Origin of the sequence: Planococcus sp. PAMC 21323, from assembly GCF_000785555.1 — a bacterium.
Classification (GTDB): domain Bacteria; phylum Bacillota; class Bacilli; order Bacillales_A; family Planococcaceae; genus Planococcus.
Genome location: NZ_CP009129.1, coordinates 1095760 through 1153430 on the forward strand (window position 1 = coordinate 1095760; position 57671 = coordinate 1153430).

The window sequence follows — 57671 nt, forward strand, 5'->3', positions numbered from 1 at the left end:
AATAGATTCGTTATCAACTCGACTGCCTATTTTGGCCATCAAGCAATTTGCTGGATGTGAGCTGATTTCAGGATCATCGGTAGCATAGTATTCTAATCCGCCGGCCTGCATCATTTTTTCCATCACTTTTCGGTATTCCCATACATTTAGTCCTGTTCCTTTTAAATCCCAATGCCAATAATATTCGGTCGTAATGACAATGAAATCTTCAAGGGCATCATCCATCATTGAAACTTTCAATACCGCTTTTCCAACTCCGTTGCCTCTATATTTCGGAATAATTTCAATCGCGCCAAGTTCAATTAAATTATCCATATTCCCTTCAGACCAACGTTCTAGAGGATCTGGATAAAGGAAGGTAACGTATCCAACAATCATTTTTTCAGCACGAACGATCAAAATCCGTCCTTCTGGCAAATCTGCAATTTCGATTATGGCTTTGTGTTGTTGAGCGGGAGGTCTAAAAGCCACTAAATCTTCGTGAAACTCGAGTTCGCTTAGTTCTTTTCCAGCTATTGGACCTTCAATGATGATAGGACCGTGTTCAGTTTCCAGCTCCATAGAATTATACGTTTTAATGTGTTCCACCATTTCACCGCCTGTCAGATGCAATTTATTATATTATACATGAACGTTTATTGATTTGGAAAAAAGCTGATGTAATTAGCTGTTTTTTCTAAACAATTAAAATAGTTCGCATTCAATTGTGACATTGTTGTAGAATAGTAGTAATCAACACGAAAGGGTGAATGGAATGAAGATAGAAGCATTACCAGCAAAACCAGGGGTACATCAATTACATAATTACGACGAAACAGCAGCTAATTTCGATTGGACAGAAATCGAAAAAGAGTTTAGTTGGTATGAAAGTGGCAAAGTAAATATGGCTCACGAAGCGATTGATCGCCATGCTGATTCTTACCGAAAAAACAAAGTTGCTCTTTATTATAAAGATCAAAATAGAAATGAGTCGTATACATTTTATGAAATGAAGCGTATGACTAATCGCGCAGCGAACTTGTTAAAAGCAAATTCAAACTTAGAAAAAGGAGATCGTATCTTCATTTTTATGCCACGTTCTCCAGAATTATATTTCATGATGTTCGGCGCATTGAAAATGGGACTAATTGTCGGACCCCTATTTGAAGCATTTATGGAAGGTGCGATTTATGATCGACTTGATGATAGTGAAGCCAAATCAATCATCACAACTCCAGAGCTTTTAAACCGGATACCGTACGATCGTTTGCCTAAACTAGAAACAATCTTTTTAGTAGGTGAAAACGTGGAAGAACAAAAAGGACAAGTTGATGTGTTAAAACACTTGCCAACTTGTTCGGATAAATTTGAAGTAGAATGGTTGGACAAAGAAGATGGATTGGTCCTTCATTATACATCGGGCTCTACAGGTAAACCAAAAGGGGTGCTTCATGCTCAGTATGCAATGGTCCAACAATATCAGACCGGTAAATGGGTATTAGACTTTACTGAGACCGATATTTATTGGTGTACCGCTGACCCAGGCTGGGTAACGGGAACGGCATACGGTGTATTTTCACCTTGGCTAAATGGCGTGACAACAGTTATTCTTGGTGGAAGATTTTCACCAGAAGGTTGGTATCAAGCAATTGAAGACTTTGGTGTGACCATTTGGTATAGTGCACCGACAGCGTTCCGTATGCTAATGGGAGCAGGAGACGCATTAGTAAAAGAGTTTGATTTGTCTACGCTTCGACATGTGTTGTCAGTAGGTGAACCATTAAACCCAGAAGTGGTGAGATGGGGTGCACAAGTCTTTGATAAACGCATTCACGATACATGGTGGATGACAGAAACGGGTGCACAAACTATCTGTAACTATCCGTCTATGGCTATTAAACCAGGGTCTATGGGGAAACCAGTTCCTGGACTAAACGTCGCTATTGTCGACGATCAAGGAAATGAACTGCCACCAAATCAAATGGGGAACTTAGCGATTGAAAAAGGATGGCCAGCCATGATGCGTCAAATTTGGAACAACCCAGCAAAGTATGATTCCTATTTCTTGAAGGACAAATGGTACGTTTCTGGAGATTCGGCGTATATGGATGAAGAAGGTTATTTCTGGTTCCAAGGACGTGTAGATGATGTCATTATGACTTCTGGTGAGCGAGTTGGACCGTTTGAAGTAGAAAGCAAGTTATTAGAACACCCAGCAGTTGCTGAAGCGGGAGTCATTGGTAAACCAGATCCTGTTCGTGGTGAAATCATTAAAGCGTTTGTTGCATTAGTTGATGGTTATGAACCTTCTGAAGAGCTAATTCAAGACATTCAGCAATTTGTTAAAAAAGGATTGGCAGCGCATTCTGCACCGCGCGAAATTGAATTTAAAGAAAAACTGCCAAAAACACGCAGCGGTAAAATTATGCGCCGTGTGCTAAAAGCTTGGGAGTTAGATTTACCTACAGGTGATTTATCGACAATGGAAGATTAACCAAAAAAGAAGGGGACAGAATTTCTGTCCTTTTCTTTTTTTATAGATCAAAAAACCCGACTCGCTACTAAAGCGAATCGGGTTCATGTTATTAAGCTGCGTCACCTTCAGCAGGCTTATCAGGTTTTGGATCTGGCTTTTCGGGTTTATCTGGCTTTGGATCTGGTTTCGGATCAGGCTTTGGATCCGGTTTCGGTTCTGGTTTCGGTTCTGGTTTCGGTTCTGGTTTCGGTTCTGGTTTTGGTTCTGGTTCTTTCTCTGGTTCTTTCTCTGGTTCTTTCTCTGGTTCTTTCTCTGGTTCTTTCTCTGGTTCTTTCTCTGGCTCTTTCTCCGGTTCTTTCTCCGGTTCTGGATCCGGTTTCGGTTCAGGCTTTGGCTCAGGTTTTGGTGCAGCAATGCTAACACTGTTGGAAGCTGCTGACTGTTTACCTGTAATGTCTACAGCCACGACCGAATAACTTCCGGGACCATTCGCGGTATAGGAATTACTTTTCGCTTCTGAAATAGAAGCTACACGCGATCCATCTTTATAAACTCGGTAACCCACTACATCATTGGAACCGGAATTGGTCCAAGAAATTGTTTTTCCGCTAATCGATGCTTGAACTCCTCCAGGAGCAGCTCCATCAGCTTTGAAAGTTGCACTTGCAACAACCGAAGCAAATTTTGAATTGCCAGGGAATAGTTTACTTGCATCACCTCCGAATGGAGACATTATACGATCAATATATTTTTGCGAAACACCTAGTCCGCCGCCTGAAATAAAGTCACTTGGCGTACTAGACAACACAGCAAAACGTTTGCCACCGATTGTTGTGTATGAACCGCTTGTAAAACTATCATCTTTTTCTGTTGGTAACATTGCTTTGGCGTTAAATAAGTCTGAACGAACAAGTCCTGCGTTTTTACAAGCAGCATCTGGTGCTAAACCAGAAATTCCACAGAACGACTTAGTCACAACTCCATCAGGTTGTTTGAATGTAGATGTGGCTCCAACTAGTTCAGGGACTGTTTGATAAGTTGTGTTCATCAAGCTTGCCCATAGCTGATTTACACGGACAGAGGGCTGTAAATTTGCATTCGGAAAATTATCGAGCGAATACTTTTCACTATCATATCCAAGCCATAGACTCATCGTAATATTTGGATTATACCCAACTAACCAAACATCTTTTGTTTCTTGAGTAGTACCGGTCTTACCAGCAAAATCTGCTTTGAAATTTAATAAGCTATTTGCTCGGTTTGCAGTCCCGCGATCTGTTTTGAACACGTCTCGCAACATATCTGTCAGTATATAAGCTGTTTGTGGCGAGTAAATTTCTTTCTCAACTACTTCATGTTCAAAAATAATATTGCCGTCTGCATCTTCAATTCGTTGAATCATGTACGGCTCTACTTTTTTACCACCATTCGCTAAAGTGGCATAACCGCTCGTTAGTTCTTCTACAGAACCTTCCACACCACCACCTAATGCAGTTGAAGGGTAACCATTTGAAATCTCTTCCACTTGTGAAAATCCTGCATTAATCAAATAATTAATTGGCATTTTTTCTCTAATTTGACCAAACAAACGAAGAGCAGGTAAGTTTTGAGATTGAGCGAGTGCATCACGTGCTGACATAATACCTTGTTCACTTGTTGGAACAAAGTTACTCGGCGTCCAAGGTTTTCCGTTATCTTGTATTGTGAATTTGATGTCGACTACTGGACTGCCAGCTCCGATAACACCAAGGTCAAGTGCTGGACCGTAAACTAATAGCGGTTTTACAGTAGAACCAATTGAACGGTATGCTTGAGTTGCATGGTTCAACTCTTCAATTTCATGGTCACGCCCGCCAACAAAACTTAAGATACGTCCAGTTTTATTTTCAATCATCATACTACCTACTTGTACAGGCAATTTCTTCGTTATTTCATTCCCGTCTTTATCTTTTGAGGGAATTGTTAATTCTGTTCCGTAACGAGTATAAGCATCTTTTGCTTTTTCGTGAGCCAAGTAGAGTTCTTTGTTAATGGTCGAATGTATTCGATACCCATTTGACCGAACTGCTCGGTCAGCTAAAATCGCATATTCTTCATAAAGCTTATTGTTTTCTTTTAGGGTAATAGGGTCCAAGCCATCCTCTTTTGCTAGTACATCCATAATGATGCGAACTGCACGTTTTTCAAGTTCTGTCGTTACATAGGGATTGTTTTCACGTGACCGCTTCTCATTTTGACGGAAACTTTTTACGATATTAAAGGAAATAGCTTCGTCATATTCTTGCTGAGTAATATAGTCAGCTTCTCTCATTCGGAAAAGAACGGTTTTCATTCGATCAAGTCCGGGTTGTAATCCAGCTTCGTCTTTTAATTCTCCATAAGAATTATAGGGAGTATAGAAAAAAGGTGCTTTTGGAATGCCTGCAATAAAAGCAGCTTCAGGTAAGCTTAAATCTTTTGCAGATTTATTAAATAATCCGTTGGCAGCCGTTTCAATTCCGGCAATATTGGCACCTGAAGAGTTGCGGCCGTAAGGAATAATGTTGAGATAAGCTTCCATAATTTCATCTTTTGTCATGAATTTTTCAAGGCGCATCGCAAGAAGGATTTCTTTAGCTTTTCGCTCATAAGAAACTTCATTGGTTAAAATTTGGTTTTTAATCAATTGTTGCGTTAACGTTGAACCGCCTGTTTGGGTGTCAGAATTTGAAACATCTTGAAGCAGACCGCGGAAAATAGCTTTTGGTACAATCCCTTCGTGTTCCATAAAGTACTCATCTTCCGTAGCTAACACAGCATTAATGGCTGTTTTCGATATATTAGGCAAAGTAGTTTCCTTGCGTTCCAAATCTGTTTGTACTTTTCCAATGTATACATCGTTAGCAAAGTACATTTCGGTTGTTTCCCCATAACTATAGATTTCTCCACGCATTTCATCTTCAGATCGCAGCTTTTCTTCATCTACAAGTGAAGCAAAATAGCCTGCTCCAACAGACGCAGCAAAAACGCCGATTGTCACTAAAGCAATCGCGAAAATTAATGCTAAATTCCACAGAACTCCGGTTGTTATGCTCATTCGCTTAAACCATTTTGTTGAAGTTAATTTATCGGTTGTTTCTTCAGCTTTACCTAGCCAATAGTTAAATTTTTCACGCACATTATCGCCCTCCTAAAATCTTTTATAGTATATCATATTCTTATAATTGCATCTAAACTTATTGACAAGTTAAAATAATAAAGTAAACTACTAGTATAATTCATATTAAAACGATGAAGGATTCGAAGTAGATTGTGCAATTTTGTTAAGAGAGCCGGTGGGGGGTGCAAACTGGTCAAAATGCATGAGTCGAATTACAGATCTGGAGTTTGCGGAAGTGCCCCGTTCGGCACATGATGAGAGGGAGACTAAGTTCTCCAAGCTGGGTGGTACCGCGCAATTGCGTCCCTGCATGAAATTTCATGCAGGGGCTTTTTTATGTGGATTTTTAACAGGCTCATCGATTAACACATTTAAGGAGGAACAACAATGACGAACGAATTAATTCAGGATTTACAATGGCGCGGTTTATTGTACCAACAAACGGATGAAGAAGGTATGGAAAAATTACTAAACGAACAAAAGATATCATTATACTGCGGAGTGGACCCAACAGCTGACAGTATGCACATTGGACATATTGTTCCACTACTTACATTACGTCGTTTTCAAATGCATGGACATCAACCAATTTTATTAGTGGGTGGAGCAACAGGAATGATTGGGGATCCTTCTGGACGTAACGAAGAACGCCAATTGCAAACGACTGAACAAATTGATCGCAATGTTGAAGGCATCAAAGTTCAAATGGAACAAATTTTTGATTTTAAATCTGAGAACGGTGCGAAAATGGTCAACAACCGTGATTGGATCGGCGCGATGAGCGTCATTGAATTTTTACGTGACTACGGTAAATTAATTTCGGTTAATTATATGTTAGCTAAAGATTCAGTAGCATCACGTTTAGAAACAGGAATTTCGTTTACGGAGTTTTCGTACACGTTGATCCAAGCAATCGACTTTAACCATTTGTATAACGAACACAATTGCCGCATTCAAATCGGTGGGTCGGATCAGTGGGGCAATATCACTTCAGGTCTTGAAATGATTCGCAAAACACATGATGAAGAAGCGAAAGCATTTGGTATCACGATTCCTCTTGTGACAAAAGCCGATGGTACCAAGTTTGGTAAGTCAGCAGGTGGAGCAGTATGGTTAGATCCGAAAAAGACTTCTCCATACGAGTTTTACCAGTTTTGGATTAATGCTGCAGATGCAGACGTTATTAAATACCTGAAGATTTTCACATTTATTAGCCGTGAAGACATTGAAGTATTAGAAAAAGCAGTCGAAACAGAAGCGCATTTGCGTCAAGCACAAAAAACATTGGCTGAAGAAATGACGAAACTAATCCACGGGGAAGAAGCATTAGCTGACGCTCAGCGCATTACAAAAGCATTGTTTAGTGGTGACTTAAAAGCATTGTCTTCTTCAGAAATGAAAGCTGCATTTAAAGATGTCCCTTCAGTGGAGATGACCAAAGAAGATAAATCGATTGTAGATTTAATTGTGGAGGCGGGTATTTCATCATCGAAACGCCAAGCACGAGAAGATGTTACAAATGGTGCGATTTCAGTAAATGGTGAAAAAGTAACCGATTTGGAATACGTCGTCGACGAAAATGATCGGTTAGATGATGCATTTGCTATTATCCGCCGCGGGAAAAAGAAATATCATATGGTGCAATTCAAATAATAAATATGCAAAGGCCAGTCGAAATTTGGCTGGCCTTGTTTGTTTTTATATTTGTTTTTCTTTAATAAAGCGAGGCAGTTCCATATCTTCGAACTGTTTAGGATGAATTAATTTTCCTAAACGGATAGCACCTTCAATTAAACGTGGAGAAGGGCGACAATACAATTCTTCTTCCATAATATGAATATGTTCCATTGCTTTTAAATCATTCCAGCCTGGACGTTTCTTAAGGAGTTCGGGTTTTACTTTTGATGTTAAAATACCGACCCAAGCGAGTAAAATATAATCTGGTTGACGCTCTAGGACATCTGCCCAGTCTGTTTGAACATTGGCAGAATCCGTGTCATCAAAAAGATTACGTGCACCGGTCATACTGCTGATTTCAGTTAGCCAGTTAATGTTACCAGGGGTGAAAACAGGCTTTGGCCACCATTCCCAATATAATGAAGGGCGACTGTTTGCTCGTTGACCACGAGATTTGATATCTTCGATAACAGCCAAATATTCGGAATGAATTGCCGTCGCATCAATTCCGCACACTTCAGCCACTTTTAATAAGTCTTGCCCAATTTCGTCTAATGATTGGGGATCTAAAACGAGATGAGGAATATTCCGTTTGACTAATTCATCTACGTTTTTTTCCATTCCAGGTACGCTCAAAGAAGCTAATACCAAATCGGGTTTTAAGGCCTCCAATTCATCCATTCGAATGGATAAATCTGGTCCGAGTCGTGGCAATGTGGTAATTTCTTTTGGCCAATCAGAATAATCGTCGATTCCAACGAGCATATGTTCAGCATTTAAAAAAGCTAAAAGTTCCGTATTGCTTGGGCAAATTGAAATAATTCGCATCTAGCTCCACCTCCATTATTTCCAGTTTACCATGTCTAATGGACAAATTTCTTTCGATTTGAAGAATTTGTGTAAACATCGTATGATTAGAAAGAATGAACACAAATTGTAAAATTCAGGAACATTTTTTTATTCAGGAGATTTTATGAGAAAAGAGAGACTTGGTTTTAGCTAACAAAAGTTAGGGTAAATATACAGGTATATATAAATTGGAATTATTAGAATAAAATGTAGGACTCAGTTGATATGAAATTCATAGTGAGAGCGGGGTGAAGCTATTGCCGAATCGATTAAACATGTTAGGTTGTATTTTGCGAATATCGATTTGCAGCAATAGCTGTTAAATGTTAAAAGATCAAGATTTATATGAGCATTTAAGCGGACGGACTTCGATAATGACAGAAGACTGGTATAACTCCTTAGATAAAAGTAAAGCAGGTGTTTATGGTTCAACAAATCCTGATAAAATAGCATTGTTAAAAAAACAGAATCACGATTTTCATCTACGCTTTTGTTCCATTTTTCAAAAAGAAGATAGTGATTTTGTGGAGAATTTTCAAGGTTGGATCGAGTCTATTGTAAAAGACGACGCTCATCTTGATACTCCCATTATAGAAGTGATTAGTGAATTTTTCCGAACACAAGAACAATACTTAGAGGAACTTGGAAAATATGCATTAGAGCATAAAGAACAAGTTAGTCATGAGAAACTAATGGAATGGACACAAGCGGTTGTTCAAATCTTTAGTAAAGTCATTATTGAATTTACAGACCAAAATTCAAAAGCTGCGAAAAAACGTATGGACTCTCAGCAGCAGATGATTGTAGAAATGAGCGCTCCAGTTATATTATTGGCGAATAAAATCGGCATGTTGCCGTTAGTCGGGGAAGTCACACCGCATAGAGCAGAAATAATATTTGAGAAAACTTTAGCTCAAAGTTCTAAACATGACTTAGAAAAACTATTTATTGATTTATCGGGCGTTCCGATGATTGATACGATGGTTGCACAACAAGTATTTCAGCTGATTAAAGGCTTAGAAATAATTGGCGTAAAAGTGGCTATGTCCGGTATTAGTCCAGTAATCGCTCAAACAGCTGTACAATTGGGTATTAAATTTATTGATATAGAAGTGTATAACACACTCGCTCAAGCGTTAAAGCAAAATAAAGTCGATTCATTTTGATATAGAAATCCTTAGGACCTTTATTGGTCTTAGGGATTTTTTTTGTGATTTATTATGAGGTAGGCAGATTTTATTTGCAGGATAGAGGTGGTTGTTTGCAGCGGCAGAAGAGTTGTTTGCAGATTCGAGCAGTTTGTTTGCGCAATAACCTAGTTTATTTGCGAGAGATGATTTCATTTGCGGGATGGAGGTGGTTGTTTGCTATGACAGAGGAGTTGTTTGCAGATGAAAGCAGTTTGTTTGTGCGATGATAGGGTTTGTTTGCGAAAGCCAGATAGACCAGAAAAAAGAAAAAACCTCCCAAAACCTTAAAAAGGTTTGAGAGGTTTTCGAAATCAAGTTGGAATTAACGTGAGTAGTACTCAACGATCAACTGTTCGTTGATTTCAGCAGACAATTCGCTACGCTCTGGTAAGCGTACGAAAGTTCCTGTTTTGCTATCAGTATCGATAGTAACGTATTCAGGAACAAAGTTGTTTACTTCGATTGCTTCGTTTACTACATCAAGGTTGTTTGATTTTTCACGGAAAGCAATTGTTTGTCCTGGTTTCACGCTGAATGACGGAATGTCAACGCGTTTGCCATCAACAAGGATGTGGCCGTGGTTTACGATTTGGCGAGCTTGGCGACGAGTGCGCGCAAGACCTAAACGATAAACAACGTTATCAAGGCGAGCTTCAAGAAGGATCATGAAGTTTTCACCGTGTTTACCAGGCATTTTACCAGCTTTGTTGAACAAAGTTTTGAACTGACGTTCGTTAACTCCGTACATGAAGCGTAGTTTTTGTTTTTCTTGTAGTTGCAAACCATATTCAGAAACTTTTCTGCGTTGGTTAGCACCGTGTTGACCTGGTGCGTAAGGGCGTTTTTCTAATTCTTTACCTGTGCCTGTAAGGGAAATTCCTAAGCGGCGTGACAGTTTCCATGATGGACCTGTATAACGAGACATATAAGTCTCCTCCTCTGTTTTTGGTTTTTAGAGTAAAATAAAAACCAGATGCATTCATGCTGCAAGCCATTTTATATTCTTGTACCTTCGCTCAGCAGCCAAAGAGTTACACGATACACCTGCTATGAGGAATAAAATGGACAAACACGCACATACAACTGCTGCGATTATTTTACACAAAGCATAGTATAACTGATTTTGGAACCTTAAGTCAACAGCAAGACTTAGATAAGGTTAGAAGCACTAACTTTCTTTTTTGGATAGGACGAGGTAGAATGGAAATGAGTATGTATGTAAGCGTTTTCTATAATAGTTAAGGGGTGTATGTTAATGAGAGAAAAAGAAATGAATATTGAAACGGCGGTTATCCATAAAGGCTACGACAGTACCAAACATCATGATAGTTTGGTAACTCCGCTTTATCAAACGTCAACGTATTCGTTTGCAAATGCAGAGCAGGGGGAAGATCGTTTTGCAGGAAATTGCGAAGGGAATATTTATTCACGTCTTGGCAATCCGACAGTTCGCGTACTCGAAGAGCGGATGGCGGAAATTGAAGGCGGTCAAGGTGCATTAGCTTTTGGGTCAGGGATGGCATCAGTTAGTGCAATTTTGATTTATTTAACCAAAGCGGGAGATCACGTTCTTTGTTCACGAGGGATTTACGGCTGTACATTTGGCCTATTAGAGATTATGGAAGAAAAATACGGTATTACGCATAGCTTAGTTTCGATGACGACAGAAGAAGAAGTAGAGAACGCTATTCGACCAGAGACGGTTTGTATTTACGTAGAAACCCCAATCAATCCGACAATGGAACTTGTAAATCTTGAAGCAGTAATGACTGTAGCAAAAAAACACAATATTCGTGTCATTGTAGACAATACGTTCTGTTCACCTTATTTGCAAAATCCATTAAAAATGGGTGCAGATTTTGTCTTGCATAGTGCAACGAAATACTTGAATGGCCATGGGGATGTGGTCGGTGGCGTTTTAGTGGGTAGCGATGCAGAAGAAATGCAGCATATTCGAATGACGGTACAAAAAGATGTCGGTGGCATTATGTCGCCATTTGATGCGTGGCTATTGCTTAGAGGATTAAAAACACTTCATGTTAGAATGGATCGACATGTCAGCAATACAAAAGTCGTATTAGACTTTTTAAAACAACAAGAAATCGTTGAAAATATATTTTATCCATTTGATGATAGTCATCCGCAAGTTGAGATTGCAAAACGTCAAATGCGCGAAGGTGGCGGATTGATTTCATTTGAAATCAGAGGCGGCAAAAAAGAAGCACAAGCCTTTTTGAATGCTTTATCACTTATTAAAATTGCGGTTAGTTTAGGTGATGCGGAAACGTTGATCCAGCACCCAGCGACGATGACTCACGCAGTTGTGCCTCCTGAAAGTAGACAAGCGATGGGCATTAGTGATTCGTTGCTGCGCTTATCGATTGGACTTGAGCACACGGATGATTTGATCGAGGACTTAAATAAAGCATTTGAGCAAGTTAAACCGAAACTACAAAAAATCTAAAAAAACCCGAAACTCATAAATTGAGTTTCGGGTTTTTTGGTCTATTATAAATGTTTCATTAACACTTCGGCAAAAAGTTCTAAACCTTGCTGATCTTCTTTTGTAAAACGGTTCAACTCAGGACTGTCGATATCGAGAACGCCGATTACTTGATCTTCTTTCATTAATGGCACGACAATTTCAGAACGTGACGCCGCATCACATGCAATATGACCAGGGAATGCTTGAACGTCTTCTACTAACACTGTTTTTTTGTCAGCAACAGCTGTTCCACAAACGCCTTTTCCGACTGGAATTCGTACGCAAGCTGGCAAACCTTGGAACGGGCCAAGAACAAGTTCGCCTTCTTCCATCAAGTAAAATCCGACCCAGTTGATGCGTTCAAGAAATTGATTGAGTAAAGCAGAGGCATTACTTAAATTGGCAATACTATTTTTCTCACCATCTAATAAAGCGTCTAATTGCTTAGAAAGCATTGTGTATTGTTCAATACTGCTGCCACTATAGTTTGTTTGTGCGAACATAAAGAATTCCCTCGTTTCGGTTTATAGTATTTTAGCTAAATCTAATCTCATTAACTTAAGTAAGTATAAATTTTCTCGTAATGCTTATGCAAGCCATTGGCACTATGGGCGTCTGATCCAAAAACTAGCGGAATGCCAAGCGATTGGGCGAATTCGATATAGGAAAGCGGGGGATAAGCTTCCAAACAATCTGGTTTCGAGTAACCCGCACCGTTTACATCCAGTTCAAAGCCGGTTGTTTTAATTAGTTGAAGAATGTATCGGATTTGTTTGTCATCATCGATTTTTTCTCCGTGTGCTTTTTGAAATTTATGAATCAATGTAGGATGCCCAATTCGATTTGGTTTGAATTGTCCAAGATCTGCGGTAATCGATTTTTCAAGAGTGTCGTAGTAAAGTTGATAAGCAGCTTCTACAGTTCCACAAGTCGCTGCGAGTTGTGCAAATACTTCTTTACTAAAATCGGCACAAAAATATTGATTACTAACCTGTAGAAAATGAACCGATAAAATGGAATCGTCTAGTACAGGACCAATGTCATCTAAAAAAAGAGCAGTCTCTTTTTCGAAGCCTTCAATATAATCAACTTCAAGACCTAAACGAATGTGAATATCTTTTTGGTAGCTATTTTTAAGTTGAGTAATTTCATTCACATACAATGATAACTGTGACATGCTCATGCCGCTATCTTGATCCGGTGTTGGATCTGTGAAATTAGCGGGAAGCGGGGCATGTTCTGTAAATGAAATATCCGTAAATCCGGACTTTATTGCTTTTTCAATATATAATTCAGTTGAGTCTTTTGTCCCGTGTGGGCAAAAGCGGGTATGAATGTGACCATCTCGTCTCATAAAGGCGTCCTCTTTTCTACTTATTGAAAAATATAATCGCTTTTCTTCTAATTTGGCAAACAAAAGAGTACAATACATGTTAAAATAAAAGAATCATGAATACATTTACGTATAACTGGTAATGTGATTTTGGAACAGGGGGCTATGTGACTTATGATGGAGTATATCATCATTGCGGTCATCATTCTATTAGCGTTAACAATCATTGGTTTTATGTTTCGCAAAAAACATTTAGCTGAAATTGAACGCTTGGAACAGTTAAAACTGCAAATACAAAATAAACCAATTCTTGAAGAACTAACGAAAGTGAAGCAATTAAACATGAACGGCCAGACGGAAGAAATGTTTGAACGCTGGCGCAACGTATGGACTGAAATCATGGATGTACATATCCCGAAAATTGATGCTGCTTTATACGATGCTGAAGAAGCGATTAATCGTTTCAATTTTAGTAAAGCGTCAAAATTAGAGCAGGATACAGAAGTGAAGATTGATAACGTTGACCAGCAGATGAATAGCATCTTAGTTGAGTTGGAAGAATTGATTGGCAGTGAAGAGAAAAATCGCAGCGAGATCGATCTTCTTCAAGAAAAATACCGCCGTGCACGTAAAAACCTTTTGGCTCACCAGCAATCTTATGGAGCTGCGGGGGAACCACTTGAGAAAAAACTCGAATCATTTATTCCTTTATTTGATGAATACGAAAAATTAACGGGCGAAGGCAATTACTTGAAAGCTCGCGAAATTGTTATCGGCTTGTCAGCAGAAGGCGAAGAAGCGTTTTTACTAGTAGATGATATTCCATCATTATTGGCGGATATTCAAACGAAAATCCCTTCTTTCATTGCTGAGCTGCGTCAAGGTAAGAGCGAAATGGAAGAAAACTCTTATTACCTTGGACACCTAGAGTTGACCCTTCAACTTGATGAAATAGAAGAAGAGTTAGAAGAGTTGAAAGTAAACATTGCTAACTTAGAAATGACACAAACGAAAATTGCTGTTGAAAAAATAAAAGATCGCATTGATTCGTTTTATGAAATGTTAGAAAAAGAAGTTGAAGCGAAGATGTATGTCGAGGAACATCGTACAGAAACAGAACGTCATTTAGAAGTTGTAGCACGCGATACGAAAGAAATGGAAGAAGAAAGCCGATATGTTCAGCATAGCTATAAAATTAGTGAAAGCGAAGCGGCTATTCCAAAATCTTGTATGGACAAAATGGAGCAATTGGCAAAACGCTTTGAACTCTTGATGACGCGTTTAGAAGAAGATCAATCAGCTTATTCAAGCTTGCAAGAAGAATTGGTCCATATTCGTGAAGATTTATCGATTGTGGATTCTACGCAAATTGATTTTATGGCTGCCTTAAAGGGATTACGTATTGAAGAAAACAAAGCTCGTGAACAAGTAGAGCTATTAAAACGCAAATTGCAAGAAACAGATCGATTATTACACAAAGCCAATATTCCTGGAATTCCGGAAGACATGGATGTACGTCTTGAAGAGGCTGAAGAACATCTTTTTGTTACGATGCAAACTTTGCAGGAAGTTCCATTGAATATTAAACTCGTGCATAGCTATTTAGAACAAGCTGAAAAGAGTATAGAAGATGGTCATGCTAAAGCAGTTGAGATGGTAGAAAATGTCCTGTTGATTGAACGCATTATTCAATACGGAAATCGTTACCGCAAATCAAATCTACAACTAGATGCAAAACTGGAAGAAGCGGAAGAGTCATTCAGACAGCTTCGATACACGAAAGCGTTAGAAGAAGCTGCAACTGCAGTTGAAAACTTTGAACCGGGTTCAATGAAACGAATTGAAGTTTTGGTCAAAGAAGACGCTTGGAACATTTAAACAAAACAAAATGTAAAACCACCAGCTTAAATTGCTGGTGGTTTTCTTTTCGGAGGTGGAAAGGTGATTTATTTAGATAATAGTGCCACGACGAAACCAAAAAAAGAAGTACTGGATACATTTATAAAAGTAAGTGAGCAGTTTTATGCCAACCCAGCTTCGTTACATGAATTAGGTAATCAGGCTGAAGATTTGTTGGAAACCGCGCGGAGCCAAATAAAAGAGTTGCTGCACATGGATAAGGTCATCTTCACATCTGGCGGCACGGAAGCGAACAACTTGGCTTTGATTGGTACAGCTCGAAACTATCAAAAACGAGGTAAACACATCATTACTTCCAAAACCGAACATCCTTCTGTATTGAAAAGTGTTGCTGCTTTAGAACGTGAAGGATTTGAGATTACACGTTTGCCGGTAGATAGCACTGGTGAACTCAACATTGACAAGTTGAAAAATTCTTTGCGAAACGATACGATTCTGGTATCGCTGATGCATGTTAATAATGAAGTTGGAACCATTCATCCAATTTCAGACATTGCGCGTCTTTTGAAACAACGGCGTATCTTTTTTCATGTGGATGCTGTTCAAAGTGCGGGCAAACTCAATTTTGATTCAACAGCTATGCCGAATTTATTAACAATATCAGGGCATAAAATACACGGATTAAAAGGCAGTGGAGTATTGGCATATTCCGGAGTTGATTTACAAGCGATCCAATTTGGTGGCGGTCAGGAATCTGAAATGCGCAGTGGTACCGTTTCGGTTCCAAATGCAGTGGCTTTAGCGAAAGCATTAAGATTGGCAGCGCCAAATCCACTGTATTCGCAATGGAATCTAGAACTACGTCAATTCTTTTCAGAATTTGCGGGTGTCAGAATTGTGAGTCCTGAAAACGGGGCAGCGCATATATTGGCAGTAGCGGTAAAAGGATTAAAAGGCGAAATTCTAGTATCTGGTTTACAAAAAGAATCGATCATTGTTTCTACTTCAAGTGCGTGCTCATCTAAAAATAGCCAAGCAAGTCCGGTTATTCAAGCGATTGGCTTACCGCGCGAGTTTAAAGACGGTGTGATTCGAATCAGCTTTGGGGAATTTACAACAAAACAAGACATTAATGCGCTGAAAAAAGCGTTTCAGCGGGTATACCGCATGATTAAAGGAGTTTAAACTGTTATGAAAACCAATCAAATTCTAGTGCGATACGGAGAATTATCAACAAAAGGTAAAAATCGCAGTTCATTTATCGGGAGACTGCGTGACAATGTTAGACAAACATTTTCTGACTTAGAACAAATTCATATAAAGGCTGAGCGTGACCGCATGTTTATCACATCTGACAATGAACAAGAATTGGCTCAAGTGATCGAGCGCTTGCCATATGTATTTGGCATTCAATCGTTTAGTCCAGTAACGGCATGTGAATTAGATATGGCAGCAATGAAAAAAACAGCAGAAGCAGTTATTGCTAAAATTGAAGATACCGATAAAAGCTTTAAAGTATCAGTAAAACGACCGTTTAAAGAATTCCCGCACGAAAAACCAGAAATTATGAAAGAATTAAGCTCACATGTATTGAGAATCTTTCCAGATTTAAAAGTCCAAATGAAAGACCCGGAGATTGATTTGAAGGTAGAAGTTCGAAAAGAAGCCGTTTATATGATGGCAGAAGTAATTCAAGGCGCTGGTGGTTTACCTGTAGGCGCTGGCGGTAAAGCATTGTTGATGTTATCAGGAGGTTTAGACAGTCCAGTTGCAGGCTATCATATGTTGAAGCGGGGCGTCCGTTTAGAATTGATTCATTTTTTCAGTCCACCGTTTACGAATGATCGTGCGAAAGAAAAAGTTTTCGATTTGGCAGAGCGATTATCGCAATTCGGTTCATCTGTTAAATTGCATATTATCCCTTTTACGAAGCTTCAACAAGAAGTGCACAAGCAAGTGCCAGATAATATTACAATGACTTCTACGCGTCGCATGATGATGCGTGTAGCTGACTTGGTATTAGCTGAGACCAATTGCCGAGCGATTATTACAGGGGAAAGCTTAGGCCAAGTTGCGAGTCAAACCTTAGAAAGCATGCAAGCCATTAATGCGGTAACGAATACGCCAGTATTGCGTCCGCTTGTAGCGATGGATAAATTAGAGATTATTGATATGGCTCAACAAATTGAAACTTATGACATTTCCATTCGTCCGTTTGAAGACTGCTGCACAATTTTTACACCAGCAAATCCAAAGACCAAGCCAAAGCTTGAAAAAGTAGAATACTACGAGAACTTTGTGTCTTTTGACGATCTGATTGAAGAAGCAGTAGCAGAACGTGAAGTGATCAAGTTTCCACGCCCTAAGGTTAATCAGTTTGAAGATCTATTATAAGTGTGAAGCTTCCTAAAGGAGGCTTTTTTTATTGTTAGAAAAAGCAAACTCACCAGTTAATAGAGCTAATAGGAAAGAATGCTACGGTATATTACTTACGTAAAAGTCGAATTAGATGAAATTATATGAATACTTAAATTTCTATTGTATAATAATATAGGTAGAAGCGATTACATCATGAGTGGGAGGAATTATTTTGAATAGACAAGATTTGTTAGCCCCAGAATCATATAATTTGGTCGAAGAAATTGAGCGATTTGCAACAGGAGATGAAAAACTCGCGATTCTCTGGGAAAACGACAAAGGCGAGAAACACCAACTTACATACGACGAATTAATTAAACGAGCAAACCGTGCAGCGAATAGCTTTGAAAAAGCTGGTTTAGTTAAAGGGGATGTTGTGCTTGTTATGGTGCCGCGTCTCATTGAAGCATATGTTGCCTACATAGGCGCGTTAAAAGCCGGCTTAGTCGTTATTCCTAGTTCTGAAATGTTGCGTGCTAAAGATATTGCGTACCGATTAAATCATAGTGATGCAAAAGCAGTTATTGCATACGAGCCTTTTATGGATCAATTTGAAGGCGTTAAAGAAATGGACAATGTGGTCAAGTTTGTTATCGGTAAGTCAGATCAATCTTGGATATCACTTTTAGATGAAATGGCAGTCGCTTCCGAGGAATATCAAGCAGCCGATACTAAAAAAGACGATATGGCGTTTTTATCTTATACATCAGGAACGACTGGTAATCCTAAAGGGGCTGTTCACAGTCATGGCTGGGCTTATGCGCATCTTCGTACATCAGCTGAGCACTGGCTTGGAGCAAAAGAAGGAGACATCGTTTGGGCGACAGCAAGTCCAGGCTGGCAAAAATGGATTTGGAGTCCTTTCTTGGCGACGTTAGGGAGTGGAGCTACCGGATTTGTTTATAACGGAAAATTTGATCCATCAGTGTATTTAGAACTTTTGGAAACGCGTAAAATTAATGTGCTTTGCTGTACGCCAACAGAATACCGATTGATGGCCAAGCAAAAAGATTTAGCGAAATACGATTTGTCTGCATTGCATAGTGCAGTGTCAGCAGGTGAGCCGTTAAATGCCGAAGTAATCAATGTCTTCAAAGAGCATTTTTCATTAGAAGTAAGAGATGGTTACGGACAAACAGAGAATACCTTACTTGTTGGCGTTATGAAAGGCATGGAATCTCGCTTAGGCTCGATGGGCAAACCAACTCCAGGTAATCGTGTAGAAATTATCGATGAGTTTGGTAGACCATGTGCTGTTAAAGAAGTTGGAGATATAGCGGTTCACGTCGAAACACCTGCATTGTTTAAAGAATATTTTAAAGACCCTGAACGCACTCGTATGCAGTTCCGTGGAGACTATTATGTGACTGGTGACAAAGCGTCTAAAGATGAGGACGGATATTTCTGGTTTGAAGGTCGCGGAGACGACATTATCATTTCATCGGGCTATACGATCGGACCATTTGAAGTTGAAGATGCGTTAATCAAGCATCCAGCTGTTCAAGAATGTGCAGTTATCGGGGCCCCAGATGAAGTGCGAGGTACAATCGTTAAAGCTTTTATTGTTTTAGTAGAAGGTCAAGTTGCTTCAGATGACTTAGTAAAAGACTTGCAAAATCACGTGAAAACACTGACAGCACCCTATAAATATCCACGTGCGATAGATTTCCGAACAGAATTGCCAAAAACAGCATCAGGAAAAATTCGACGCGTCGAATTACGCCATCAAGAAAGTGAGAAAAAATAGACGCAGCTGGATAAAGAAACATCTCTCGTTACATAGAGAGATGTTTCTTTATGTTGTTTTTCTATAGCTAAATATTAATGCAACGGCATTTACTTTCTTCTTGTTAGCAGCCTATAATGAGACTATTATTTCGGAATACAAAATATTATAAGAATGGTGCGCGATGCGGAATGACAGAATCAAAAAGAGGCGTTTTGGTCATTATTTTCACCTATACCTTATGGGGATTTATGCCGATTTTTTGGAAGCAAATCGGACACGTCCCTGCAGATGAAATATTAGCCGCAAGAATCATATGGTCTTTTATTATGACTCTTGGATTTATTGTTTTAATTAATGGTGGTCACCAATTATGGCTAGATTTGAAAAGTTTATGGGCATCGAAAAAGAAGTTTTTCTTATTGATGCTTGCTTCATTTTTAATTTCTGCCAATTGGTTTTTCTATGTTTATGCTGTTTCTCATGATCGAATTGTGGAAACGAGTCTTGGTTATTACATCAACCCATTAATATCAATGTTACTAGGTGCCATCTTTTTAAAAGAAAAATTATCACCAGCGGTAAAAATTGCATTTTTATTAGCTGCAACAGGTGTGTTGATTTTGACGTTCTCTTTTGGTTCGTTGCCTTGGCTCGCTCTTGGTATGGCTTTTAGTTTTGCTTTTTATGGATTGATCAAGAAAACAATTCGACTAGATGCGCTGCGCGGATTAGCGATTGAGACTTTATTTGTTTTTCCATTCGCGATTGCGTACTACCTTTATTTATTATCTATTGACCGCGTTTCGTTTTTAGCAACAGGATTGTCGACAGATGTTTTATTGATAGCTAGTGGATTGGTTACAGCATTTCCCTTATTATTGTTTGCTATCGGAGCCCCATTAATTCCGATGTATATGATTGGATTCCTTCAATATATTGCTCCGTCGCTAATGCTTTTGATCGGCGTATTCATTTACGGTGAAGCATTTGATATCATCAAAATTATTTCGTTTTCGTTAATTTGGAGTGCGTTAATTTTGTTTACATCATCTAAGTTTTTGGAAGCAAGGGGTATCCGGCGAGCTAACCGAAAAGTATCGCTTTAGTAATATAAATGAAACATTTTCAGGTGTTTGACGTATAGTAAGTAATAGAAACCTAGGAGGGAATGGTATACATGAATACAAAACGATGGATTGCTTTAGTAGTAGCTGCAGCCGTATTGGGAATCTCGTTAGTCATTAACTCAGCTTTTGCATTTCTTCAATATGGATTTAGCGAAAGTGTCGATGATTTGATGGGAAGTACGCAGACGGGTTTGTCGGAAATCGTGATGGAAGATGGCGATTTTAATAACCGCGTTGCTGTTTTAAATGTAGATGGCGTTATTCAAGATACAGGAGCCGCAGCTTCGTTTTTTGGAACAGCTGGCTATAATCACTCTTTCTTTATGGAACAATTAGAAAGCATTAAAGAAGATGCATCTGTTAAAGCAGTCGTATTAGCAGTAAATTCTCCAGGCGGTGGTGTAGTGGAGTCTGCTGAGATTTACGACAAAATCAGAGAAATTCAAGAAGAAACTGAAAAGCCATTTTACGTGTCAATGGGCGCAATTGCAGCTTCTGGAGGTTACTATATTGCTGCGCCAGCAGAAAAGATTTTTGTTAATGAAGAAACGTTAACAGGCTCAATTGGTGTTATTATGCAAAGTGTCAATTACGGCGAACTGGCAGAACGTTACGGAGTGGATTTTGTGACGATCAAGTCTGGTCCATATAAAGATATTATGAGCCCGACACGTGATATGACAGAAGATGAACGCGCATTGCTTCAAGAAATGCTAGATGATTCGTATGAATCTTTCGTAGACGTTATTGAAGAAGGTCGTGGCATGACTGAAAAAGAAGTTAAAGCTGTTGCAGATGGTCGCATTATGAACGGTCGTCAAGCGGTAGAAGTGAATTTAGCAGATGGTTTTGGCTTTGAAGAAGACGTAATAGAACAAGTGAAAACCGATTTTGATTTAAACAATGCACAAGTATTCCAATATGGAACTTCACAAGGCTGGGGTTCATTACTATCAATGAAAGTGAATTCTTTCTTTGGGAACGATCTTGAAACACAAATGATTTCGAAATTACTTACAGAATACAGTTCTCCTCGTATGATGTATTTATACGGTGACAAATAAGGAGGGACCATAATGACAGACCATGAAACAGAAAAACCAGCAGAAATGCAAGGTGTACAGGAACTTCCAAAATCACCAAGTTATGAAGAAGTTCTTTTTTACGAACGGAAGCCGGCTGGATTTTGGGTGCGATTTTGGGCTTATTTAATCGATTTGCTTGTTGTTTCGGCCCTTACCTCTATTTTAGTTAAACCGGTATTTGTTTTATCTGGACTGGAAACAATTAATATGCCTTGGTATGGACCTTATGCAGTTGTATCTGCCGTAATTTTCTATGGTTATTTTATTTTAATGACTAAGTTTTTCGGCCAAACTGTTGGGAAAATGGTTATGGGCATCCGCGTTGTCTCATTACAGTCTGATAATCTATCAATTATGACGCTATTGTTCCGCGAATGGATCGGTCGTTTTATTTCAGTAACAATTTTACCGCTTTACTGGATTGTCGGTTTTACTCCTTTAAAACAAGGAGTGCATGACTATATTGCAGATACGACAGTTGTTCATGAAGATTCTTTTCGGAAAAACAAAATGTTAAAGAAGAAAAAGTTAGAGGGGTCTGAGTTGCAAGAAACCCGGGCGTTTTAGTATGATGAAGATATTATGAAAAAGGAGGCGTATTGATTGGTACAAATTACATTCAAGAATAACCCAATGACTTTACCGAACACAGAAGTAAATGTGGGGGATCAAGCTCCTGAATTTACGGTTTTATCAAACGGCTTGGAAGAAGTATCGCTAAAAGATACAACTGGAAAAGTTCGTTTAGTTAGTGTAGTTCCTTCTCTAGATACAGGGGTATGTTCAGACCAAACAAAACGTTTCAGTGAAGAAGCTACTTCTTTAGGAGACAATGTTGAAGTGTTAACTATCTCAGCTGATTTGCCGTTTGCGCAAAAGCGTTGGACAGACATCAACAAAGTTGATTCTATTACGACTTTGTCAGATCACCGTGATTTGTCATTTGGTGAAGCATACGGATTAACGATGCAAGAGCTTCGACTGTTAGCTCGTTCAGTTTTCGTACTTGATGAAAATGACAAAGTTACTTACGTTGAGTATGTTTCTGAAGGAACAGATCATCCTGATTACGAGAAAGCGTTAGATGCAGTTAAAGAATTAACAAAATAATACAAGAAACCCACTCGAGAGAGTGGGTTTCCTTATTGAGGACGGCGAAAGTATGAATTCAGCAATGGAAACAACCTTTAATTTTATTGACAATCACACAACAGAAATTCAGAAAGAACAAGAAAACGCTTATTTGGAGAGCTTATTGACCACTACTGAAAATTGGTTAGATGGTTTGATTAAACCTGAAGAAGGCGCAAGTAAAGAAGATGTGCGGAAAGCACTTCAATTAGCCGTATTAAAAGGCATGAAAGAGCATATTCAACCGCATCACCAAATGACACCCGATGCACTTGGTTTACTAATGGGCTATTTGGTTGAGTTGTTTGTTAAAAAAGAACAAGCGGTTATTTTAGATCCCGCTGTTGGAACAGGTAATTTACTGTTAACTGTTATGAATTACTTAGATGGTCGAATGACCGGAGCTGGTGTAGAGCTTGACGACCTTCTTGTGCGTCTCGCATCAAACGCTGGGAACTTAGTAGAACAGCCGATCACGTTTTACTTACAAGACGCATTGCAGCCATTATTAATCGATCCTGTTGATGTTGTTATCTCAGATTTACCAGTAGGGTATTATCCTGATGATGAAACTGCAGCTACGTATGAACTAAAAGCAGATGAAGGCATGTCTTATGCGCATCATTTGTTTATCGAGCAATCGTTAAAGCATACGGCTGAAGGTGGCTATTTATTTTTCATTGTTCCAAAAGCTTTGTTTGAATCCGAACAGGCGAATCAATTACATAGCTTTTTGAAGAAACATGCCCATATACAATCGGTCATGGAATTACCGGAAAGCCTATTTAAAAACTCGGCCCATGCAAAAGGAATTCTTGTGCTGCAGAAAAAACAAGAAGGTGTCAAAGCGCCAAAAGAAGTTTTATTAGCACGCGTTCCAAATATGTCAAAACCAGAATCAATGTCTAAATTCTTTTCTCAAGTGACAAGTTGGTTTAAAGAAAACAAAGTATAATCTAGTCAAATTGTGCTATACTGGAGCTATAAAAGCCATATGTACCATTTTGGATGAAAAGAGGGATGCGCAATGACTGAGTCAAACGAAGCGCCAAAAAAAGTTAGTCTTCAAGAAGCTGTAAAACGCCAACTAGAAGCTAAGAAAAACCAGGCTGCCGATAATCAAGGTGGCGGAAATGCTTCACTTTCAACGAAAAAGATGAAGAGCCAACAATCGAAAAAAGTAAGCAATAACCGTCGTAAAATGGGTACGTGAGTAAGTTCAGATAGAAGTTTTAAAGAAAGACAAGAGTTTTTTCTTGTCTTTTTTTATATCAAAAAAATATACTCTCAAACTTGTGAACAATGCCATTATAAAGTGAGGTGATCTTCAATGTATGCTGGCTTTTGGTTACGACTACGTGCTTTTGCCATAGACTATGTATTGATTTTTACCTATATGGGAGTTGTCTTTCTTTTTTCTGTGTTTATAATGCCTTCTGTACAAGAATGGTTTCAAGGGTCTCGAATTACCGCCCAATTAACAGGATTTATGCTTATCACGCTTCCAGTTTCTCTCTACTTTATTGTGGCCGATTCAAAAATAGGCAAGCAATCTTTTGGAAAACGTCAAATGCAAATTAAAGTAGTCAATGACAACAACCAAATGCTTTCTATCGGACAAGCAACTGTTCGAACACTCATAAAATTTTTGCCTTGGGAGCTGTCTCACTATATGGCTTATCGAATGATCTATTTGGGAGATGGAGACCTACACCAACTGGATTATTGGATAGTTGGTGTGCTTTATGCATTGATTTCACTTTATGTATTCATGGTCATTTTTACAAAAAACAAACAGTCTTTGTATGACCGCTTATCGAAAACTTATGTTGTAAATACACGTTTTTCATAAAAACTATTGACTCATGTAAAAAGCCTGGTAAAATCTATTTCAATATACTTTTTTAAAAATATTTTTCATTTAACGTATAGAATAGTCGATCGATGGTTTAGTAGGCGATTTGTGTGCAGCAAAAAGAGACTGAATGGTAGCTGGAAGTTCAGGCAGCAAATTGGATGAAATACGTCATCAGATTTGATCGAATTGTAATCAAGTGGATGTTCTATTTAGTTAGAATATCAAATTGGGTGGTAACGCGGAGAAAACCTTCGTCCCTTTATTGGGGCGGGGGTTTTTTCTTTTTTTTATATAGAAAAGGAGAGATTACTATGTACAATATTAAATCAGTCATCGCCCCAAAGTTTATAGAAGCCTTAGCGCTTACAATCACTATTTTTCTGCTAATTAGCGTTAGCATTATCAAGTTTGGATCAGTACCTCATATCCCAATTTTGCTGTCAATTTTGCTTTTATTTGCATTTGGCTTAATGAAAAGAATATCATACAGAAAACTTGAAAGGGGATTAGTAGAAGGTGCTGGTGCAGGGATGAGTGCAGTATTTCTTTTTTTCTTTATCGGTATGCTCATTAGCAGTTGGATGATTAGTGGCACCATTCCAACAATGATTTATGCTGGCTTTTCAATCATTTCAATGACGTTCTTTTTTGCGATTGTTTTTATTGTTACCTCGTTAATTGGATTATCGGTAGGCAGTTCACTAACGACTGTTGCAACAATTGGTGTGGCATTTATTGGTATGGCAACGGCCATGGATTTATCGCTTGCAGTAACGGCAGGAGCCATTGTTTCGGGTGCTTTTTTTGGTGATAAAATGTCGCCATTATCAGATACAACAAATTTATCGTCTTCTATCGTCGGTGTTGATTTGTTTGAGCATATTCGCAATATGGGATGGACAACGATTCCCGCTTTTATACTGACCTTGATTTTCTTTTTCATTCTTTCACCTCAGACTACTGGCGGACCGATTCAAGATGTTAGTGAGTTTAAAGAAGGTCTTTTAGCTACAGGGATGATTCATTGGTATACGTTAATTCCATTAATTGTTTTGATCGTCTTAACATTTTTAAAAGTACCAGCATTGATGACATTAGCAATTAGCTCACTTTCAGCTATTGCAATTTCTTTTCTGCATCAAATATCTTCAGCTTCCGAGATTTTTAACGTACTGTTTAGTGGATATGTGTCTTCTAGTGGCATTGCAGAAATTGATAGTTTGTTATCACGTGGCGGGATGGAAAGTATGATGTTTACAGTAGCACTCGTGCTTTTAGCATTAAGCATGGGCGGTTTGTTATTCACATTAGGAATTGTTCAATGTTTACTAGCAAAAGTGGAAAGCTTATTGAAAAAAGTTTCGTCAGTCATAGCTGCTTCTGCATTAACTGCAATCGGCATCAATATTTTAATCGGTGAACAATACTTATCCATTTTGTTAACAGGTCAAGCATTTAAAGAACCTTTTGACAAAGTAGGACTTGCGGGAAAAAACTTAAGCCGGGTAATGGAGGATGCAGGAACAGTCGTTAATCCGCTTGTGCCATGGAGTGTTTGTGGAATCTTTATAACAGGTGTTATCGGGGTACCTACGCTCGAGTACTTACCATTTGCAGTTTTCTGTTTACTGTCTCCAGTACTGACCGTGTTATTTGGGTTTACAGGAAAAACATTAACTTTTAAATAAAAAGTATGGAAAGAACCGATGATGCTTGAAATCATCGGTTTTTTGCATTTAGCAGGAAAAACCACATAAGAGTCGAATAGTACTATAGACAGCGTTTTGTTACTAAGTCGCGGAATATAGTCGAAGGGGTGGAGAAAATGTATAAAAAAATTCTAGTCGCCGTAGATGGTTCCGAAAATTCAAAGCGAGCAGGCAAACATGCAGCCCATCTAGCAGCAATAAGTAAAGATACAGAAGTAACGGTTGTGTATGTTTCCGATTTTGATGAAGACAGTCAGGAAAAAGTTCATGATGGTGGTCAACTTGAATTTGAATTATCACGTAAGAAAAAAATGCAATCCATTAGGGAACAGTTAGAACTCAATGAGACTTTTTATAAAATTGAAGTGATGCACGGACGACCAGCACCAGTAATTATTGAAATGGCAAACGAGGGTGAGTTTGACTTAGTTGTTATTGGGAGCCGTGGGTTAAACCCTGTTTCAAAAATATTACTCGGTGGGGTTAGTCAAAAAGTCGTCAATCATTCGCATTGCCCAGTATTAGTTGTTAAATAAACTCCGCCAATCTACCTGGGATTTTGGTATAATGAATAAAAAGAGTGGTCTTATTGTTAGTTGATTTACAGGTAGACCAGGTGGAGGAGAACATGAAACCATTACCAAATTGTCCTAAATGTAATTCGGAATATACTTATGAAGATGGTAGCATATTGGTGTGTCCTGAATGTGCACACGAATGGAGTCTTGTAGCTGAAGCAGAACAAGTGGAAGAAGAAAAAGTCGTCAAAGATGCTAATGGCTCGATTTTAAAAGATGGCGATGCAGTTACTGTCATTAAAGATTTGAAAGTTAAAGGCAGCTCATCAACTTTGAAAATTGGTACCAAAGTAAAAAGCATCCGACTCGTTGAAGGTGATCATGATATTGATTGTAAAATTGATGGATTTGGTCCAATGAAACTAAAGTCGGAATTTGTTAAAAAAGCATAAAAAAAAGGTGTTGGAATAAAATTATTCCAACACCTTTTTTTATTAAATCGATGTGCGATGTGTCATCGCGTTCATCAACGTATAGTAAATTTTCAATATAAAAATCTATTAAACGCCTCGTTTATTGCCCCACACTAAAGTGTGCAGTTGTGGCAACACTTTGGCATCGTTCATGATAGGGGATTTTACATGATAATCGATTAACTGTTCATAACGCTCAAGCAAGTTGGACACTAACTGAGCGTCGTTTGTCGTAGTAGTATCTTCATTGCCTGTCTGTAAAAAGAATGGGACTCTTGGATAGCGTTGATGCATGTTTTCGGCATAAGCAAAATCATCTTGGTCGAAAATAACAACTTTTAAACTGACATTTGCTGTTTGCAATTTCTCCAAAAACAAATCCAGTTTTGCCAAATCGGTTTTCATGCCAGAACTTGGTGGTTTTGGTGATAACGTAATGTCATCAATTGTGGTCATCCATTCTTGCCAAATAGAGGCTTGTGTTTCGACCGCTACTTTCCAACCTTGTTGATGACATAATTCAACCAATTCACCAATCCCTTTGTGAAGAACAGGATTTCCACCTGATATAGTAACATGTGAAAAGTTTTCGCCACCTATTTGCATCAATTCTTCGATAATGTCGGCGGGTAGTTTAGAAACGCTGGTTCCCGTGCCATCCCAAGTAAATTTGGAATCGCACCAAGAACAAGAATAATCACATCCAGCAGTGCGGACAAACATCGTTTTTTGTCCCATTACCATACCTTCTCCTTGAACAGTAGGGCCGAATATTTCCATTACAGGAATTTTCATGACAAGTCCTCCTGTCGCGGTCGGTATACAACGTAGCTAGTGGGTGTTTCGCGAACAATAACTTGCAAGCAATTTGGTCGATTGGTCGTTTCTTGAAGCATTGTTTGAATCGATTGCCATACTTGCTGTGCAAGAAGTTCGGTTGTAGGAAACTTATTGGCAAATTCAGGATGATCATTTAAAACGCTGTGATCGTATTTTTTATGGATTAAGCTTTTTAATAATTTAAAATCAATCAGAAAACCGATGGAATCAAGTTGATTGCCTCCGATTGTAATATTGAGATGGTACGTATGCCCGTGCATCATCTTACATTTTCCGGCTTCTTCACTTGGTATAAAATGCGCCGCAGAAAAATGCATGTCTTTATTGAGCTCAAACTGATAATTGTGAGAAACAGACGGATAAAATTGTTGCATCATGTGGTCGCACCTGCCATTTGTTTTGCTTGATAGCGTTTAAGACCATCATTTCGTAATTGGCAAGCTGGACATTCACCACAGCCGGTACTCGGAACACCGTTATAACAAGTTAATGTTTTTTCTTGAACAAAATCAAGTGCACCAAGTGTATCGGAAAGTTCCCAGACATCTGCTTTATCTAGCCACATCAATGGTGTATGAATGATAAATTGTTTATCCATGGCCAAATTTAACGTAACGTTCAAAGAACGGATAAATGTATCACGACAATCAGGATATCCACTAAAGTCGGTTTCACTAACACCTGTGATTAAATGCCGCGAACCGATTGCATCTGCATAAACAGCAGCAAAAGATAAAAACAACAGGTTTCGACCGGGCACAAATGTAGAAGGAAGTTCTCCATCTACTGCTGTTACTTCGATGTCATCTCGAGTTAACGCATTTGCAGAAAGTTGATTGATCAACGTCATGTCGAGTACTTTAAATGAAACGCCAAGTTCATCAGCGATTTTCCGAGCACATTCAATTTCAGCAGAATGGCGCTGACCATAATCAAAAGTGACCGTTGCAACTTCCTTAAAGTTCTTAAGCGCCCAAAATAGGCATGTGGTACTGTCTTGGCCGCCGCTAAAAACGACGACTGCTTTTTCGTTTTTCATCTGTATCACTCCTTAGTTTTTTAGAGAGGGAGTTTGCGAACCTCTTTAACGAACAGGATTAATAATAACACATGGAACATTTAAAAGATGACTGCATATATTATTTCAAATAGGTATACAATTTCTGAAAGAGGGTATATTTATATAACAACGAAAGGGGAGGTCCGAGATGAAAGCAATTGTTATTGATAACTACGGCGGCAGAGAACAATTAGTCGAAAGAGAAATTGATAAGCCAACTATCACAGATGATCAAGTACTTGTAGAAGTTTATGCCACTTCAATCAATCAAATTGATTGGAAATTACGTGAAGGTTATTTAAAAGAAATGCTGCCTTGGGAATTCCCAATTATTTTAGGCTGGGACGCAGCAGGGATAGTTGCTGAAGTTGGGGCTAATGTTAAACATTTCAAGGTAGGAAACCGTGTCTTTGCTAGACCAGCAACAACAAGACAGGGAACTTATGCAGAATTTGTTCCTGTTGAGTCAGATTTACTTGCGCATATGCCTGAGAGCATGTCATTTGAAGAAGGTGCAGCGATTCCGTTGGCTGGACTAACTGCTTATCAATGTATTGTTGGATTTGCAAATGTAAAAAAAGGCGAAAAAGTTTTAATTCATGCAGGAGCTGGTGGAGTTGGAACGATGGCTATTCAAATAGCTAATAGCATCGGTGCGTATGTAGCTACGACTGCAAGTGACAGTAATGATGAATTGGTTAAATCGTTAGGAGCTAATCGTGTAATTAACTATAGCCAAGAGGATTTTAGTGAGTTGCTTGAAAATTTTGATGCCGTTTTGGATACGATGGGCGGAGAAGTTTTGGAGAAAAGTTTTAAAGTATTGAAAAAAGGCGGGAAGTTAATTTCCATCGCTGGAGAACCATCACCTGAACAAGCGAAAGAGCATGGAGTAAACGCGACTAGTTATTGGTTAGAGCCAAATGGCGCAGAATTGCACCAACTGGCAAATCTTTTCATAGCTGGTGAATTAAAACCGACTATCGGTCATGTATTTGATTTCTCTGAAAAAGGTGTTAGAGATGCTCACGAATTGAGTGAAACTCACCATGCTCGAGGAAAAATAATCATCAAATTAAAATCATAAAATAAAAAAATCCTTTCACTTTAGCGAAAGGATTTTTTATTGGCGTTTAGAATTTTTCGGGTTTCCCGGATTTGTCTGCTGAATAATATTCAGTAGGTGCGTCGTCTTGAGCTTCTTCTGTACGTACGACCAATACGTCGCATTTTGCAGAACGGACAATATGTTCAGAAACACTGCCGATTAAGAAACGTTCAACTGCATTTAATCCAGTCGCACCACAAATAATTAAATCTGCTTCAACTTTTTGAGCTAAGTCTCTAGAAATCATTGATTTTGGTGATCCATAATCGACGACAATATTAACTTTCTCAACTCCGCCAGCTAACGCTTCTTTTTTATACTCTTCTAATAAATCTTCAGCAAACTTTTGAGCACGATCAGCAATTGAACGATCATATGCCTCGATTGCCGCAAACGAACGTGTATCAATTACATTAACTAAGTTTAATGTGGCGTTGTTTCGTTCGGCAATACCCACTGATTTTTTGAATGCCCACTCTGCTTCTTTGGAACCGTCTACCGCTACAAGAATTTGACTATATTTTAATGTCATCCTACATTCCTCCTTCATCTGTCTATAGTTACTCATTCGCTATAAAAAGAAGAGTTCCTGCTAAATTAGCGTTAATTTGCTGAATTTTTAGTCTAATTTGTGAAATTAATCAATAATTTCAAAGAAAAGCAGCATCGAAATTTCTCCGATGCCGCTTTATAAGATTAATTATTGATAATTTGAAGTTCTTTTGGATACTTAGTCAATACCTCATAGCCATCAGCTGTTACAGCTACATCATCTTCAATGCGAACGCCGACTTTGTCTGGGACGTAAATACCTGGCTCAAGTGTAAAGACCATTCCTTCTTCCATTTTCATCGTGTTTTCACCATGAATAGAAGGGAACTCGTGAACGTCAATTCCAAGACCGTGGCCTAGACGGTGAGTGAAATAGTCACCATATCCAGCATCTGCAATCACTTTACGTGAGATTTGATCAAGTTCAGCTGCAGTCACGCCTGGTTTTACCGCTTCAAGAGCAGCCATTTCAGAACGGTATACAACATCATAAACTTCTTTTTGTTCTTCGCTCGGTTCGCCAAGAGCTAATGTACGAGTAATATCTGAACAATAACCTTTATGCACAACGCCAAGGTCAAATAAAACTAAGTCGCCTTGTTTTAGTTTGTATTCGCCAGTTTTGCCATGTGGTGAAGCTGCACGTGCGCCTGTCAATACAGTAGTGTCAAACGACATATGCGTAACTCCGCGTTTTTTTAATGCCAATTCAATTTCAGTCATTACTTCAATTTCGGTTATGCCTTCTTTAATTGTCCGAGCGGCTACTTCAATCGCGTAATCAGCTAAAGCTGCTGCTTCACGTAAAATTTGTAATTCCGCATCGTCTTTAATAACACGCATCGCATTTAGTTGGTCATCCAATTGAGCGATTGAAAGAGACCCGAAGAAAGATAACAGTGATTCGTAGCGCTCAACAGTCATATGAGCTTTTTCAACAGCCATCGTTTTGAAGTCAATACCGCGTGATTGAGCTGTTTTGTACAAGATTTCCATCGAATTTTGTGTATCCTCGTGACCAACGATTTCACCTGTCCAACCAGCATTTTTTGCATCCGGAATTTCCATTTTCGGACAAATCAAAAATGGTTCAGCTTCAGCGAACACCATAACGCCTAATAAGCGCTCATGCGGATTACTTTTAAAACCACTAACGTAAAAGACGTTGTATGGATCTGTAATAAACGCCGCATCAATCGATTGTTCTTTTAAATGATTTTGTAATTGTGTAATTTTATTCATATGTATATTCCTCCTCTTCATGTGTAGCATATCAAAAATCAGGGTATAATACAGCTATGAAAGCTGAATTTGCTATTTTAAAACTTACTGGAGGGATAGTATGCACGTTTCATATCATGGACATTCTGTCGTCAAAATTAAAACAGGTGAATTTACAATTTTAATTGATCCATTTATTAATGGAAACGAACTTACTGATTTGACAGTTGCAAACGAAAAGCCAGACGTGATTCTGTTAACGCATGCTCATAATGATCACGTCGGTGACACAGTTGAACTGGCGAAAAAAAATAATGCGCAAGTCATAGCAGTATTTGAACTAGCTAATTATTTAGCCACTCTTGGTGTAAACGCAGTAGGTATGGGTTTAGGTGGCGCACACAAATTTGATTTTGGAGTAGTGAAGTTTACAAAGGCTTTCCATAGCTCTTCTTTCACAACAGAAGAAGGTGAAGTAGTTTATGGTGGGATGCCAGCCGGAATTTTATTCACAGCAGAAGGCAAAACAATTTATCATGCGGGTGACACAGAAGTGTTTGGAGATATGAAGATGTTGGGCGAGCGAAATGATATCGATGTGGCATTTGTGCCAATTGGTGATCATTTCACTATGGGGCCAGAAGATGCAGCTTATGCAGTCGAATTATTAAATCCAAAAATTGTTGTACCGATTCATTACAATACATTCCCACCGATCAAACAAGATCCTGAGCATTTCAAATCATTAGTAAAAGATGCGCAAGTAAACATTTTGCAACCAGGAGAAAGTGTGGATATGGCATCTGTTTCTACGGAAAAGTAACAAACATGCTTTAAAGTTAAATCATTGATTTATACTAATTAAGTTCCACGAGAAGCTTTAGCTTTTCGTGGTTTTTTCGTGCTATTTTATACCTATCGAAACCAAATGCGTAGCTCTCAACTTTTCATAAGTTATGCTACACTATAGGATATAGGAACGTAGAAAGAATGGGTGAAATCATGGCGACTAAACATGAACAAATATTGGCGTATATTGAGACTTTAGCCGTAGGTGAGAAAATTTCAGTGCGGCGCATTGCAAAGGAATTGCAGGTAAGTGAAGGTACAGCTTATCGAGCGATTAAAGAAGCGGAAACAAAGCGCTTGGTGTCGACGATTGAACGCGTAGGGACCATTCGAATTGAACGCAAAAAGAAAGAAAATATTGAACGACTTACATATGCTGAAATTGTAAATATTGTTGATGGTCAGGTGTTAGGTGGTAGAGCTGGACTGCATAAATCGTTGAATAAATTTGTTATTGGGGCTATGCAGTTAGAAGATATGATGCGCTATACGGAAGCGGGCAATTTATTGATTGTTGGTAACCGTTATAAAGCACATGAATATGCACTTCGCGCAGGTGCAGCAGTACTCGTTACAGGAGGCTTTGAAGCAGCTGATCAAGTAAAAAAATTGGCGGATGAATTTGAGCTACCTGTAATTTCAACTAGTTATGATACGTTTACAGTAGCGACGATGATCAACCGAGCAATTTATGACCAATTGATCAAAAAAGAAATCTTATTAATCGAAGATATATTAATTCCGTTAGAAGGAACGGCTCATTTAAATCTTAAAGAACCAATTCGCCGATACCACGAGTTAAACAAAGAAACTGCTCATGGTGGATTTCCAGTAGTCGATCATACAAACAAGCTGGTCGGGATTATTACGTCTCGGGATGTAATGGGGCATGCTACTACAGAATTAGTCGAGAAAGTAATGACGAAAGAGCCATTAACTGTTTCAATGCAAACGAGTGTGGCAGCAGCAGGACATCGGATGATTTGGGAAGGCATTGATTTAATGCCAGTCGCAGATGATCATGGCAAGCTAAAAGGTGTGATCAGTCGACAAGATGTATTAAAAGCAATTCAAACAGCTCAGCGTCAACCTCAGCAAGGTGAAACCATTGATGACATTATTAAGAGTCAACTTCATCAACAAATAAGTGATAAATTGATTTTGGAGTTCCGTGTTACACCGCAGATGACCAATGCCTATGGCTCGATTTCACATGCTGCGTATACGATGATTTTGACGGAAGCGGCGTCAGCAATTTTAAAAACAAAGAACCGTAAAGACAGTGTACTCGAAAATGCGTCCATTTACTTTTTAAAGCCAGTTCAACTAGATGCGCTGGTACTGGTCCGACCTCAAATTTTAGATATTAGTCGGAAATCAGCGAAAGTAGATGTTGAAGTATCGTTAGAAAATGAAATTGTGGGTAAAGCAATGTTGACTTTCCAATTATTAGACCGTTAATACAGAAATACGAATACAAAAAGGCAGCAGGTGCACTCATCAAATGAGTACGCCTACTGCCTAAAATTCTACTACCATTTAAGGGTTTAAATCTGCTTCTTCTTCAAGAAATACAAAATAATGCTTTGATGCTTTGTAGTTATAATAAACTAAAGCTAAACCTAGAATAATGAAAATACTCGAAATGACATATGTCAGTATCGATTGGAAAACAAATAGTTGATTGATGCCAAAAAAGGTAACGAAACTACCTAATGCCATTGAAGCACGTGCAGCATACCATTTTTTTCGAATCGGTAAAACGGTACGGGTACGAAATTGCTTTGTTTTGTTATAAAAATAAACGACAAATGATACAATAATTAAAATTACAAAAATTAACATAAGGACCTCCTGAATTCCAAAACTCATACCTTATTGTACTGAGGAATGAGCAAAATTGCGAATGGATTTCCTTATAAATGGAGGAACTTAAAAATGTACAGTCAAATCATCGACACAATTAAGCAATACGATACCATTATTATTCACCGTCATGTGCGTCCAGACCCGGATGCATATGGATCTCAGCTTGGTCTGAAGTATTTATTAGAACAAAACTATCCGGACAAGCATATTTTGGCTGCGGGTACACATGATTACAATATGGATTTTCTAGATTTTCCTGACCTCGTTGAAGATCAAGATTTTACAGGAGCTTTGGTTATTGTTACGGATACTGCGAATACAGAACGTGTAGATGATCAACGTTATAAAACAGGTGCAAAACTTATTAAAATTGATCATCATCCAAATGATGATGCTTATGGTGACCTCGTTCATGTTGATACAACTGCTAGTTCTGCCTCTGAAATCATTTATGAACTTTACGAATATGGAAACGAACATGAAGGGTGGACAATGTCTACCAAAGCTGCACGCTTACTGTACGCAGGAATTATTGGAGACACGGGGCGATTCTTATTTCCAAGTACGACACAAAAAACGTTTGCAGTTGCAGGGGAACTGATCAAATATGATTTTGATCGCAACGCATTACATAACGGAATGTATGAGATGGACCGAAAATTATTGCATTTGCAAGGTTATATGTATCAAAATTTTAAAATGGATGAAAATGGTGCAGCACATGTGAAAATTACCAAAGACATTTTAAAAGAATTCGATGTGACGGCTTCAGATACTTCCTTATTAGTCGGCTCACTCGGTAATGTAAAAGGGATGAAAGCTTGGGTAATCTTTATTGAGGAAGAGGAAGAAATCCGCGTTCGATTGCGTTCAAAGGGACCAGTCATCAACACACTAGCAAAAGAATTTGGCGGCGGAGGACATCCAATGGCTTCAGGTGCTACAGCTTATTCATGGAAAGAAGCTGAGCGTGTCATCGCACGTCTTGCAGAAATTTGTGCAGCTGCAAACTAAGGAGGAGAATCTAGTGTCAATGGTTTATCCGCATATAAGCACGTCGGCTGATTTGCTGAAAAGCACGGTGCGCCTTGACGAACTTTTCCCGTTTTTAAAGGAACAAGGAGCAACTTCAGTTGCCATTGTTAATTCAAAATTATATGGCACCCTTCCTTTTTGGGAAGAGTGCCGCCGTGCCGGCATCCACGGGGTTGTCGGCCTTTCGACTTTTATCGAATATGACGAACAATACTATCCAGTTGTTTTATATGCCCAATCAAACAAAGGCTATGACAATTTGTTGAAAATATCGAGCGCATTAGCTACACGAGATAAAGTGGCAATTCCTGAACAATGGCTAAAAGCATATAAAGAAGGCTTATTATGTGTGATTCCAAATAAAGCTGAATGGCTCTTGACAGATCGTAGCTTAGTAGTCCGGTACATAAAGAATTTATTTGGTCAAACTGCATTTGGTAGCATTGAACGTCCAGGTGGAGTGGTGTCTGATTACGAATCAGCGTTTATTGAACTGTGTGAGAAACTTGAAATCTCAATCATCGCAACACACGAAATCCGCTACATGCATCAACAAGATGCTTTTGCATATGAAGTAGCATCTTCGATTGGGCAGGGTCTTAAAATGAACGATCCAGAAAGACAGAAACCTGAACATACCAATGCCTATGTTCCAAATCCGCAAGAGTTTTTATCATGGTTTGAAGACCGAAAAGAGTGGGTTCAACAATCCGTAAATCTTTTAGAAAGCTGCCAAGTAAACATTCCGTTAGACCGCCAGTTGTTACCGGTGTTTCCGTTATCCGAAAAAATCGATAAAGCGGCTTACGTCGCACAATTATGTAAAGCAGGACTTGAAGAGCGAGTACCGGGATTTTCGGGAGAATACCAGGAGCGGCTGAATTACGAGTTATCGATTATTGAGAAAATGGGATTTATCGATTATTTCTTAATTGTCGCGGATTTTATGAAATACGCAAAAGATCAAGACATTATGACCGGGCCTGGTCGGGGATCTTCAGCGAGTTCACTTGTTGCATATTCGTTGAAAATTACAGACGTCGATCCAATTGAACATGGTCTGTTATTTGAACGTTTTTTAAATCCAGAGCGAGTTACGCTACCGGATATCGATATTGACTTTGCTGACCATAGACGCCATGAAGTAGTGGAATATGTAGCACAAAAATATGGAGCTATTCGAACAGCTCAAATTATTACATTTGGTACATTATCTGCAAAAGCAGTGGCTCGAGACACTGCTCGAGTATTTGGTTTTGAAGCGGAAGAGCTTGAAGCTATTTCAAAACTGATTTCAAATCGTCCTGGTACAACTTTGCGTTCAGCTTTAAAAGAATCTACAAAGTTTAATGACTGGATTATTGAGCGTGAAGAACGCAAATCTTGGTTTAAGACTGCCTTGAAACTTGAAGGCCTACCGCGGCACGCATCTACTCATGCTGCAGGTGTTATTTTAAGTCCAACGCCATTAGTCAATCATGTGCCTATTGAAAAAGGAAATGAAGGCATTTATCTAACGCAATGGCCGATGCAGGAACTCGAAGCGATTGGCTTATTGAAAATGGACTTTCTTGGACTTCGCAACCTAACTATTTTGGAACAAATTCGTAGCTTAGTTTATTGGGATACGAAAAAGAGGATAAACTACAGCAAGATTCCGCTAGAAGATGAAAAAACCTATAAGTTATTAGCAGCAGGAGATACAACGGGTGTGTTTCAACTTGAATCTGATGGCATGCGCCGAGCGCTTCAACAAATCCGGCCGACCGCTTTTGGAGATATTGTTGCCGTTAACGCATTATATCGTCCAGGCCCAATGGAGTTTATCCCTTTATATGCAAGGCGAAAACATGGTCAAGAAACAGTAAAATACGTACATCCAATATTAGAACCGATTTTAAGTGAAACTTATGGCGTTATTGTTTATCAAGAGCAAATTATGCAGATTGCGTCGAAGATGGCTGGCTTTTCTCTTGGAGAAGCCGATTTATTGAGGCGTGCAGTCAGCAAGAAAAAGCGTGAAATTTTGGATGAAGAACGAGAGCATTTTGTGCAAGGAGCCAAAGCCAAGAAATTTACTGAAGCTGAAGCAGCGGAAGTTTATGATTTAATCGTTCGATTTGCTGATTACGGATTTCCCAAAAGTCATGCAGTTGCTTATAGCATGATATCTTATCAATTGAGTTATATGAAAACCCATTACCCGGTTTATTTTTATACCAGTTTATTGAGCAATAGTGCTGGTAATGCCGAAAAGACAAAACAGTTGTTGCAGGAAATTAAGGAAAAGAAAATACCCTTATTACCTCCATCAATTCAAAAAAGTCGGCACACTTTTTCAGTAGAAGACGGTCAAATTCGATTTGGTTTGAATGCTGTGAAAGGTGTTCCAGGTTCAACCATTAAAGCTTTACTAGCTGCTCGAGAAGAAGGTCCGTTTAGTAGTTTGTTTAATATCGCTGAACGAATTTCGGCATTGCATTTCAATCGCAAGTCGTTTGAACCCCTCATTAAAGCAGGGGCTCTTGATGATTTCGGGCACGACCGTGGAGTGGTTTTGGCGTCATTAGATAGCGCCATCAAGCATGCAGAACTTGTAAAACCAAATGAAGAACCAGGCTTGTTTGACGATATGGGAGCGAGCTTTATGAAACCTAAATACACGAAAGCTTCAGAAATGCCCGAAAGCCTGAAATTGGAGTTTGAAAAAGAAGTACTAGGCTTTTATTTGTCGAAACATCCAATTGAAAGAGAAAAAGAAAATCGACAAAAATCTTATGATGCACTTAAATCATTAAAATCTAAACGAGACAGAGAACCGGTCAAAGTGTTAGGGGTAATAGAGGAGATCAAGCGGATTCGTACGAAAAAAGGAGATGCCATGGCATTTCTAACTTTAATGGACGAGACAGGTCCCGCTTCGGTCACTTTATTTCCGGTTGAGTATGCGAAATATAACTTACTTTTAGAAACTCACGCTACACTTGAAATTCAAGGATTGGTCGAAAATCGCAACCACAAAACAGCTATTATTTGCAAAAACATAGAAACTTGACTGCTTTTCGAAAAGAAAAGCAGTTTTTTCTTTACGTGGCATTGTTTTTTTTGTATTGTAGAAGATATGAGTGGTCAGACCACTTTCAAAAAAATGGAAGCAGAGGGACCATCATGAATCAATCTAAACGATATTTAGATATAGTACGGGACATTCGTGACATGATCCGACAAGAAAAAATAAAGCCCGGGGACCGTATTCCATCTGAAAGGGAATTGGCTGAAACGATGCAAGTAGGTCGTTCTACTTTACGTGAAGCATTGCGCAGTCTTGAGTTACTAGGGTTGATCGAAACACGTAGAGGAGAAGGAACTTTCTTATCTGATCATAGAAACCATAAATTAGTAGAAGTCTTATCCACATTTATCTTGCAAGACAATCGTTCGCATGAAGACGTGTGGGAAACACGGTTGCTGCATGAAGTTGCAGCAATTCAAGCGATTTGCAAAAGTGAAACAGAAAGCCAAATGAAAATTTGGGACAGTTTGCGCTTGCGATTAAAAGACGAAAGTTTTCAACGTGAAGACTTTGTACGAGAATTAATGGTATTATCAGGAAATCGATTATCTTTGAAAATCTGGTTTTTACTAACACAATATAGCGGTAACCCTTATGCGGGAACCGTTTCTTCTATGGAAATTGACTTCATGAATAATACTTTATTAGCGATTGAGCAACAGGATGCGGAAACAGCCATTCAAGAATTTCAAGCTTGGAGTGAATGGTTAAAAAAGGAGAGAATAAGCAATGGCAATAATACGTGATATTTTTAAACGCAATAAAGATAACAAAGAAGCGACAATGCCATCAAAATCTGCAAAAGATGTACCAGAAGGATTGATGACGAAATGTCCTTCTTGTAAAGAAATAACATTAACAAAAGACTTAGAGAAAAATAAAAAAGTCTGCCCGAAATGTGATCATCATTTTAAGATGACTGCATATGAACGGATAAATATATTACTAGATGCTGAAAGTTTTGAGTCAATGGACGACCATTTAAAATCACAAAACCCACTTGGATTTCCTGGATACACGGAAAAAGTACAAGCAGACAGTGAAAAAACAGGATTAAATGAGGCTGTTTTGACTGGTTCTGGTAAATTACAAGGACAAGACATTGTACTTGCTGTAATGGATTCACATTTCCGCATGGGTTCGATGGGTTCTGTTGTCGGCGAAAAAATTACGCGTGCCATTGAAGCAGCGACTGAGCGTAAAGTGCCGTTTATCATATTTACAGCAAGCGGTGGAGCTCGCATGCAAGAAGGGGTCCTATCGTTAATGCAAATGGCAAAAACGAGTGTTGCGTTAAAGCGTCACAGCAACGAAGGTTTACTTTTTGTATCGGTTTTAACTCATCCAACAACAGGTGGAGTGTCGGCAAGTTTTGCATCAGTGGGAGACATTAATATTGCAGAACCAAAAGCTTTAATCGGTTTTGCAGGACGTCGTGTTATTGAACAAACCGTTCGTGAAAAACTACCTGAAGATTTCCAAACTGCCGAGTTTTTATTAGCGCACGGACAGCTAGACGCAGTTGTTCATCGTGATCTGATGAAACAAACATTGGCGACAATCGTACGCCTACATACGGGAGGAGCTAACGCAAATGGTTAAGAAAAACGGGAAAAAAACATTAGCATTTGAAGAGCCGCTTATCCAGTTGCGTGCAAAAATTTCAGAGCTAAAAGAATATACAACAACTGCAGAAGTAGATTTGAGTTCAGAGATAAAATCTTTGGAAGATCGTTTTTCTAAACTCGAAGAAGAAATTTATGAAAACATGAAACCCTGGGACCGTGTTCAAGTTGCTCGACATCCAGAAAGACCGACAACGCTTGATTACATCCCAATGATTTTTGATGATTTTATTGAATTACATGGAGACCGTTTATACGGAGACGATGAAGCAATTGTCAGTGGCATTGCGTCTTTTAATGGTCAGCCAGTGACAATCATCGGACATCAGCGCGGTAAAGACACGAAAGAAAATGTTCGACGGAATTTCGGTATGCCGCATCCGGAAGGTTATCGTAAAGCGTTGCGCTTGATGAAGCAAGCTGAGAAGTTCAAGCGTCCGATTATTTGTTTAATCGATACTAAAGGTGCGTATCCCGGGAAAGCTGCAGAAGAGCGTGGCCAAAGTGAAGCTATTGCACGAAATTTAGTAGAGATGGCTGGACTTGAAGTGCCTGTCTTATCCATTGTTATTGGTGAAGGTGGAAGTGGTGGTGCACTAGCATTAGGTGTTGGAAATCAAATTCTCATGTTAGAAAACTCGACTTTCTCAGTAATCTCTCCAGAAGGAGCAGCTTCAATTCTTTGGAAAGATTCAGCTCTTGCTCAAACAGCAGCAGAAGCGATGAAAATTACGGCACCTGACTTATTAGAGATGAAAATTATCGAACATATGATTCCCGAGGTGCGCGGTGGAGCGCATCACAACCCGCAAAAACAAGCCGCTATAATGACAGAAGCAATTAGACGCTCGTTAGAAGAATTGAATGGCTTGTCAGGAAAAGAACTCGTAGAACAACGTTATAATAAATTCAAATCAATTGGTGTCTTCAGCGAATGATAAAACCGCCTCGGCGGTTTTTTTGATTGCTTAACTTATTGAAAAGTTAACAATTTCTTGAAATGGCTGTAATAATGTACGGAAATCTTAACACGTAGTAAAGCTATTCAAGACTGACAGCGGGGCTTTTGCGTGGTAAGGTTAGAGGAGTAAATGGACTGCAGGAGGATAATAGTTATGAAAAAAATTGGAGTATTAACAAGTGGAGGAGATTCGCCGGGGATGAACGCAGCTGTCCGTGCGGTTGTCCGTAAAGCAATTTATCACGGTGTTGAAGTTGCAGGTGTATATTCAGGTTATCAAGGTTTAATTGAGGGGAATATCAAAAACTTAGAGGCCGGGGATGTGGGCGATATTATCCAGCGCGGTGGAACTAAATTGTACTCAGCACGCTGTGAAGAGTTTCGTACGGAAGCTGGTCAATTAAAAGCGATTGAACAAATGAAAAAAGCAGGTCTTGAAGGATTAGTCGTAATCGGTGGAGACGGCTCATACCAAGGTGCGATGGCTTTAACTAAAAGAGGATTTCCTTGTGTTGGAGTACCGGGTACGATTGATAACGACATTCCAGGGACGGACTATACAATTGGGTTTGATACAGCATTAAACACTGTCATCGAAGCAATCGATAAAATCCGTGATACTGCTACAAGTCATGAGCGGACATTTATTGTCGAAGTAATGGGTCGCGATGCAGGAGACTTGGCATTATGGGCAGGACTTGCAGGTGGAGCAGAAACAATTTTAATTCCAGAGGAAAGCTATGATATCGATGACATGATTGATCGACTTCAAAAAGGCCGTAATCGAGGAAAACGACATAGTATTATTATTGTGGCAGAAGGAGTTATGAGCGGGAACGAACTAAAAGCGCTTATTAAAGAAAAAGCCGATATTGAAACGCGAGTTTCAGTATTGGGCCATATTCAACGCGGAGGCTCGCCAACAGCACGAGATCGCGTGTTAGGAAGCTTGTTTGGGGCACGTGCAGTGGAAGTTCTTATTGAAGGTGTCGGAGGACGGGCTATTGGCATGAAGAATCACCAAGTGGTAGACTATGATATGACAGAAGCATTCACTGCAGAGCATAACGCCGATATGAGCTTGTATACATTGTCCAAAGAGTTAGCAATTTAAAACAATATAAAATGGAGTGAGTTTATTGAGAAAAACGAAAATTGTATGTACGATTGGCCCGGCAAGTGAATCACCTGAAATGCTGGATCGTTTAATTGAAGCTGGGATGAACGTAGCCCGCTTAAACTTCTCGCATGGTAACCATGAAGAGCATGCGTTGCGTATCGAGCGTATTCGCGAAGCTGCGAATAAAGCTGATAAAATTGTAGGTATTTTGTTAGATACAAAAGGACCAGAAATTCGTACGCATCAAATGGAGAACGATGCAATTGAATTAGAAACAGGTCAAAAACTCGAAGTTTCAATGACCGAAGTACTTGGTACTGCTAAACGCTTTTCTATTACGTATGAACAATTGATTGAAGATGTTCATGTAGGTTCAATTATTTTATTAGACGATGGTTTAATTGAATTACGTGTCGAAAGCTTAGATCCTGAAAATGGGATCATCCATACGATTGTTGAAAATGCAGGAACATTAAAAAGTAAAAAAGGTGTAAACGTTCCAGGTGTATCGGTTCAATTGCCAGGAATTACAGACAAAGATGCACAAGATATTTTATTCGGTATCGAACAAAATGTTGATTTTATTGCGGCTTCATTTGTTAGAAGAAGTTCAGATGTTATGGAAATCCGTGGTTTACTTGAGAAAAACGACGGAGCACATATTCAAATTATCCCGAAAATTGAAAACCGTGAAGGTGTCGATAATATTGACGAAATCATTATGGTTTCTGATGGTTTAATGGTTGCACGTGGCGATTTAGGTGTAGAAATTCCTGCAGAAGAAGTACCATTGGTACAAAAATCATTAATCGACAAATGTAATAGTGCCGGTAAACCAGTTATTACAGCAACGCAAATGCTAGATTCAATGCAACGTAACCCGCGTCCAACGCGTGCTGAAGCTAGTGATGTTGCTAACGCGATTTTTGATGGTACAGATGCAATTATGCTTTCGGGTGAAACAGCTGCGGGTATATATCCTGTTGAATCTGTTGAAACGATGGATCGCATCGCGGCAACAACTGAAGCAGCTTTAAATTATAAGCAAATTGTATCGAATAGAAGAAAAGAAAAAGAATCGAATATGACAGAAGCTATTGGTCAAGCAGTTGCATATACCGCTTTAAATTTAAAAGTTCAAGCGATTATTGCGCCTACTGAAAGCGGCACAACAGCTAAAATGATTTCTAAATACCGTCCAGGAGCACCAATTATTGCGGTGACGTCATCAGAACGTCCAGCTCGCAAATTAACATTAGTTTGGGGAGTTCAGCCAATTATTGGTCCTTCAGTAGAATCTACGGATGAATTGCTAGAAACGGCGGTCGATGAAAGCTTGAAACACGGTTACGTAAAACATGGCGATCTTGTTGTCATTACAGCGGGTGTTCCGGTAGGGCATGCTGGTACAACAAACTTGATGAAAGTACATGTAATTGGCGATATCTTAGCAAAAGGACAAGGCATTGGTAAAACAGTTGCATTTGCTGAAACAGTCGTTGTTCGCAATGCAGAAGAAGCTTTAGCTGTTGATACAGAAGGTAAAATCATCGTAACAATTGGCACAGATCGTGATATGATGCCAGCTATTAACAAATGTGCTGGAATAATTACTGAAGAGGGTGGGTTAACTAGCCACGCAGCAGTAGTTGGTTTAAGCCTTGGTATTCCAGTAATTGTTGGTGTTAAAGAAGCGACTTCACTTATCAAGAGTAACTATGATATTACGATGGATGCAGAGTCAGGCATTGTTTATCATGGCCATGCCAGTGTCCTGTAAATCACAACAAGGAGGCAGGTCAACATGATGAAATGGATTTTCCTAGCCTTAATTATTGTGCCATCCCTTGAATTAGCTTTGCTAATTTGGGCAGGAGGCAAACTTGGATTTTTTGCAACGATGGCAATTATTGTGGCCACTGGTTTGATTGGTGCATTTCTTGCTAAAAAACAAGGGATCAAAGCGATAAAAGACATACAAGCAGGAATGAATAATTTTCAAGCTCCTGGGGATCAATTATTAAATGCTGCATTTATTTTAGTTGGTGGTGTTTTGCTACTAACGCCTGGATTTATCTCGGATGCGATAGGGTTTACTATGTTGTTTAGTCCTACCCAGAAAATATATAAACCATTTATTTATCGAATGATTCATAAAAAAATGAAAAATACCCGGGTTATCGTAGGATAACACCGGGTGTTTCCATCATTATTTTCAGTAATTTTTAATTTCTATAGTCGTTTTCATTCACAAATTATACAAAGTTGATTATAATAGCTTAGTAAGGTTAGAATAGAAGTTCATACAAGCAGATGAGACATCATTCTGCATTTTTTTTTGGAATGATGAATTATATTGAAGAAGGAGCGAATTAAATGACATCGTCAAAAGGTTTAGAAGGTGTAGTAGCAACACAATCCGCGATCAGTTCGATCATTGATGACACACTTACATATGTCGGCTATGATATCGATGATTTAGCCGTAAATGCTAGCTTCGAAGAAGTGATTTACCTGTTATGGCATCAACGTTTGCCAAAAGCAGCTGAATTAGCGGAATTAAAGCAACAATTAGCGGACAACATGGCTGTACCCCAAGCTGTGCTGGATCACTTTAAAACATACGACATCAAAAACGTGCATCCAATGGCGGCACTTCGTACGGCTGTTTCGATGCTTGGCTTGTTCGATGAAGAAGCAGAAGTAATGGAACCTGAAGCAAACTACCGTAAAGCAGTTAAAATACAAGCGAAAATCTCGACATTGGTGACGGCTTTCGGTCGCATTCGCAGCGGCAAAGAACCTGTTGCACCCAAAACAGATTTAAGTTTTGCGGCGAACTTCTTGTATATGTTGTCAGGCGAATTGCCAGAAGCAATTGAAGAAGAAGCGTTTAACAAAGCATTAGTGCTTCACGCAGATCACGAATTAAACGCGTCAACGTTTACAGCACGTGTAGCAGTGGCGACTTTATCTGACGTTTACTCGGGCGTAACTGCGGCAATCGGTGCATTAAAAGGCCCACTTCACGGTGGCGCAAACGAGCAAGTAATGAAAATGTTAACGGAAATCGGCTCGGTCGATAACGTAGACAAAGTTATTCACGAAAAACTAGCAAACAAAGAAAAAATCATGGGCTTTGGTCATCGCGTTTACCGCAATGGCGACCCGCGTGCGAAGCATTTGCGTGAAATGTCACAGAAATTGACGAAGATCCGTGGCGAAGAAAAATGGTACGACATGTCCGTTAAGATTAACGACATCGTGACAGGCGAGAAAAACTTGCCACCAAACGTTGATTTCTACTCGGCATCGGTATACCATAGCTTGAACATCGACCACGATTTATTTACACCTATTTTCGCGGTTTCGCGTACATCGGGTTGGTTGGCACACATTTTGGAGCAATACTCAAACAACCGTTTGATCCGCCCACGTGCGGAATATATCGGACCGGGTATGCAAACTTATGTACCTGTTGAAGAAAGATAAATAATTTTCATCAATTTGTACGATAAAAAAATACAACTTATAGGGCTAGCACTCTGTGCAGCCCTATGACTTTGACTACAGGAGGAAATTTAACATGACTAACGGAGAAAAAATTTCAGTAGAAAACGGTGTTTTGAACGTACCTAACAATGCAGTAATTCCATATATTATTGGTGATGGAACTGGACCGGATATTTGGAACGCAGCTTCACGCGTTTTAGAAGAAGCGGTAACAAAAGCTTATAACGGCGAGAAATCAATCGTTTGGAAAGAAGTTTTAGCAGGACAAAAAGCATTTGACGAAACTGGCGAATGGCTACCTGAAGAAACGCTTAACGTAATTCGTGAATACTTAATCGCGATCAAAGGTCCTTTAACAACGCCAATCGGCGGCGGTATCCGTTCATTGAACGTAGCTTTACGTCAAGAGTTAGATTTATACACTTGCTTGCGTCCAGTTCGTTACTTTGAAGGCGTTCCTTCACCAGTTAAGCGTCCTGAAGATACTGATATGGTTATTTTCCGTGAAAACACTGAAGATATCTATGCAGGAATCGAGTACGCTAACGGTTCGGATGAAGTGAAAAAATTAATCGCATTCCTACAAGATGAAATGGGCGTTAAAAACATTCGTTTCCCTGAGTCTTCAGGTATTGGGATCAAACCAATTTCAGAAGAAGGAACAAAACGTTTAGTTCGTGCTGCAATCAACTATGCAATTACTGAAGGCCGCGAATCATTAACACTTGTTCATAAAGGGAACATCATGAAGTTCACTGAAGGAGCTTTCAAAAACTGGGGCTACGAAGTGGCTGAACAAGAATTCGGCGATAAAGTGTTTACTTGGAACGAATACGATGCAATTAAAGATGAAAAAGGTACAGACGCTGCGAACAAAGCACAAGAAGAAGCTCTTGCTTCAGGAAAAATTCTTGTTAAAGATTCAATCGCTGATATCTTCTTACAACAAATCCTTACACGTCCAAGCGAGTTTGATGTTGTTGCAACAATGAACTTAAACGGAGATTATGTTTCTGATGCTCTAGCTGCTCAAGTAGGCGGAATTGGTATCGCTCCTGGAGCGAACATCAACTACGATACTGGACATGCAATTTTCGAAGCTACTCACGGAACAGCTCCTAAATATGCTGGTCTTGATAAAGTAAACCCTTCATCTGTTATCCTTTCAGGCGTATTAATGCTTGAGCACTTAGGATGGGCTGAAGCTGCTAAAATGATCACAAACTCTATGGAGAAAACAATTGCTTCTAAAGTTGTAACTTATGACTTTGCACGTCTAATGGACGGCGCTACAGAAGTGAAATGCTCTGAGTTTGCTGACGAATTAATCAAAAACCTATAAAAGTAAAATGGAGGAGGGATTTTTTCCCTCCTTTTTTGTATCTTTTTTTAGGTAAGACTTAAATCTTTATATGATAAAGGAAACAAATGGACAAATTAACTGAGTTTAATTGTTTCTGTCCATTCCCTTTAAATATGTTTGCGCACTTGGTGAAACGGTAATTACACTGAGAGTAAACAACTACAGTCTATAAGGAATTGTTCCATACATTTGTTCTATATAGAAAGACCGCTATGAATATAGAAAAATGTTTTAGTACAATTTAAATACTTCAAAGGGAGAGATATTTTATGACATTCAAACGTAAAAAGATTTCTGTGATCGGATCTGGCTTTACAGGCGCAACTGCAGCATTCCTATTGGCTCAAAAAGAATTGGGTGATGTGGTATTGGTTGATATTCCGAATATGGAAGATCCGGCAAAAGGAAAAGCTTTAGATATGGCAGAGGCTGCGCCTGTGCTTGGATTTGATGCCCGCATAAAAGGAACAGCCAACTACGAAGATACTGAGAACTCGGACTTGGTTATTATTACTGCAGGGATAGCACGCAAGCCAGGTATGAGTCGAGATGATTTGGTTCAAACCAATCAAAAAGTTATGAAATCAGTAACGGCAGATATTGTGAAATACTCTCCTAATACAACAATTATTGTATTGACCAACCCAGTTGATGCGATGACCTATACAGTATTTAAAGCATCTGGGCTACCAAAAGAGCGAGTTATTGGACAGTCGGGAGTATTGGATACTGCACGATTTAGAACGTTTGTAGCTGAAGAATTGGATGTTTCGGTGAAAGATGTTACCGGATTTGTTTTAGGTGGTCATGGAGATGATATGGTTCCGCTTGTTCGGTATTCTTATGCTGGTGGGGTGCCGTTAGAGTCTTTAATTGATAAAGAACGTTTAAATGAAATCGTTGCCAGAACGCGTAAAGGCGGCGCAGAAATTGTAAACTTATTAGGAAATGGATCAGCTTATTATGCACCAGCCGCGTCGCTTGTCGAAATGGCCGAAGCGATCATTAAAGACCAGCGCCGGATTATGCCATCTATCGCTTATTTAGAAGGTGAATATGGCATGAATGGTATATATCTAGGTGTGCCAACCATTTTAGGAGCTGGCGGCATCGAGAAGATTATTGAAATCGACTTGAACAAAGAGGAGACAGATTTATTAAATCAGTCAGCTGAGTCGGTTAAAGCAGTCATGAAAATATTGGCTTAACTGATAGAGAAGTGGACAAGATTATTTCTTGTCCTTTTTTTATGGGATTATATCAAGTTAAAAGCGCAAGCTTAAACTTTGTTGATACCTTAGGCGCTTGCACTTTCATTGGCTAAATTGATACTATAAGAGTATCAAGAAAATGGAGGGATGTTGTTTGTTGCTTGGGAAAAAGCGGAAATTAGGTCGACGTGTGGAAGACATTAAAGTTGGAGAGAACTTAAAGCTGACAGAGAAAGTTGAAGACAAAGATCTTTTACTCTATCTTGGTTTAACAAATGATAGCAATCCACTGTATATTCAACATGATTTTGCGTCACAAACAGCTTTTGAGAAGCCTATCGTGCCCAATATTATGTTGACGGGTATTCTTACGTCTGCAATATCTAAATATATACCGGGTCCAGGATCGTATATTACAAACCAACAGCTAAACTTTTTGAAACCAGTCTATCATTATGCGACAATCGACTTTACATTGGAAGTTGTCGAAGTAGATATCGCGCACAATCGAGTCATCGTTCAAGTAGAAGGAATCGATGAGCAAGGTGAAATTGTGGTACAAGGACAAATTATCGCCAACCCACCACGGACAATTGAGTAACTGACAACTTATGCAATAAATAGTTTCTAACACGGTTTGAGATGGGGGTTTCAAACTGAGTGTGGAGGATGTAAAATGCTGAAAAAAATATTGATTATCGAAGACGAACATTCAATCGCAACATTGCTCTCTTATAATTTGGTACAAGCAGGATATGAAACGATTATTGCCAATGATGGCAAACAAGGCTACGAACTAGCATTAAGTGAAAAACCGTCATTAATTGTTCTGGATTTAATGTTGCCATCGATGGACGGAGTAGAAGTATGTAAATCAATACGTCAACAAAAAATGAATACTCCTATCATTATGTTGACTGCTAAAGGCGATGAATTTGATAAAGTATTGGGATTAGAACTCGGCGCAGATGATTATATGACTAAACCGTTTAGTCCAAGAGAAGTGGTGGCTCGCATTAAAGCAGTATTAAGAAGAGCGAGCAATGTTCCAACGCAACAGCAAGACTCTTCTCAGCCAATCTCACTTGGAAAATTGGATGTATATCCTGATCGATTTGAAGTATTTCTTAATAAAGAGCAGCTAGAATTCACACCAAAAGAATTTGAGTTGCTTGTCTACTTAATGGAAAACAAAAATCGTGTACTGACGCGTGACCAATTGCTGAGTGCAGTTTGGAAATATGATTTTGCAGGAGATACGCGAATAGTCGATGTGCATATTAGCCATTTACGCGAAAAGATAGAAGAAAATAGTCGCAAACCTACATTCATTAAAACGATTCGTGGACTTGGCTATAAATTTGAGGAACCAAAGGGCATATGAGTTTTTTACGCCAGCGCTTGTTAACTACATTATTAGTTTGGATTGGAATGATGTTAGCCGGCTTGTTTATTATTGTACTTCAGCTGATGCCGATTTACGAAAATGCTGAGAACAAAACCGATATATGGATGCTATTGTTTATATCATTTGTTATTGCATTGGCCTTGTCTGCGATTGTTGGAAGTCGCGTAATCGGAGTCGCAATCAAACCGATTGAAAATGCTACAAAAACAGCAATGGAGCTTGCTAAAGGCAATTATGTTGCACGTGCCACTGAATCGAATGCTTATAATAGTATCGAATTAAGCAGAACCATTAATGTTTTGGCGCGAAATTTGCAAGAAATAACAGCAATTCGTGTCATGGAACAAGAACGGTTAAAAACGCTTATTGAGAACATGGGCAGCGCGTTAATCATGATTGACAAGCAAGGAGCCATCTCTCTTGTAAACAAACCGTTCCTAGAAGAATTTGAATTATCTCCTGAAGTAGTTATGGGAAAATTTTATAAAGAAATTCAAGTTCCTGTAGAAGTTGAAAATTTCATCGAAAGCGTATTTATGACAGAAACGCATTCACGTGTTCAAATCGAGTTTTTATCCGGCTTAAAAATGAAAAACTTCAATGTATACGGGGCACCGGTAATTGGAGAGCATGAGCGTTGGTTAGGTATTGTTATTGTTTTTCAAGATATTACTGAACTCAAAAGGTTGGAACAAATCCGTAAAGATTTTGTTGCGAATGTGTCTCATGAGTTACGAACGCCGGTTACTTCGATTAAAGGATTTTCAGAAACATTATTAGATGGTGCTTATAAAGACACGGAAACATTATTATCATTTTTGGAAATCGTCCATACAGAAAGTAATCGACTTGAAATGCTTATTAATGATTTACTCGATTTATCAAATGTCGAACAAAGTGGCTTTAGAGTAAATGCGCAACCTACAGATATGGAAGCTGTTATTAAGCGATCAGTTGAAATGATTCAACCGAAAATCGACGAAAAAACCATTCAGTTAAAATTAGAGATTCAGCCCATTACGGTTTTAGGTGATGCTAACCGATTGATACAAGTTATGATGAACCTGTTGATCAATGCTGTTACATATTCGAGTACGAACACTGAAATCACGATACGGCTCTTTAGAAAAGGTCAGCGAGCCGTCATAAAAGTGGAAGACCAAGGAATTGGTATCGAAAGCTCAGAGATTGGACGATTATTTGAACGTTTTTACCGAGTGGATCGCGCGCGAAGCCGCAATTCAGGCGGTACAGGACTTGGACTATCTATTGTTAAACACTTAATCGAGGCGCATCATGGACAAGTGGAAGTCGACAGCACAGTTGGAGTCGGCACCACTTTTACGATCTATTTGCCTTTGGCTATTTAATTTAGGAGGAAAGCATGGAAACTAAACACCCATTTTTACCGATTATTGTCGGCACAGATATGAACGCGTACAATATGGCCATATCATTTCATGAAGCATATGGCATTAAGCCGATTTTAGTCGGAAAAGAACCTTTATCATTTACTTCATTGAGCACAATTACCGAAACGATTGAATTGCGATCAGAATTAGCAGATGACGCTCAATTTGCAAATATTTTAATGGATATTGCCGATAAGTATAGAGCACCTGGAAAAACGCTTTTACTCGTTGGGACAAATGATCTTTATGTTCGGTTAATTATTGAAAATGCGAAAGTTTTACGTGAGCATTATGTCTTTAATTACATTAATGAAGATTTGATGAATCAGTTGCAAGTCAAAGCTAATTTTTACGAACTTTGTAAAGTTCATGGTATTGATACGCCAACAACTTTCTTCTACGATTGCAACTCAAAAGAGCCATTCCAAGAAGAAATGATGTTCCCGGTAATCATTAAACCGAGTAATGGCATTGAGTACAGCCGAAACAAGTTTGAAGGACAGCAAAAAGTATATAAAGTGGAAAGTCCAAAAGAAATGCATAAAGTAATCCAGCAAATTAAAGCAGGCGGCTACCGCGATGAATTGATCATCCAAGACTATATTCCTGGCGACGATACGTTTATGTGGGATTCAGTAATTTATGCAAACTCTAAAGGGAAAACGCAATTAGTAACTTTTGCACAAGTCGTATTACAAGAACATACTGTGACTGCAATCGGCAACTATACAGCATTAATTACGCGCTTTGATAAAGACATGATGGTCAAATTGCAAAATTTCCTTGAAGCGGTTGGCTATCAAGGATTCGCAAACTTTGATTTGAAATACGATGCACGAGACAAGAAGTTCAAAGTATTTGAAGTGAATATTCGTCAAGGTCGTTCAAGCTATTATGTTACTGCTCTTGGCCATAACATGGCGGAGTATTTTGTGGACGATTTAATTTATCAAACTGAAAAGCCTGTAACGTATTTAAATGAGGATTTCTTATTTACAGTTGTACCAAAAGCAGTTTTACGTAATTTCGTGCACAATAAAGCTGTGCTAAAAGACATTAAACGCCTGATCAAAAAAGGTCAATATGGAAATCCGCTATTTTATAAAAAAGACAAGCATGTAAAACGTAAACTTTATTTGCTAGCGCGCCAGTTTAACTATTATAAAAAATATAAAAACAATCAATGGTAAATTTACAGAAGCTTAACACTAGCTTCATACTTGGGTGTTAAAGTTAAATAGAACCCCCTTCAACCGCATGATTTGAAAAAGAGTCCCTTTCCCAGGACTCTTTTTCTTATATTATGAAACTATTTCACTATCATTCCGTATTACAGATAACAACTCAAAAGGGGGAGCCATTATGACAACAAAAAAATTGCTGGCAGTGATTGGATTGTCTATTGCAGGAATTCTGCTGCTCATCGCAGTTTTTACTTCTTGGTATACAGTAGATGAGTCTGAACAAGCAGTCATCATCACGTTTGGTGTAGCTAATGAAACAATTACTGAAGCAGGCCTACATTTTAAAATGCCGTGGCCAATTCAAAAAGCTGAGATTTTATCAAAAGAAACCTATAGTCTACAATTCGGCTATAACCAAAATGCGGAAGGCGAAATTGTCGCTTTCGACAAAGAAACAAAAATGATTACAGGAGACGAAAACATTGTCTTAACCGATCTTGTCGTTCAGTGGAAAATTACGGATCCGAAAAAATACTTATTTAATGCAGAAGCACCTCAAGACATTTTGCACGATGCCACCTCAGCATCAATTCGCTCGATTATCGGAAACTCGCTAATTGATGACGCATTAACTTCCGGAAAAGCGGAAATCGAAGCTGAAACAAGAGATTTACTCGCTTCTTTAATTGAAAAATACGATATCGGCATTACGGTTTTAGCGGTGAAATTGCAAGATGTGGAACTACCAAACGAAGAAGTGCGTGCGGCTTTTACTAACGTAACAGATGCGCGTGAAACGATGAACACGAAAATTAACGAAGCTAAAAAATACGAAAACCAAAAACGTAACGAAGCCTTAGGTGAAAAAGCAGCAATCAATTCCCGCGCAGAAGGACAAAAAGTAACACGTGTTCAACAGGCAACTGGGGATGTTGCGTTATTTGATAAACTGTTCAAAGAATATGAAAGCAATCCAGAAGTTACAAAACAGCGAATTATTATGGAGACATTGGAAACGGTCTTACCGAACGCCAAATTGTATATTATGAATGACGAAGGCGGCACGATGAAATACTTACCACTTGAAGGCTTACAAACTACAATTCCTCCAGCTGCTGAAAGCACAGAAGGGAGTGGCGACTAATGGAACCCAATAAACCTTTAGGCGAAGTAAAAAAATTCAATCCGTACCAAAGACCAAAAAAGAATAGAGAACCGAAAGACCCGATTGATTTCAAGAAATATTGGAAATTGATTGTTGGCTTGGTTGTCACATTTATTTTGTTATTAATCGTATTGACAAATGTGTATGTTGTGAAGGAAAGTGAGTACCGGGTAGTACGTCAATTTGGTGAAGTGGTGAAAATTCAAGAAGAGCCAGGTATCCAAATGAAAATCCCGTTTATTCAAAGTGTCACAACATTACCGAAATATCAAATGACCTATGATGTGTCTGAAGCAGAGATCAATACAAAAGACAAAAAACGGATCATTATAGATAATTACGCCGTTTGGCATGTAGTCAATCCGCTTGAATTGATTTCAAATGCGGGAACAATTGTCAATGCGGAATCCCGGATGGAAGAATTTATTTATTCGGTAGTTCGTACAGAACTTGGTCAATTAAATTATGATGAAATCATTAACGATGAAAATTCATCTCGAGGTAGTGTTAATGACGCTGTTACAGCGAAAGTAAACGAGCTGCTCGACAAAGACAAATACGGGATTCAAGTAATGGATGTTCGTATTAAACGAACTGATTTACCGGAGGAAAACGAGCAATCTGTATATACGCGGATGATTTCAGAACGTGAATCTACAGCTCAAGAGTATTTGTCTCAAGGGGATGCCAAAAAACGTGAAATGGAAGCGCAAGCAGACCGTGAAGCGCAAGAAGTAATTGCAACGGCTCGCAAAGAAGCTGCATTAATTCAAGCGGAAGGTGAATCTCAAGCTGCTAAAATTTACAACGAATCATTCTCGAAAGACCCAGAATTCTACGAGTTGTATCGTTCGTTAGAATCGTATAAGAAGACAATTGGTGATGATACGGTTATTATATTGCCATCAGATTCACCATATGCAGATATCTTATCTGGTAATTTTAATTAAGGTCGAGGCCGTCATTTCTCTTCTATTTGCCCGCGTGGTAAAATAAAGGGAATGACGGCTTTTTTATGGAAGGGGTAATTTTTGTGGCAAAGAAAATACTTTTATTAGATGGGAATAGTTTGGCGTATCGCGCATTTTTTGCTTTACCACTATTAACTAATGAAAACGGCATTCACACGAATGCAGTATACGGATTTACCATGATGCTTCAAAAAATACTCGATGAAGAACAACCTACACATATGATTGTGGCTTTTGATGCCGGAAAAACAACTTTCCGCCACAAAACATTTAGCGAATACAAAGGTGGCAGACAAAAAACACCACCTGAATTATCGGAACAATTTCCTTACCTCCGCAAATTGATCGATGCTTATGGGATCAAACGCTACGAATTAGAAAATTATGAAGCAGATGACATCATCGGTACTTTGAGTTTAGAAGCTGAGCGGGAAGGCGATGAAGTTGTCGTTATTTCTGGCGATAAAGATTTAACACAATTAGCATCTCCTACAACGACAGTTTACATTACACGAAAAGGCATTACAGATATCGAAAAATATACAGTTGAGCATATTAAAGAAAAATACGGCTTAACGCCTCTTCAAATTATTGATATGAAAGGCCTTATGGGCGATGCTTCGGATAACATTCCAGGTGTACCAGGTGTAGGAGAAAAAACTGCGCTGAAATTATTAGCGGCACACGGGTCAGTTGAAGGCGTTTATGAAGCAATCGAACAACAAAAAGGCAAGATGAAAGAAAAGTTAATTGCTAATGAAGATTTAGCTTATATTAGTAAGCAACTCGCGACAATTGAACGACAAGCTCCAATAGAAATTAAAATCGATGAATTAGGTTACTCTGGACCAGATCAAGACGAGTTAATTAAAGTGTGGAAAGAACTTGCGTTTAAATCGTTACTTGAAAAAATGGAGTACACCGCAGAAGAAACGGTAAAAGAAGAGTTGGAATTTGAGGTGCTGACAAAGATTGACCCATCTATCTTAAAAGATGAAATGGCAGTTCATCTTGAACTTTACGATGATCACTATCATAGTTGTGATTTGCTAGGTGTGTCGCTTGCGAGTGAAACCGATACGTATGTTATTCCGATGAATGTTGTGGAGCAGTCAGAAGAGTTTCATGCATGGTGCAAAGATTCGACAAAGAAAAAATTCATGTCGGACTCTAAAGCAGCAACGGCAGCATTTTTACGATTCGGCGTTGAACTCAAAGGCGTTGATTTCGATTTAATGTTAGGAGCTTATATCGTCAATCCATCATTAACGTACACTGATATGGCGAGTATTGTTCAAGAATATGGTTATACCGATGTGTCGACCAATGAACAAGTCTACGGCAAAGGTGCTAAAAAGAAAGTTCCAGAAGATGCTGTTTTACATGAACATATCGCTAGAAAAGCACGAACCATCTGGAAAGTCCGCCCACTCATTATGGAAAAGCTTGAAGAAAACGAGCAATTTGATTTATACGATAAATTAGAGTTGCCATTAGCAACCGTTTTGGGGCAAATGGAATCTCTTGGTGTAATGGTAAACCGTGACCAATTAGTAGATATGGGCAAAGAGTTGTCTCATAAGTTAGAGAAAATCGAGAGTGATATCCACGGGTTAGCAGGACAAGAGTTTAATATCAATTCACCAAAACAATTAGGTGTTATTTTGTTTGAAAAACTAGGGTTACCGCCTCTAAAGAAAACAAAGACCGGTTATTCAACAGCAGCAGATGTTCTAGAAAAATTAGAAGGACAGCATGAAATTATTTCCTATATATTAATGTATCGTCAATTAGGTAAACTATTGTCTACTTATATTGAAGGTTTATTAAAAGAAATCCACGAAGATGGAAAAATTCATACACGCTTTCAACAAGCACTCACAACAACAGGTCGATTAAGTTCGATCAATCCGAACTTGCAAAATATTCCAGTGAGACTTGAAGAAGGGCGTAAAATCCGTAAAGCTTTTGTCCCATCAGAGCCAGGATGGGTAATGGTGGCGGCAGATTATTCCCAAATTGAATTACGTGTACTTGCGGATATGTCAGAAGATGAACGTTTAGTGCAAGCATTCAAAGACGATCGTGATATTCATACGACGACGGCGAGTGATGTTTTCCATGTAGCAGAAGAAGAAGTAACAGGAGACATGCGCCGAGCGGCTAAAGTTGTTAACTTTGGAATTGTTTATGGCATTAGTGATTACGGTTTGTCTCAAAATTTAAATATACCTCGTAAAGAAGCAGCGGCTTTTATTGAGCGTTATTTTACGAGCTTCCCGGGTGTAAAAAGCTATATGACAAACATTGTAGCTGATGCAAAACGCGACGGCTTTGTCACTACCTTAATGAATCGTCGCCGTTATTTACCAGACATCACAAGTTCGAACTTTAACTTAAGAAGCTTTGCTGAACGTACAGCGATGAATACACCGATTCAAGGCAGTGCAGCAGATATTATTAAAAAAGCCATGATTGATATGGATGCAGCGTTAGAGCGCGAGGGACTACAAGCCCGCATGCTTTTACAAGTACACGATGAATTGATTTTTGAAGCACCCCCTGAAGAATTAGATCAATTGATGAAATTAGTACCAGAGGTTATGGAAAACGCAGTGAAATTAAGTGTGCCATTAAAAGTGGACATTGCCCACGGTTCTACTTGGTACGATACTAAATGATAGGAGGGCACCGAGATGCCTGAACTTCCAGAAGTCGAAGGAGTTGTTCGGCAAATCCGCCCTGTTTCGATTGGTAAAAAAATTGAGGCTGTAGCGGTGTCGGACGTCATCCGCTTATCGAAAGAAAATGGCAAAGAAGCCATTATTAAACGATTAGAAACTGATCGTTTTATCGAAAATATAACAGGTGCACAAATTGTTCATGTAGAACGTCGCAGCAAATATATTTATTTTACGTTACGAAAAGACAATGAATTTTTACTTGTAAATCATTTGGGAATGTCTGGAGCTTGGTTCTATGTTGACCAGCTCCAGTCCATTCCGGAGGATAAATTTCGACGTCATGTTCATATTGTGTTGACTTTAAGTGATGGCAATTTGTTGGCGTTTTCAGACATTCGTCGTTTTGGTGAA

At 38.9% G+C, this 57671-nt stretch carries 52 protein-coding genes, 1 riboswitch and 1 other annotated feature (2 of these 54 only partly in view); of the genes, 40 read left to right on the forward strand and 12 right to left on the reverse strand.

What is annotated here, in order from left to right; translation table 11 throughout:
* A protein-coding gene (locus PLANO_RS05595) for a GNAT family N-acetyltransferase (RefSeq protein WP_038703488.1) crosses the window boundary here: on the reverse strand, nt 1-588 show its 5' portion. 45 nt of this gene lie to the left of the window's left edge; 588 of the gene's 633 nt are visible here — the first part of the coding sequence; the start codon lies at nt 586-588; its stop codon lies beyond the left edge, outside the window.
* A 166-nt stretch (nt 589-754) separates the two neighbouring features.
* Here PLANO_RS05595 and acsA point away from each other — a divergent pair, with 166 nt between their 5' ends.
* Nucleotides 755-2473, forward strand: coding sequence for an acetate--CoA ligase (acsA, locus tag PLANO_RS05600; RefSeq protein ID WP_038703489.1), 1719 nt, complete (start codon nt 755-757; stop codon nt 2471-2473).
* Between the two features lie 91 nt (nt 2474-2564).
* Here the strand turns inward: acsA and PLANO_RS05605 are convergent, their stop codons facing one another.
* On the reverse strand, nt 2565-5612 hold the full coding sequence (locus tag PLANO_RS05605) for a transglycosylase domain-containing protein (protein ID WP_038703490.1): 3048 nt from the start codon (nt 5610-5612) through the stop codon (nt 2565-2567).
* Nucleotides 5613-5716: 104 nt separating this feature from the next.
* Nucleotides 5717-5905 (forward strand) — a binding site (T-box leader).
* Nucleotides 5906-5981: 76 nt separating this feature from the next.
* Here PLANO_RS05605 and tyrS point away from each other — a divergent pair.
* Complete coding sequence (gene tyrS / locus PLANO_RS05615) at nt 5982-7247, forward strand: tyrosine--tRNA ligase (RefSeq protein WP_038703492.1); 1266 nt, start codon at nt 5982-5984, stop codon at nt 7245-7247.
* A 45-nt stretch (nt 7248-7292) separates the two neighbouring features.
* On the opposite strand, the gene PLANO_RS05620 is transcribed toward tyrS, so the two are convergent.
* Nucleotides 7293-8099, reverse strand: a complete 807-nt coding sequence (locus PLANO_RS05620) for a cobalamin-binding protein (protein WP_038703493.1) — start codon at nt 8097-8099, stop codon at nt 7293-7295.
* 344 nt (nt 8100-8443) lie between these two features.
* Between PLANO_RS05620 and PLANO_RS05625 the strand changes: the two genes are divergently transcribed.
* On the forward strand, nt 8444-9286 hold the full coding sequence (locus PLANO_RS05625; protein WP_038703494.1) for an STAS domain-containing protein: 843 nt from the start codon (nt 8444-8446) through the stop codon (nt 9284-9286).
* Between the two features lie 346 nt (nt 9287-9632).
* Here PLANO_RS05625 and rpsD read toward each other — a convergent pair whose 3' ends face one another.
* A complete protein-coding gene (rpsD, locus tag PLANO_RS05630) occupies nt 9633-10235 on the reverse strand; it encodes a 30S ribosomal protein S4 (RefSeq protein WP_038703495.1) in 603 nt (200 codons plus the stop codon).
* Nucleotides 10236-10565: 330 nt separating this feature from the next.
* Between rpsD and megL the strand changes: the two genes are divergently transcribed.
* Nucleotides 10566-11774: a methionine gamma-lyase gene (gene megL / locus PLANO_RS05635; RefSeq protein WP_038703496.1), complete on the forward strand. Its 1209-nt coding sequence runs from the start codon at nt 10566-10568 to the stop codon at nt 11772-11774.
* 44 nt (nt 11775-11818) lie between these two features.
* On the opposite strand, the gene PLANO_RS05640 is transcribed toward megL, so the two are convergent.
* Nucleotides 11819-12298: a GAF domain-containing protein gene (locus PLANO_RS05640; protein ID WP_038703497.1), complete on the reverse strand. Its 480-nt coding sequence runs from the start codon at nt 12296-12298 to the stop codon at nt 11819-11821.
* A gap of 50 nt (nt 12299-12348) precedes the next feature.
* Entirely contained in the window at nt 12349-13149 is an 801-nt protein-coding gene (hisJ, locus tag PLANO_RS05645; RefSeq protein WP_038703498.1) for a histidinol-phosphatase HisJ, read from the reverse strand.
* Nucleotides 13150-13302: 153 nt separating this feature from the next.
* On the opposite strand from hisJ, the gene ezrA reads away from it, so the two are divergent.
* From ezrA to PLANO_RS05715, 14 genes are all read left to right on the forward strand, one after another.
* Nucleotides 13303-15006: a septation ring formation regulator EzrA gene (gene ezrA / locus PLANO_RS05650; RefSeq protein ID WP_038703499.1), complete on the forward strand. Its 1704-nt coding sequence runs from the start codon at nt 13303-13305 to the stop codon at nt 15004-15006.
* A 63-nt stretch (nt 15007-15069) separates the two neighbouring features.
* Entirely contained in the window at nt 15070-16173 is a 1104-nt protein-coding gene (locus PLANO_RS05655) for a cysteine desulfurase family protein (RefSeq protein ID WP_038703500.1), read from the forward strand.
* A 6-nt stretch (nt 16174-16179) separates the two neighbouring features.
* Entirely contained in the window at nt 16180-17382 is a 1203-nt protein-coding gene (gene thiI, locus PLANO_RS05660) for a tRNA uracil 4-sulfurtransferase ThiI (RefSeq protein ID WP_038703501.1), read from the forward strand.
* A 196-nt stretch (nt 17383-17578) separates the two neighbouring features.
* Complete coding sequence (gene mbcS / locus PLANO_RS05665) at nt 17579-19153, forward strand: acyl-CoA synthetase MbcS (protein WP_038703502.1); 1575 nt, start codon at nt 17579-17581, stop codon at nt 19151-19153.
* Nucleotides 19154-19323: 170 nt separating this feature from the next.
* Nucleotides 19324-20241, forward strand: coding sequence for an EamA family transporter RarD (gene rarD / locus PLANO_RS05670; RefSeq protein WP_038703503.1), 918 nt, complete (start codon nt 19324-19326; stop codon nt 20239-20241).
* A gap of 71 nt (nt 20242-20312) precedes the next feature.
* A complete protein-coding gene (gene sppA / locus PLANO_RS05675) occupies nt 20313-21326 on the forward strand; it encodes a signal peptide peptidase SppA (protein ID WP_038703504.1) in 1014 nt (337 codons plus the stop codon).
* A 12-nt stretch (nt 21327-21338) separates the two neighbouring features.
* Nucleotides 21339-21914, forward strand: a complete 576-nt coding sequence (locus tag PLANO_RS05680) for an RDD family protein (protein WP_038703505.1) — start codon at nt 21339-21341, stop codon at nt 21912-21914.
* A 36-nt stretch (nt 21915-21950) separates the two neighbouring features.
* Nucleotides 21951-22457 (forward strand): thiol peroxidase, encoded by a 507-nt coding sequence (tpx, locus tag PLANO_RS05685; RefSeq protein WP_038703506.1) that lies wholly within the window; start codon nt 21951-21953, stop codon nt 22455-22457.
* 52 nt (nt 22458-22509) lie between these two features.
* Nucleotides 22510-23433 carry a class I SAM-dependent methyltransferase gene (locus tag PLANO_RS05690; RefSeq protein ID WP_038703507.1) on the forward strand — a complete coding sequence of 308 codons (924 nt, stop codon included), beginning with the start codon at nt 22510-22512 and terminating at the stop codon, nt 23431-23433.
* A 72-nt stretch (nt 23434-23505) separates the two neighbouring features.
* Nucleotides 23506-23691 (forward strand): hypothetical protein, encoded by a 186-nt coding sequence (locus PLANO_RS05695; protein WP_038703508.1) that lies wholly within the window; start codon nt 23506-23508, stop codon nt 23689-23691.
* 117 nt (nt 23692-23808) lie between these two features.
* Entirely contained in the window at nt 23809-24330 is a 522-nt protein-coding gene (locus PLANO_RS05700) for an RDD family protein (protein ID WP_038703509.1), read from the forward strand.
* Nucleotides 24331-24647: 317 nt separating this feature from the next.
* Nucleotides 24648-26024, forward strand: coding sequence for a Na+/H+ antiporter NhaC (nhaC, locus tag PLANO_RS05705; RefSeq protein WP_038703510.1), 1377 nt, complete (start codon nt 24648-24650; stop codon nt 26022-26024).
* 137 nt (nt 26025-26161) lie between these two features.
* Entirely contained in the window at nt 26162-26581 is a 420-nt protein-coding gene (locus tag PLANO_RS05710; protein WP_038703511.1) for a universal stress protein, read from the forward strand.
* A gap of 92 nt (nt 26582-26673) precedes the next feature.
* The gene (locus tag PLANO_RS05715; RefSeq protein ID WP_038703513.1) at nt 26674-27015 is read left to right on the forward strand and encodes a zinc ribbon domain-containing protein YjdM; all 342 of its coding nucleotides are present in this window, start codon (nt 26674-26676) and stop codon (nt 27013-27015) included.
* Between the two features lie 108 nt (nt 27016-27123).
* Here PLANO_RS05715 and queE read toward each other — a convergent pair whose 3' ends face one another.
* Genes queE through queC form a run of 3 tightly spaced genes read right to left on the reverse strand, consistent with a single transcriptional unit; the run spans nt 27124 to nt 28915 of the window.
* Nucleotides 27124-27831, reverse strand: a complete 708-nt coding sequence (gene queE, locus PLANO_RS05720; RefSeq protein WP_038703514.1) for a 7-carboxy-7-deazaguanine synthase QueE — start codon at nt 27829-27831, stop codon at nt 27124-27126.
* Nucleotides 27828-28253 carry a 6-carboxytetrahydropterin synthase QueD gene (queD, locus tag PLANO_RS05725; RefSeq protein WP_038703515.1) on the reverse strand — a complete coding sequence of 142 codons (426 nt, stop codon included), beginning with the start codon at nt 28251-28253 and terminating at the stop codon, nt 27828-27830. Before queD ends, queE begins: the two co-directional genes overlap by 4 nt.
* Nucleotides 28250-28915, reverse strand: a complete 666-nt coding sequence (gene queC / locus PLANO_RS05730; RefSeq protein WP_038703516.1) for a 7-cyano-7-deazaguanine synthase QueC — start codon at nt 28913-28915, stop codon at nt 28250-28252. The genes queD and queC overlap by 4 nt, the downstream gene beginning before the upstream one ends.
* 6 nt (nt 28916-28921) lie before the next feature.
* A riboswitch (PreQ1 riboswitch) is annotated at nt 28922-28965 on the reverse strand.
* Nucleotides 28966-29084: 119 nt separating this feature from the next.
* Between queC and PLANO_RS05735 the strand changes: the two genes are divergently transcribed.
* Nucleotides 29085-30023, forward strand: a complete 939-nt coding sequence (locus tag PLANO_RS05735) for an NADP-dependent oxidoreductase (protein WP_038703517.1) — start codon at nt 29085-29087, stop codon at nt 30021-30023.
* Nucleotides 30024-30069: 46 nt separating this feature from the next.
* Here PLANO_RS05735 and PLANO_RS05740 read toward each other — a convergent pair whose 3' ends face one another.
* The gene (locus tag PLANO_RS05740) at nt 30070-30576 is read right to left on the reverse strand and encodes a universal stress protein (RefSeq protein WP_038703518.1); all 507 of its coding nucleotides are present in this window, start codon (nt 30574-30576) and stop codon (nt 30070-30072) included.
* A gap of 164 nt (nt 30577-30740) precedes the next feature.
* On the reverse strand, nt 30741-31838 hold the full coding sequence (locus PLANO_RS05745) for a M24 family metallopeptidase (RefSeq protein WP_038703519.1): 1098 nt from the start codon (nt 31836-31838) through the stop codon (nt 30741-30743).
* A gap of 100 nt (nt 31839-31938) precedes the next feature.
* Between PLANO_RS05745 and PLANO_RS05750 the strand changes: the two genes are divergently transcribed.
* Nucleotides 31939-32640 (forward strand): metal-dependent hydrolase, encoded by a 702-nt coding sequence (locus tag PLANO_RS05750; protein WP_038703520.1) that lies wholly within the window; start codon nt 31939-31941, stop codon nt 32638-32640.
* 179 nt (nt 32641-32819) lie between these two features.
* Nucleotides 32820-34127, forward strand: coding sequence for a DRTGG domain-containing protein (locus PLANO_RS05755; RefSeq protein WP_038705385.1), 1308 nt, complete (start codon nt 32820-32822; stop codon nt 34125-34127).
* 78 nt (nt 34128-34205) lie between these two features.
* Here the strand turns inward: PLANO_RS05755 and PLANO_RS05760 are convergent, their stop codons facing one another.
* On the reverse strand, nt 34206-34511 hold the full coding sequence (locus tag PLANO_RS05760) for a YtpI family protein (protein WP_038703521.1): 306 nt from the start codon (nt 34509-34511) through the stop codon (nt 34206-34208).
* Between the two features lie 93 nt (nt 34512-34604).
* Here PLANO_RS05760 and PLANO_RS05765 point away from each other — a divergent pair, with 93 nt between their 5' ends.
* From PLANO_RS05765 to mutM, 19 genes are all read left to right on the forward strand, one after another.
* Entirely contained in the window at nt 34605-35549 is a 945-nt protein-coding gene (locus tag PLANO_RS05765; RefSeq protein WP_038703522.1) for a DHH family phosphoesterase, read from the forward strand.
* Between the two features lie 13 nt (nt 35550-35562).
* Nucleotides 35563-38625 (forward strand): DNA polymerase III subunit alpha, encoded by a 3063-nt coding sequence (dnaE, locus tag PLANO_RS05770; RefSeq protein ID WP_038703523.1) that lies wholly within the window; start codon nt 35563-35565, stop codon nt 38623-38625.
* 113 nt (nt 38626-38738) lie between these two features.
* Nucleotides 38739-39389, forward strand: coding sequence for a FadR/GntR family transcriptional regulator (locus tag PLANO_RS05775; RefSeq protein WP_038703524.1), 651 nt, complete (start codon nt 38739-38741; stop codon nt 39387-39389).
* Nucleotides 39373-40245, forward strand: coding sequence for an acetyl-CoA carboxylase, carboxyltransferase subunit beta (accD, locus tag PLANO_RS05780; protein ID WP_038703525.1), 873 nt, complete (start codon nt 39373-39375; stop codon nt 40243-40245). Before PLANO_RS05775 ends, accD begins: the two co-directional genes overlap by 17 nt.
* Nucleotides 40238-41206, forward strand: coding sequence for an acetyl-CoA carboxylase carboxyl transferase subunit alpha (gene accA, locus PLANO_RS05785; RefSeq protein WP_038703526.1), 969 nt, complete (start codon nt 40238-40240; stop codon nt 41204-41206). The genes accD and accA overlap by 8 nt, the downstream gene beginning before the upstream one ends.
* A 177-nt stretch (nt 41207-41383) precedes the next feature.
* Complete coding sequence (gene pfkA / locus PLANO_RS05790; RefSeq protein ID WP_038703527.1) at nt 41384-42343, forward strand: 6-phosphofructokinase; 960 nt, start codon at nt 41384-41386, stop codon at nt 42341-42343.
* Nucleotides 42344-42368: 25 nt separating this feature from the next.
* Entirely contained in the window at nt 42369-44129 is a 1761-nt protein-coding gene (pyk, locus tag PLANO_RS05795; protein WP_038703528.1) for a pyruvate kinase, read from the forward strand.
* 24 nt (nt 44130-44153) lie between these two features.
* Nucleotides 44154-44540: an FxsA family protein gene (locus PLANO_RS05800; RefSeq protein ID WP_038703529.1), complete on the forward strand. Its 387-nt coding sequence runs from the start codon at nt 44154-44156 to the stop codon at nt 44538-44540.
* A gap of 185 nt (nt 44541-44725) precedes the next feature.
* Entirely contained in the window at nt 44726-45841 is a 1116-nt protein-coding gene (gene citZ, locus PLANO_RS05805; protein ID WP_038703530.1) for a citrate synthase, read from the forward strand.
* 94 nt (nt 45842-45935) lie between these two features.
* On the forward strand, nt 45936-47204 hold the full coding sequence (gene icd / locus PLANO_RS05810) for an NADP-dependent isocitrate dehydrogenase (RefSeq protein WP_008496460.1): 1269 nt from the start codon (nt 45936-45938) through the stop codon (nt 47202-47204).
* A gap of 290 nt (nt 47205-47494) precedes the next feature.
* Nucleotides 47495-48433: a malate dehydrogenase gene (gene mdh, locus PLANO_RS05815; RefSeq protein ID WP_038703531.1), complete on the forward strand. Its 939-nt coding sequence runs from the start codon at nt 47495-47497 to the stop codon at nt 48431-48433.
* A gap of 157 nt (nt 48434-48590) precedes the next feature.
* Complete coding sequence (locus PLANO_RS05820) at nt 48591-49037, forward strand: MaoC/PaaZ C-terminal domain-containing protein (RefSeq protein WP_038703532.1); 447 nt, start codon at nt 48591-48593, stop codon at nt 49035-49037.
* Nucleotides 49038-49112: 75 nt separating this feature from the next.
* A complete protein-coding gene (locus PLANO_RS05825; protein ID WP_038703533.1) occupies nt 49113-49820 on the forward strand; it encodes a response regulator transcription factor in 708 nt (235 codons plus the stop codon).
* A complete protein-coding gene (gene pnpS / locus PLANO_RS05830; RefSeq protein ID WP_038703534.1) occupies nt 49817-51214 on the forward strand; it encodes a two-component system histidine kinase PnpS in 1398 nt (465 codons plus the stop codon). Before PLANO_RS05825 ends, pnpS begins: the two co-directional genes overlap by 4 nt.
* Nucleotides 51215-51228: 14 nt before the next feature.
* Entirely contained in the window at nt 51229-52446 is a 1218-nt protein-coding gene (locus PLANO_RS05835) for a carboxylate--amine ligase (protein ID WP_038703535.1), read from the forward strand.
* Nucleotides 52447-52618: 172 nt separating this feature from the next.
* Nucleotides 52619-53584: an FtsH protease activity modulator HflK gene (gene hflK, locus PLANO_RS05840; protein WP_197053112.1), complete on the forward strand. Its 966-nt coding sequence runs from the start codon at nt 52619-52621 to the stop codon at nt 53582-53584.
* Complete coding sequence (gene hflC, locus PLANO_RS05845) at nt 53584-54555, forward strand: protease modulator HflC (protein ID WP_038703537.1); 972 nt, start codon at nt 53584-53586, stop codon at nt 54553-54555. Before hflK ends, hflC begins: the two co-directional genes overlap by 1 nt.
* Before the next feature lie 65 nt (nt 54556-54620).
* The gene (gene polA, locus PLANO_RS05850) at nt 54621-57257 is read left to right on the forward strand and encodes a DNA polymerase I (RefSeq protein ID WP_038703538.1); all 2637 of its coding nucleotides are present in this window, start codon (nt 54621-54623) and stop codon (nt 57255-57257) included.
* A 15-nt stretch (nt 57258-57272) separates the two neighbouring features.
* A protein-coding gene (mutM, locus tag PLANO_RS05855) for a bifunctional DNA-formamidopyrimidine glycosylase/DNA-(apurinic or apyrimidinic site) lyase (RefSeq protein WP_038703539.1) crosses the window boundary here: on the forward strand, nt 57273-57671 show its beginning. Its footprint extends 471 nt past the window's final position; the window shows 399 of its 870 coding nt (coding positions 1-399); its start codon is at nt 57273-57275; its stop codon lies beyond the right edge, outside the window.

Bases quoted from the DNA above. Each gene is read 5' to 3' on its own strand.
- hflK (WP_197053112.1), top strand. From the start codon at position 52,619: ATGACAACAAAAAAATTGCTGGCAGTGATTGGATTGTCTATTGCAGGA.
- PLANO_RS05625 (WP_038703494.1), top strand. From the start codon at position 8,444: ATGTTAAAAGATCAAGATTTATATGAGCATTTAAGCGGACGGACTTCG.
- accD (WP_038703525.1), top strand. From the start codon at position 39,373: ATGGCAATAATACGTGATATTTTTAAACGCAATAAAGATAACAAAGAA.
- accA (WP_038703526.1), top strand. From the start codon at position 40,238: ATGGTTAAGAAAAACGGGAAAAAAACATTAGCATTTGAAGAGCCGCTT.
- ezrA (WP_038703499.1), top strand. From the start codon at position 13,303: ATGATGGAGTATATCATCATTGCGGTCATCATTCTATTAGCGTTAACA.
- hflC (WP_038703537.1), top strand. From the start codon at position 53,584: ATGGAACCCAATAAACCTTTAGGCGAAGTAAAAAAATTCAATCCGTAC.
- pnpS (WP_038703534.1), top strand. From the start codon at position 49,817: ATGAGTTTTTTACGCCAGCGCTTGTTAACTACATTATTAGTTTGGATT.
- polA (WP_038703538.1), top strand. From the start codon at position 54,621: ATGGAAGGGGTAATTTTTGTGGCAAAGAAAATACTTTTATTAGATGGG.
- queC (WP_038703516.1), bottom strand. From the start codon at position 28,915: ATGAAAAACGAAAAAGCAGTCGTCGTTTTTAGCGGCGGCCAAGACAGT.
- nhaC (WP_038703510.1), top strand. From the start codon at position 24,648: ATGTACAATATTAAATCAGTCATCGCCCCAAAGTTTATAGAAGCCTTA.
- PLANO_RS05835 (WP_038703535.1), top strand. From the start codon at position 51,229: ATGGAAACTAAACACCCATTTTTACCGATTATTGTCGGCACAGATATG.
- hisJ (WP_038703498.1), bottom strand. From the start codon at position 13,149: ATGAGACGAGATGGTCACATTCATACCCGCTTTTGCCCACACGGGACA.
- PLANO_RS05775 (WP_038703524.1), top strand. From the start codon at position 38,739: ATGAATCAATCTAAACGATATTTAGATATAGTACGGGACATTCGTGAC.
- thiI (WP_038703501.1), top strand. From the start codon at position 16,180: ATGAAAACCAATCAAATTCTAGTGCGATACGGAGAATTATCAACAAAA.
- PLANO_RS05735 (WP_038703517.1), top strand. From the start codon at position 29,085: ATGAAAGCAATTGTTATTGATAACTACGGCGGCAGAGAACAATTAGTC.
- rarD (WP_038703503.1), top strand. From the start codon at position 19,324: ATGACAGAATCAAAAAGAGGCGTTTTGGTCATTATTTTCACCTATACC.
- PLANO_RS05620 (WP_038703493.1), bottom strand. From the start codon at position 8,099: ATGCGAATTATTTCAATTTGCCCAAGCAATACGGAACTTTTAGCTTTT.
- PLANO_RS05680 (WP_038703505.1), top strand. From the start codon at position 21,339: ATGACAGACCATGAAACAGAAAAACCAGCAGAAATGCAAGGTGTACAG.
- acsA (WP_038703489.1), top strand. From the start codon at position 755: ATGAAGATAGAAGCATTACCAGCAAAACCAGGGGTACATCAATTACAT.
- citZ (WP_038703530.1), top strand. From the start codon at position 44,726: ATGACATCGTCAAAAGGTTTAGAAGGTGTAGTAGCAACACAATCCGCG.
- sppA (WP_038703504.1), top strand. From the start codon at position 20,313: ATGAATACAAAACGATGGATTGCTTTAGTAGTAGCTGCAGCCGTATTG.
- pfkA (WP_038703527.1), top strand. From the start codon at position 41,384: ATGAAAAAAATTGGAGTATTAACAAGTGGAGGAGATTCGCCGGGGATG.
- PLANO_RS05755 (WP_038705385.1), top strand. From the start codon at position 32,820: ATGGCGACTAAACATGAACAAATATTGGCGTATATTGAGACTTTAGCC.
- PLANO_RS05710 (WP_038703511.1), top strand. From the start codon at position 26,162: ATGTATAAAAAAATTCTAGTCGCCGTAGATGGTTCCGAAAATTCAAAG.
- PLANO_RS05695 (WP_038703508.1), top strand. From the start codon at position 23,506: ATGACTGAGTCAAACGAAGCGCCAAAAAAAGTTAGTCTTCAAGAAGCT.
- tyrS (WP_038703492.1), top strand. From the start codon at position 5,982: ATGACGAACGAATTAATTCAGGATTTACAATGGCGCGGTTTATTGTAC.
- PLANO_RS05640 (WP_038703497.1), bottom strand. From the start codon at position 12,298: ATGTTCGCACAAACAAACTATAGTGGCAGCAGTATTGAACAATACACA.
- icd (WP_008496460.1), top strand. From the start codon at position 45,936: ATGACTAACGGAGAAAAAATTTCAGTAGAAAACGGTGTTTTGAACGTA.
- PLANO_RS05800 (WP_038703529.1), top strand. From the start codon at position 44,154: ATGATGAAATGGATTTTCCTAGCCTTAATTATTGTGCCATCCCTTGAA.
- PLANO_RS05715 (WP_038703513.1), top strand. From the start codon at position 26,674: ATGAAACCATTACCAAATTGTCCTAAATGTAATTCGGAATATACTTAT.
- megL (WP_038703496.1), top strand. From the start codon at position 10,566: ATGAGAGAAAAAGAAATGAATATTGAAACGGCGGTTATCCATAAAGGC.
- rpsD (WP_038703495.1), bottom strand. From the start codon at position 10,235: ATGTCTCGTTATACAGGTCCATCATGGAAACTGTCACGCCGCTTAGGA.
- PLANO_RS05700 (WP_038703509.1), top strand. From the start codon at position 23,809: ATGTATGCTGGCTTTTGGTTACGACTACGTGCTTTTGCCATAGACTAT.
- PLANO_RS05690 (WP_038703507.1), top strand. From the start codon at position 22,510: ATGAATTCAGCAATGGAAACAACCTTTAATTTTATTGACAATCACACA.
- PLANO_RS05750 (WP_038703520.1), top strand. From the start codon at position 31,939: ATGCACGTTTCATATCATGGACATTCTGTCGTCAAAATTAAAACAGGT.
- PLANO_RS05825 (WP_038703533.1), top strand. From the start codon at position 49,113: ATGCTGAAAAAAATATTGATTATCGAAGACGAACATTCAATCGCAACA.
- queD (WP_038703515.1), bottom strand. From the start codon at position 28,253: ATGATGCAACAATTTTATCCGTCTGTTTCTCACAATTATCAGTTTGAG.
- mdh (WP_038703531.1), top strand. From the start codon at position 47,495: ATGACATTCAAACGTAAAAAGATTTCTGTGATCGGATCTGGCTTTACA.
- queE (WP_038703514.1), bottom strand. From the start codon at position 27,831: ATGAAAATTCCTGTAATGGAAATATTCGGCCCTACTGTTCAAGGAGAA.
- PLANO_RS05765 (WP_038703522.1), top strand. From the start codon at position 34,605: ATGTACAGTCAAATCATCGACACAATTAAGCAATACGATACCATTATT.
- PLANO_RS05740 (WP_038703518.1), bottom strand. From the start codon at position 30,576: ATGACATTAAAATATAGTCAAATTCTTGTAGCGGTAGACGGTTCCAAA.
- PLANO_RS05745 (WP_038703519.1), bottom strand. From the start codon at position 31,838: ATGAATAAAATTACACAATTACAAAATCATTTAAAAGAACAATCGATT.
- PLANO_RS05760 (WP_038703521.1), bottom strand. From the start codon at position 34,511: ATGTTAATTTTTGTAATTTTAATTATTGTATCATTTGTCGTTTATTTT.